Here is a 57,671-nt window from a genome sequence, read left to right as displayed (position 1 = left end):
CTCTTACTAGACATATTAGTTACTAGATACCATGTATCCTCTGCTTCTTCAGCCTTACATACTGCTAAATTACATACATATTCCTCTGCACTCAGTAAGATTTTATTGAACTTTTTAACACTTTTCTTTAGAGGTTTTATATCTCTAAGGTATTTTATTTTTTCATTTTTCTCTATTTTTACAAGCATATCATTAGTGCATCTTATACAATATTTCCATCCAAGCTCATCTATAAATCTGAATAAATCTATACTTTTAAAGCCTCTATCTACAAGCAGTATAACTTCATAATTGTATGAAGCAAAAATATCATTGAGTTCTTTTATTCCCTGCTTTATATGTTTAAAACTTTTGCTGCCTTTTTCCTTATACTTGAATATTTTGTACCATAGGGGAACAACCCTTTTACCTACTTTCAATGAAAACTGCAGTATTAAGAATTTATCCTCTATAGTTGTATGGTCAAATATTATGATTAGCTTATTATTGTTACTTCTCTTAATGTATTTTTTCATTACCTCAGCAATAAAGTTATAATATAGGTAATCTGATTTTATTATAGGACTTGTTAAAAATCTAAATATTCTTTTTATCTTGCTGGCTTCACCAGCTTCTGTATAATCATTTTTCAGTTTCTCTGATATTTCTGATAGTACAACTGATTTTGATAGTACTATTCCTACTACAATATATACCAAATTTTTTAGTTTGTTGGATCATATGGGTAAAATGTTATATAGTATTTTTCTTAATTATGTTGTAATATATTCCTTTCTCCAATTTCGATACGCTTTTATTGCTTGCCTCCATCAGCTTGTGACGCTGGCTTTATTTCTGACGTGTTTTTACGCAACGGCAAAAAGAAAGTTGGAATAAAAGCAATCACGGCGAAAGCAATCGACCACCAAAAGGCCATATTGTATGCTCCTGCTTCCGCTTGGGCTACCTTCATTGTTTGATGAACGGTAAGTTGGGATTGAATCACTGTTGCCAGAATCGCCGGTCCGAACGCGCCCCCGATGGTTTGCAGTATTCTTGTCACTGTGCTGGCGTCCGGAACATGCTTCTCCTCAATTCCTATGTATGCAGAAGCCATAATCGGGATATACAATCCACCAAGACCGGCGCCACGGATCAGCAGCGCGATTGCCAGCAACACTTGATTGGTACTTCCATCCGCAAAAGCAAAGGGAATTGTGCCCAGGACGGTTATCATAAGGCTTGTGAGAACAATCCAGCGCGAGCCGATTCGGTCAGTAAGCTTCCCAAACCAGTTCTGTGTCGCTAGCATGCCGATGCTTTGCGGAATCAGTAACAATCCGGCATAAAAAGCGCTTTCACTGCGTACCTGCTGATAGTATAACGGGAAGAGCAGCATCGACCCATTGATGATTAGTCCGGAAAGAAAAAGCAGGATACTGCATACGGAAAAATTTTTCAATCGGAAAAGGCGTAAATCTACCACCGGAGTGCCTTTACTATGCAGAGCATAAACAACGAATGCAGCCATCAGGACAACACCGATCATAAGCGGCACAAATACCGCGCTGTTTATGATTCCTCCATAAGAGCTGATCTGGGAGATTCCGTAAATGAGAATGGCAAACGCGGGAGAAAGCATGGAGATACCGATCCAATCAAGGGTCCCTTTGTGATCGGATATTTTATCTTTCGGCAACCCTTTCACGGCCAAAAGAATTGCAACCAGAATAACGGGAACATTTACGTAAAAAATCCAGCGCCAACCTAGGCCGTTTACAATCACCCCGCCCAACACCGGTCCTAAAATCGGTCCCAACGCAGAAGGAATACTCATATAGGACATTATCTGACCTAATTGTTTCCCTCCTGATATCTGTACGAGCAGGTTTAATGTGATAGGAACCATCAGTCCGGCGCCAAGCCCCTGAATGAGCCGGAATACAATCAGGCTTCCAATATCCCATGACAGGGCTGTCAGCACGGAACCTGCAAAAAATGTGATTAAAGAAAATATATAAACTTGCTTTCCACCAAAGCGTTTGTTGGCCCAACCGGAAATGGGCGTGGCAATTCCCATCGCCAGCATATACCCTGTGATCACCCATTGGATCACTGACATCGTACATTTGAAGTCGAGCGAAATGGACTGGATCGCTACATTGACCATCGTGGAATCAAGCAGCGGCGTAATTGATCCGATTACCAGTATAATAGCTGCTCTGGTAACTAATGGGTCGAGCTTCTCTTTTTTCCCTTTTGACATCCTATCTTTCCCTCCCAAATAGCTTTTGATTTTCAAAACACCTTTACAATCTATAAACGGAATGGCGTTCCGTTTATAGACTATATTATACGGAATCATGATTCCGTTGTCAACATTCATTTTTTCAGGTAAAATAAAGAGGAAAGAGGGGACTTATGATGGCAAAGGGGAAAAAATCTTTGGCTGCCGCAAATACTACTGACGAAATGGTAAATATGCAATCCGATCATTCCTGCTTTTCTAATGATTCCGAAAAGACGCTGCGGGCTGATGCAAAACAGAATAGGGAGCTGATACTGCAAGCGGCCCGTAAAATTTTTTCAGAGAAAGGGCTTTCGGTTCAAATCAGTGAAATCGCCCGCATGGCCGGGATTGGCATCGGTACGATATATCGTCATTTTCCAACCAAAGAAGCATTATTTGACGCAGTCAGTATCAGTTATAAACAAAAGCTTACCGAGGAGGCAAAAGCCCTTATCAGCCATACCGATCCCGGCAAAACGTTTTTTGATTTTCTTTCCGGCATTATGGAAGATGGCTTTACGAATAGGGCAGCGAGGGACGCTTTCAGAATCGGAACTTTTCGCGCACGGACGGAAGTCTCCGGCGCAATGTTGGATCTTCAGTCGGCATGTGATGATCTCCTCACCCGAGCGCAACAGGCAAAGGCGGTACGGGAAGATATTAACATCATGGATTTGTTCGCCCTGATGTCCGGTCTTCTTATGATTGTAGATGAGCTTGAAGATGTCTCTGATACAAGCAGATTCCATCATTTGCTGGCTATCGTTTTCGATGGTCTTCGTTTTAAAACGCATGACTAATTGTATAATCCGTATTTCTGCGTAAAGGTAGCTAGAAAAAACAACGACAAAAAAACAAGGCACTCTACGAAGTTTAGCGTAGGTGCCTTAGCTTAGCTATTTAGTGATAATAGCATTAAAACTTTACGTTTGTCAGCCTTTCAGATTCCTCCCAAAGCTTTGAAGCAACTTCGATATCCTTTGCTTGCGGCGCAATTTGAGCGAGTGCAGGATATCCTCTCATTTCGTTCATTCTGGAAGGTCCGTAATATATGCCTCCCGTGGCTTCTTTCGCTGTCGCGGCATAAAGTGACGGCCATGCCCCATGGGCTGCGGGCTGAAAGAATATCGGCCCAAATAAACGCCGAGCGATACCCGCAGGGCTATTCTTTCCGGCTCCATTCGGGATCAATTCTGTCCTTGAGATTCCTGGATGTGCCGCCATGCTGCTAATCCCCCAGCCAGCCGCATCACTTCGCCGTTGTAGCTCAAGTGCAAACATTAGGCATGCGAGCTTTGATTGAGAATAGGCTACCATGGGCTTGTAGTTCACCTCTGATTGGAGGTCAGCAAAATTTATAATGCCTTGACGATGCGCAATACTGCTCATTGTGACCACCCGGGGCTTGTTACATTTTTGCAGCAGAGGAAACAAGTGCGCCGTTAACGCGAAATGCCCAAGATAGTTTGTGCCTATTTGCAGTTCAAATCCATCTTTGGTAACCTTGCGCTGCGGTGGATTCATTACCGCCGCATTGTTAATTAATATATCCAAGCTTTTGTGCTGTGCCTTTATCCGTTCGCCAAATGCTTTGATGGACGCAAGATCCGCCAAGTCAAGTTTTTCAAACCTAATATTTCCACCAGAAGTCAGTTCCTTAATTTGTCTTATTGCTTCTTCTCCTTTGCCCTTGTTTCGACCCGCTATGATAACTTCGGCCCCTGCGCGAGTCATTTCCAGCGCTGTTTCATAGCCGATTCCACCGGTTCCGGTAATCACTACCGAGCGGCCTTTTTGTGAGGGGATATCCGCTGCTGTCCAGTCACGCTTCATATTTTCTGCCATAATTAAATTCTCCTTGTTTAATAAATTTTCCCTTGCTAAATCCATATATTTCGCTTTGGCATCCCTTGCGATCATTGTGCAATTGAAAGTACATTTATCATCTTCCTTTCCATAAAGACAAAAAGTCTTGAAGTTTTTTGACTTGTGCTTTATACTGATGATATCACTTAGAGTTCTATCTATGTCAAGCGTAATTTTTTAAGGAGATTTTGACTGTGTATACTATCAATGAAGTCGCGCAAATCTGTAACATATCCGTTTATACAATCCGCTTTTATGATAAAGAAGGGCTTCTTCCCTTTGTCACCCGAAACAGCACCGGAAACCGGCAGTTTAGTGAAGCCGACCTTGACGTGATAAAACTAATCTGCTGCCTTAAAAATACCGGGATGCAAGTCAAGGAAATTAGGCAATATATCGATTTGTGTATGCAGGGAGAAGAAACCGCTCCAGCACGGAGACAGTTGATGATTGAGCATCGCAAGGCAATCCTGAGACAGATAGATGATCTTAAAAAGAATTTGAACATTGTTGATTTAAAAATTGCCTTTTATGATTCCTACATCGCTGATCCACAAGCCGGTTATGACCCGATAAAATACATGTCGGAGCATAATCATCTTGACATCAAAAACAGATAAGTAAGCAAACACTTAGAGTCGTATCTAAGTGTTTGCATCGTTATTTGACGTATTCTGAACATTAAGTCCTGCACGAGGAGCACAAAAAGATATAAACATAAAATTGCTTGTTGGGGCCATCCGCCCCAAAGTCGGCGTTCTGCGCCTGTTGTTGCGTCACCGTCGCTACCGCTCCTGTTCCTTATTTTTCTGCGTGTCCGTCAACCCGAACAGGCGGTCGATATTTTCCTTCGCCGTGACAACCTCATGCGTGTCCTTCCGTACCGCGCGATACTCCTTGTATGTGGCCCGTTTTTCCGCCGCCAACTTTTGATATTCAGCTTTGAGAGCATCCATCTTTGGGAGCTTCGCCCCGGACAGGACGCGCCGGAATGTTTCCTGCGCCGCCCGGTAAAGCGCGATCTCGGCCTTATGCTCCACGAGATATTTTTTACTGTATTTCGCAGCCTTGTAACCGCTAAACACGGGCCGGGTTTTGGCGTAATCCACCACCGCGCCCTTTAGCTCCGCATTGGCGCTCATAGCGCCCTCAATGGACTTGATCTGTTCGGAAAGAACGTGAAGACGATCTGCTGCTTCCGCCGCCCGTTTTTCCAACTGCCCGTATGTCCTCCGGGCCATAGCCTTTTCCGAGCGTAGAGGAACGCAGGCGCGTAAACCGTTCCTGCCCTTTGGCCCGGAAGTTGATCGTGCCGCCACACCCACGCTTTACCTCGTAGCCGGCTTTCGCCATAGCCTGCAAAAAGGAGTCCATATCCAGCGGCTTTTCGGCAAGGCAAACATCTATCTGCGCTTTCAGCCGTTCCTGAAAGGTCTATACATTGCACACATTAATGGTAATTAATTGCCATTAATGTTTAAAAAACAAACTCATAGATAAATTGAGCATTTTACATAGCTTAATTGGAACATGCTGGTGTAAATTGATGCTTTAAAGCTCTTTTTACATCTCAAAACTTTATAGTTAATCTGCAACTAATTGGTATTAATTTCTTGCCGAATACTCAAAAACCCATATCCCATAAGGCTTGAACAACTTACCAATTAGTTACCAAAGCTATGTGCAATGTATAGATTACATACGGGCCGACGCACTGGAAGAAGTGGTTCTTTTGGAGCTTCGGCGTATGACGCAATTTTTACAGGACGAAGAAGAAGATTTCGTAAAGCTGCTGATGGACAAATCTTTGCGGGAAGCACAGCAGGAAATCAAGGAACTCACCCCAACCATTGTGAACGAGCTGATTGAAAAGATCGTCGTTTCTCAGGCGCAAGGCACCGGCAGGGTGTGGCGGTGGAGTATATCACACGGAAAGCCGGGTAACGAAAATAGGAGCAACCTTTCGGTTACTCCTATTCACGGAATGTTCAGTATCGTTATGAACACTCGACATGGTGCGGATAACAGGACTTGAACCTGCATGAAGTTTCCCTCACTAGAACCTGAATCTAGCGCGTCTGCCAGTTCCGCCATATCCGCATAAACTACTTTCCTATTATAGCATACTTTTTTAATTAAGTTAATATGTAATTTTTATTTTGATACTGAAGAATTGGAATATAAATTAAATACTATGTTACCACCTGAAGTATAACCTTGTATGTATATAGGATATTTAAAATCATTTCTAAATTTATAATCTATATTTCCATAATCTACTGTAGCATCCATTCCTTGAGGAACATAATGAACAGGCATAGTATGGTGAGTCCTTTCCGTAGTTGTAAGCCCTGCTTTAGCAACTGCATTGTAAAGCGTCGTAGATACCTGACATATTCCCCCACCAAGCCCTGACTCCACTTTATCTCCAATAATAACAGGAGCTGCCTCATATCCTTTTGCTGCAGTTCTCTGCCCTACAACATCATTGAAGCTAAAAGTATCTCCTGGCATTACTACATGTCCATTTATGCTGTTAGTAGCAAGTGATATGTTATTTGCCCTTTCACCAGAAGATATGCCACCATAGGCTGTACTAAAACTAGATATTAATGTGTCCACAGGTTTAAGATCATCTTCCTTTATTTTAGCTTTGGTAGTTTTGAGCACTGCTTTTACAGTTAAATCCTGATCTGAATTTTTATCTATTTTAGATTCAATATCTTTTTTCAAAGCTTCTTTATCTACCTTAAGCCCATCTTTCTGTGGTATTACTGAAAACTTCACTCCTCCCATTTCAAGAGATGCATTCACAGGTTCCTTATCAGCTTCACTTGCAATTTTATCTACCATATTATATATAGCTTTAGTGTCATAAGAAAATTTCAAATTATAGTTTACATTTTTAGGATTCTTTAATAATTCATATTTTTTAAATATATTGCTGCTTTTTCCATAAGAATAGGCCAACTTTAGAGTTTCATCCAAATTGTACGTAAAACTTAAACTCGAATAAGGTAATTCATAACTTTTATTTCCTGCAATTATAGTAATCTGTCTCTGTTGAAATTTATTTAAATATCCGCTGCTCATTATACTCTTAGCCTGATCTTTAGTTTTTGCAGAAAGATCCGTATTATTTATAGAAACCCTAGGATAAATTAAGTTATCCCAGTATTTTATATCATTATAATGATATACTATAAATCCACAGCTTATACTCAAAAAAATAGTTAAGGCAGCTAAACCCACTATTTTTAATCTTATGCCTAACATCCTCTTTGATTTTCTAGTCTTTCTTTTTCTAGTCTTTCTTTTTCCACTCATCATTATCACCTCTTTACTTTCACATAGTTATTATACTATAGAGTAATAGCTTTTATATATAAAAATTATTAATTTAATTATTATTAATTTGTAACAAATAAGCATAATTTTTATGCTATCATAGAAATATGTTTATTCTACAAATATAATTAAATATGGAGGTAATACATAAATGAAAGCTGAGATATTATGCGTTGGTACAGAGATTTTACTTGGAGATATAGTAAATACAAATGCACAATTTATTTCCAAAGGATTAGCTGATCTTGGTATAGAAGTGTATCACCAATCTGTTGTGGGAGATAATCCTCAAAGACTTTTAGATGAGTTTAGAAAATCTTTTGAAAGAACTGACATCATAATTACAACTGGAGGGCTTGGACCTACACAAGATGATCTAACTAAAGAAACTGGTGCTGAATACTTTAACAAGAAGATGATTTTAGATAAAAATTCACTTAGCCATTTAGAAGCTTATTTTAAGAAAATGGGAAAATCAAATTTAGAAGGCAATAATATAAAGCAAGCTTACTTTCCTGAAGGTGCTTCTATATTTCCTAATCCACATGGTACGGCTCCTGGATGTTGTATGGAGCAAAGCGGAAAAATTTTAATAATACTTCCTGGTCCTCCAAAAGAGGCAAAGCCTATGTTTCAAAATTATGTAGTACCATTTTTAAAAAAATATAGTACTGGAGTAATAAAATCTAAAACACTTAGAGTTTGCGGTATGGGAGAAAGTTCTATGGCTGAGAGTGTCTCAGATCTTATAAATAATAGTGTAAATCCCACTGTAGCTCCTTATGCAAAGGAAAATGATACAATACTTAGAATTACTGCACGGACAAATACAGAAGAAGAAGCTGTAGAGCTTATAAAACCTGTAGAATCTAAAATTAGAGAAAAACTAGGGATAAATATATATGGTGAAGATGATGACACTATGGAAGAGGTTATAGGAAAATTATTGATAAATAAAGGTTTAACTATATCCTCTGCAGAATCATGTACTGGTGGACTAATAGCCGCAAGACTTGTAAATTATCCTGGCATATCTGCTGTATTTAAAGAAGGTGCTGTGACTTATAGCAACGAGGCCAAAATGAAAAGACTAGGAGTAAAAAAGGATACCCTAGACAAATTTACTGCTGTTAGTTCTGAGACTGCAAAAGAAATGGCAGAAGGTATAGCTAAAACAGCAAATACTGATATAGGCATAGCTACTACAGGAGTTGCAGGTCCTGGCGGCGGTACTTACGAAAAACCTGTAGGCCTAGTATATATAGGACTTTATATAAACGGAGAAACTTATGTTAAGAAGTGCCAATTCTTTGGCAGCAGAGATGTTGTAAGACAAAGAGCTACTATGACTGCCCTCGATTTGATAAGAAGGCACCTTATAAACTCATAGAGTTTATAATAAAAGTTGAATACTCAAATTTCACAGTTTAAAAATTATACAAATTATTTAAAAATTGAATAATACAGCATAAATGTCACTAAAGTTTAGGACAATTTTAAAAATGGAGGTGGTATATTTATGAAAATTAAAACTTGGTTAAAATATTTTGTATATGCATTTATTATCATTGCATTTATGTATTTAGCAGGATATGCTTCAATTTACCTAAAAAAATTGCAGGAAGCATTTAGAACAAATATTTATCAATATGGATTAATAACATTTATTCTTTATGCAGTAATTGGCTTTCTCATTGGCTTAGAATACTTTCTAAATGAAAAGGATAAAAATGGAACATGGAAAGTAAATCTTCCCAAATTGATACTAATAGGCTTACCAAGTTTATATTTTTCATCTTATGTTTTTATATTTTATTGTCCTGTTTCATTTATAAGAAATGTATTAATACAACCAATTGAATTCTTTTTAAGAGTCAATACAAATTTGATATCTATATTTCAGCTACTATTTGGATATGTAGTTATTACAAGTTTATATAAAGTATCTGAAAAATAAAAATTTTTATTTAGAAACTGTACATAAGTTTTCTAACTTAAAAATCACTTTATGTGCAGAAATATTTTTACAATAATGAAACACTTTTAAATATTTTGTATATAAGTCTTAGTAAAAAAAATTTTAAAAAATCTAGAACTTTTGAATTGTTTGAGGTACAAGTTTTCAAAAGTTCTCAGTATTTTTTTAATTTTTTTGCTTAGTCTTATCAAAATATTTAACGTGCTGAATGTTGTAAAAATATTCAGAGCATAGAGTAACTTTTACTTATAAACTCTACATAAGTTCTAAACTTCAAGACTTAATTTCCTCTGGATGATTGAAGTATTCACAGTAAGGTGCTAAAGGGCAGTGTTCACAATCAGGTTTTCTTGACTTACATATACGTCTGCCGTGCCATATTAAATAATGATGTGAATCACTCCACATACTTTTGGGTATATTTTTCATAAGTTCCATTTCTACTTTGTGAGGAGTAGTTCCTTTTGCAATTCCAAGTCTATTTGATACCCTAAATACATGAGTATCCACTGCAATTGCTGGAACTCCAAAGGCGTTTGACAAAACAACATCCGCAGTTTTTCTACCCACTCCTGGAAGTTCTATCAATTGTTCCATAGTATGTGGTACCTCTCCACCGTACTTTTCAACAAGTTCTCTGCTAGTTGAAAGTATATTCTTGCTTTTATTTCTAAAAAAGCCACAGCTTTTTATCTTTCCTCCTAATTCTTCCTCTGTTAAAGATATCATTTTTTCAGGAGTATTATATTGCTTATACAATTCTGATGTAACTTTATTTACTCTTACATCAGTGCATTGAGCTGAAAGCATAGTGGACACTAGCAATTCATAAGGAGATCCAAAATTCAATGCACATGTGGCTTCTGGATAGGTTTTTTTCAATACTTTCAATATATTATCTATATTTTGTTTATTCAACTTTTATCACCTTCATTAAGATTTGTATACTCCTCTATATTGTTCAGGCAAAAGTTCTGCTATTTTTTTCATAAATAAATCAGATATTCTGTCTTCATATACATGTTTGTTTTCGCCTTTATTTTGGGGCGGTATATCTATCTGCTTTCCTATGTTTACATTTACCTCTGCATTATGAAAACTTTCTAGAGCCATATCCTTGTCACTTATAGGTAAAAGCTTTTCAGTACCAGAGATACCGATAGGAAGAATTGCAGCCTTAGTTAGCTTCTGTATTAAAACTACCCCTCTTTTTCCTTTTGCTAAGCTTGCTGTTCTACTTCTCGTTCCCTCAGGAAACATGAGTATATTATTACCGTTTTTCACGGTATTTATAACTTTAGATATAGCATCCTTGTCCGCACTATTTGGTTTTATATTGATGGTCTTTGTAATGCACATACCAAGCTGAGTTAAAGAATTTTGATTCAGTTTTTTACCTGCTACAAAAGTCAGGTTTTCTGATTTAAGTACTCTACTCAATACGAGAGCATCAGAATTACTTAAATGATTGCAGATAAATATTACAGGTCTTTCCACTTCATTTAGATTTTCAATGCCTTTTACTTTTATATCTGCACATCTATTTAAGTAACCACTTAATACCTTTTTTGAAATATAAGTTAAAAGTCCTTTAGGGAGATGTCCCATTAGCTTGACCATCCATGGAGAAATCATAAATAAATCCACCCTTTCTTTTATATATGGTATACTTTTTTAAATGTACCTCTCTCATATAAATTATAATTTTAAAACCTGTAAAAGTCTATCATAATAATCTTTTACATAGGTAGACCTTATGCTTTTATCTTCCAAATTAATACTTTTATTTAATGTAAGCATATTTATAATTGCATTTCTCTGAATAATATTTTTACCTCTCCATCCACAGGATGTGTTTTTGTATTTCTCTGTAAATATTTTTTTATCCATATCTACAATTTCATTTAAATCAACTCTACTCATAAAATCAAAAGGCTTAAAATCCTGTATATTAGAGAAAGCAACCTTACTATTATATGGACATACTTTTTGGCAAGTGTCGCATCCAAATAATCTTCCTTGAAATTGCGAAAACCATTTATTATCTATATGTTTTTTTTGAGTTATATATGACATACATATATTAGAATTTTTATCTCCAAGCAAAGCACCTGTAGGGCATGATGTTTGGCATAGATTACAGTGGCCGCACTTACTTTCTAGTGGGATATCAGTTTCTACTTTTATATCAGTTATTATTTCTCCTAAAAAAACATAAGATCCATATTTATCTGTAATAATCATATTATTTTTTCCTATAAATCCTATTCCACACTGAAAAGCTATATATCTCTCAGGAAGAGAATTGCTATCTACAAAGTATACAGCTTTTCCCCCTAAACCTTTTATAAAATTACACACTTTTTGTAAATAATAACGTGCTACTACATGGTAATCTTTTCCTCTAGTATATAGAGAAAAGCTTATATTTCCCTCATCTTGTTTTTCAAATAAATAGGGAAAGGCAATTGATATTATTGTCTTTCCCCCATCCATATATACATATGGATTAACTCTATTTTCAATATTCTTTTCTTCGAATTCATTTTCAAGCAAATTTTCTTTTCTATATTTAAAATAATCTTTTAATTCGGTGAATATTCTGCATTTTGTAAATCCTACAGTATCCAATCCAATTTTATTACAGTAACTCAGTATATCTTCTTTATAGTTCAAACCTTCCACCTGCTTATATAGAAATTATATTATCATTTCATTATATATCTTTTTTCTTCTTCCTGCATAGTCTTTTATTTCTATAACAGTATTACTTTCAGCCTTAACTACTTTAGCTGGTATACCTACTACAGTACAATTTGCTGGTATATCTTTCAAAACTACTGAATTTGCACCCACTTTTACATTATCGCCTACAACTATTGGGCCTAAAAGCTTTGCTCCACTTCCTATAAATACGTTATTTCCTACTGTAGGATGCCTTTTTCCTGTATCCTTTCCTGTTCCTCCCAAAGTCACTCCATGATAAAGCGTTACATTATCTCCAACCTCTGCAGTTTCACCTATAACAACACCCATGCCATGATCTATAAATAATCCCTTTCCTATTTTAGCCCCTGGGTGTATTTCTATTCCAGTTAAACCCCTAGCAATTTGTGATATTAACCTAGCAATAAAGAAACATTTCTTCTTATAGAAAAAATGTGATATCCTATACTGTATCAAGGCATGAATAAAAGGATATAATATAAAAACCTCTAACGGATTTCTAGCCGCTGGATCATTTTTCATAGCATTTTTAATATCATAAGCTAATAGCCTAAATGGGTTTCTCATTGTTTTCTCCCTTCAAATTTATTGCTCAAATTTTGACTTAATATAGAAATAATACTAAGTAATCAATTCATAATGCACAATCCACAATTAAGGATGATTTTTATGTTATCATAGAAATTCTAAAAATTTAACGCACATTTTACTTAGCTTTTAAGTTCTTCCTAACATTATCATAGAAAAATCCACCAAAATTGTGAACTGTGAATTTATTGAATTACATACTAACTAATCATATAATCCCATGGATAGATACTTTTCTCCTCCATCTGGTGCTACAGTTACTACTTTTTTACCTTTTCCAAGTTTTTTTGCCACTTGAATTGCTGCAGCTATATTAGCTCCTGAAGATATACCAACTAGTATTCCCTCTTCTTTTCCCATAAGTCTAGCATATTTAAAAGCTTCTTCATCTGTTATAGTTATAATCTCATCTACAATTTCTGATTTGTAAATATCAGGTACAAACCCTGCTCCTATGCCTTGTATTTTATGAGCTCCAGTTTTACCTCCTGATAAAACTGGCGAACCTGCTGGCTCTACTGCAACTACCTTTACATCTTTATTGTGCTTTTTCAAGTTTTCCCCTACTCCTATTGCTGTTCCTCCTGTACCAACACCAGCTACAAAAGCATCTACATCCTTTAAATCCTTTAAAATTTCCTCTGCTGTAGTTTCATAATGCTTTTTAGGATTAGCAGTATTTATAAACTGTTGTGGTATATAGTAACCCTCTTTATCTTTACCAATTTCATAGGATTTCTCTATAGCTCCTTTCATGCCTTTAGCTCCATCTGTCAAAACTAATTCTGCCCCATAAGCCTTTATCATATTTCTTCTCTCTACACTCATAGTTTCTGGCATTACAATTGTAACTTTATATCCTTTTAATTTTCCTATCATTGCAAGAGCTATTCCCATATTACCACTAGTTGGCTCCACTATTGTGTCACCTTTTTTTAAAAGTCCTTCTCTTTCAGCTCTTTCAACCATACCAAGGGCAGCTCTGTCTTTAATACTTCCACCAGGATTGAATTTTTCAAGTTTAACATATATATCAGCTGCATCCTCATTTTTAAAATTATCAAGTTTAAACAAAGGTGTATTACCTATCATGTCTATAGCATTAGTAAATATCATTTTAATACCTCCCAAAATTTTATATAAAAATTAATATTTTAAGAATGAAATTTACTTTGAAATCAAAAAAACTCCATCTCTATATGTTATATAGAGACGAAGTTTATACTCCGTGGTTCCACTCTAATTAGATTTTTAAAAAATCCAGCTCTTGATCGAACACAGCGCTATGTTCTACCACTATAACGGGTGAACCCGATGTAATCTACTATTAATTCGACCACATAACTCCAAAGGGCACTTCACTTAAACTTAATTTGGAAACTTTCACCAACCGTTTCTTCTCTGCAAAATTTAATTTAAGTTACTTTTCTTTTTCAAAGTATTCTTGAGTGTTTTACTATGATTTATATTTATATTATACAACTACTTAAAGTTTTGTCAATATATTTTTAATTTTATATAAAAACCTTTTTATCCCACCGCTACAATTATTAACACCCCTATCTTCTATAAGGTTCAACTGGAGAAAGCCATAATTATAAGCAAACTCCATATGAACCTAAGAATCACTTGATATAACTTTGAGAAACTTATACAAGTAGATGTGCTGATACACGGAAAACACAGCTAAAATCTATTTTTTTCTTTTTTAAATAATACTGAATTAAACTCTCCTCCTAAAATAGTTATTGTAGACAAAATAAAAAGCCAAGTTAAAAGCACTATTACGGCTCCTATACTTCCATAAATTTTAGAATAATTCCCAAAATTATTTACATAAAAAGCAAAACCCATAGAAGCTATTACGATGCCTATAGTGGAAAATACTGCACCTGGTAGTACCTTTCTCCACGTAAGCCTTACATTTGGGGTAGAAATATAGACTGCTGCAAATATAAATATGGTTCCAAAAAATATAATAACATATCGTAATATATTCCATAAAAATCCAAATCCCTCGGAAAGTCCTAACTTAAGAGCTAAAAAACTTCCAAGCATTTGCCCAAATACTAAAAACAATAAAGTACATAATATTATTAACGTTACTCCTAGGGTACATAGTATAGATATAGTATATGTCTTAAATATAGATCTAGTTTCTCTTTGATCATACGCTTTATTCAATCCTTTTATAACGGCATGAAATCCACCTGATAGCGCCCATAGTGTAAGAATTAAGCTTAAACATAAAAGTTCAATATTTTTGCTATTAGCAGTTTTAATTACTGTATTTTCCATTAATTCCAGTGCATTTTTAGGTAATACATTACTTAAAACTAGGAGTATATCATTACTACTTATATCACTATACCCTATAAGGCTTATAAAAAATACTAAAAAAGGAAAAACAGAAAATAATAAGCTATATGCAAGTTGTGAAGCCAATGCTAATACATCGTCTTGTATAAATCTAAAAATAAATTCCTTTAATTTACTAAATGCTCTTTCCTTCAAAGAAAATTCTCCTCTTTTAGGCATTTGAAAGAAAAAAGACTATCATACTCGCTGGATGGCTATTTCTTTGAAAATGCCTTAATTTAATCGTCTATACGCCTTCAGAATATTGTATATTATCAGCTATATAGACTATATATTAATATTATGCTATACTCTTATTTGTTATTATAATTTTGCCCTTTTACATGAAAAATTATAAGCAAATATGCCTAAGTCTATTGAACTTATCTAGAGATACCTCTATTCTTTACCCCGCCTTGAAAAAAAGCAGAGAACTAAAGTCTATGATTTTGTGCAAATTACTTTTACAAAGTTCGGTGGAGTAATGAGATAAAATTTAACTTAATAGATATGGCATATTTTTTACATAAATTAAAATCAAAATAGAAAGAAGCGATTAAAAAGTGAAGAAACTTATTAAAAACTTCGTATTATTTTGCGGAATTTATGCAATTGCTCAAGGCTCTCACTGCACAATTGCATTAGCTGCAAATAATATGGACAAGTCTTCTGAAGTATCAACTGTTACCGCTTCAACTAGTTTAGATACTAATAAAGATATTTCTAATTCAAAAACTATTGATGGTAACACTAATAGCAGCTATGATAAAAGCACTAGCGAGAACAATACTCCAGAAAAAGCTAATTCAAACGTCAACCAAAGCACGAATTATGATACTATTGTAAAAGTCAGCATTCCTGTAAGTAAAAAATGGAAAATAAGCTTTAATCAGCCGGTAGATATAAATTCCCTAAGCGGTAAGATAAGACTAGTTGATAACAATAATACTGATGTTCCACTAACTTTTTCTTCAACAGATTACGGAATGTCGGTTATTGTATCACCTACGAATGTTTGTAATCCAGACACAGACTATACCTTAACTATAAGTGGAAATATAGTATCTAGATACAACAGAACACTTAGAAATCCTACTATAGTAGAATTTAAAACAGCACCAGTTATATCTTCCATAGATGACATAAGTGTAACTATAAATCAGGAAGATGAATACACTTTACCTACACAGGTAACTGCTAAAATGTCAAATAATACTACTACTTCTGTAAATGTATCTTGGGACAAGTCCGTAGACATGACAAGCATACCAGGTGTATATGCTTATACAGGTACTGTTGATGGATATAGTAAACCAGTAACATTAAATTTAACTATAAAAGCATTTGAACCTGTACCATCTATTATGAATGACTATAGAGTTCAATCTCAAATTGGGACAAACCTTTATAATTATCTTATGAATTATGATAATAGACAATCTGTACTAGACAGAGCTATCGAACTTCACGGTGGAGACACAAGCAATAACTGTGTGTTTTATGCAAGTGAAGCTCTTAGAAGAGCTGGAATGACTGATCTTCCAGAATCTGTAGCAAATACTAATCAACTTACATCTCAACTTCAAAGCAGAGGATGGCAGATTTGTACAGATTTATCTAAACTTTTGCCAGGAGACATATGTTTTACTACTTCTTATGGAAATGGCCCTACTCATACATATACATTCATGAAGTGGGCAGATCCAAAAAGTTTTGATTATGCTTATATTTGCGATAATCAAGGTTATGACTACACCGGTGATGCATACCATAAGAGAAACATAGATTTTGCAACTGAAACAAAAGATGCTATGTCTTATTTTATGTATTTAGCATAAAATATAAAAAATGACTGGCACACTAATTAATTAGTATGCCAGTCATTTTCATTTATCCGATGACTACTGTTTATTTAAAGTATCTATTCAACAATCCCTGGAAAGCAGCTCCATGTCTTGCTTCATCTTTACACATTTCATGTACTGTATCATGAATTGCATCATAGTTTAATTTTTTAGCTAAAGTAGCTAAATCCTTTTTACCTTTACAAGCACCTGTCTCTGCATCTACTCTCATCTGTAGATTTTTCTTTGTATCAGGTAATACTACTTCTCCCAATAATTCTGCGAATTTAGATGCATGCTCTGCTTCTTCAAATGCTATTCTCTTATATGCTTCTGCAACTTCAGGATAACCTTCTCTATCAGCTTGACGACTCATAGCAAGGTACATCCCTACTTCAGAACATTCTCCAGTAAAGTTTGCTCTTAATTCTTCTAATACTTTTTCATCTACACCTTTAGCAACGCCCACTTTATGTTCATCTGCCCAACTAATTTCGCCTTCTGCCTTTTCAACAAATTTATCTGATGGTGCACCACATACAGGACATTTTTCTGGTGGATTTTCACCTTCATAAACATATCCACAAACAGCACAAACAAATTTTTTCATTTAAAATTCCTCCTTAGGTTATTTCATATAATTTTCATTTCCCTTGACATAAGTTATTATATAATATTAATTATTGTTTTGCAATAGTTTTTATAAAATAATTTTATTTTATATGAAATAAATACATCATAGGTACACTATAATCTATTTATTCTTACTTGATTGGAAGGTTCAATTTTAAAACCTTTAGACAAATGCTTCATATATATTTTTATCCTAAATAATTCAAAAAATTTATCTGTTTTATTAATTTTTACTATTTATTTAAGAATTGTTCTAAATTAACTATTTGTTGTTCGTATATTCCAAAACCTACTTTACAATTTTTTTCATTGAAAGCTTCTACATTATAACGCAGTTTTTTACCTTCAATTGATATTAATGTTACTTTTATAATAACTTTCATATTTACAGGTATTGGTTTTATATGTTCAACATCAATTTTAGTTCCAACAGGTCTATAATTTTCAGGTATAACATTGTCCACTATATGTAAAGTTGTATATTCCATATACTTTATCATAGCAGGCGTAGATAACATAACAACACCTTTATTTCCAATAAAATTAGCTGTATCTTCAAGCTTTACTATATACTCACTAACATATGTGCTTCCAATTTTAAATAGCTTGCTAAAATCCATTTGATCAACAACTCCTTATGTAAAAATTTTACCACTTACTGCTATCTTTAGATTGCTACTTATTTTGCTTAAAGTAAATAGCTTTAAGCATCGGACAAAGTCTCAAACTTCATCCGATGCTTATTAACAAATTTCTTAATACTTTTCTATCCCTTAGATAAAATCATTATCAAAATAAATATTTCTAGAATAAACTTACTTTAATTATTTCCTCTTTCAGCTATAGGTACAATAGGACGAACTGTACTTGTAAGTAATATAATAGCACCAAGTATAGATATTCCTGCACCTAAGTAAAGTGCACTTGTATATCCGTGAGCGTCAACCATAATTCCAGTAAGAAGTGGAGCTAATATACCTCCAATTGTTGCAAAAGTTGCATAAAGTCCAGTAATTTTACCTGCATTAGTTGAAGAGAAAATCATTGGCATTGAATAATATCCACCCATAGTAAGACATAATACTCCATTTGATATAGATATCAATGCTACTGCCGAAATAGCGCTAGAAGCCTTAGATCCTAGTATAAGCAGAACACCTGCTCCGACCATACCAAGAAGAGGAAATAATTTTCGTCCCATATTATCTCCAAACTTTTTAGCTGCTTTATCAGCTAACCATCCACCAAACGGATATGTAAAAGTTGCAACAATATAAGGCATCATTGTATAAATAGCACTTGTACCCATTGCAAACCCTCTACCCTTAACAAAATACGTAGGAAGCCATGTCATAAATAAGTAAAATAAATAGTTAGTACAGAAAAATGAAAGTGCACCCGTCCATACAGATGGAGTAGAAAATATATCTTTTGAACTTAAAATAGTTCTTTTACCTGAATTTTCTGATATATTATCATCTACTCTTATATATTGTAATTCCTCTTTACTTACACTAGGGTGATCTTCTGGTTTATCTTTTCCAAACTTCCACCAAATAATTACCCAAATAGGTGCAAGAAAAGCAAAGGAATGAAATACCATCTGCCAACTCCAAGTTTTTATAATCCATGCAGAAATAGGCATAGCAAGAGCAATTCCCATAGAAACACCCATAATACTTATTCCCCATGCTAATCCTGATTCTTTCTTTGGTACCCATTTTGCAATAATTGTAGACATGGCTGGTAAAGAAACTCCTTCTCCCATTCCCATAACAATACGAATTACTATCATAAGACCTAAGGTTGCTCCAAATGGAGTTAGGAAAACAAATACTGACCACCATAGTGCGCCAAACATTACAACCTTGCCTCCACCAAATTTATCAGCTAACCATCCACCTAAAATTTGAGTACAAGCATAACCAATAAAGAAAGCCGTAGAGACCAATCCAAACTGACTTGCATTCCAGTGAAAATAATTCATCATAGAGGGGCCTGCCATTGACATACATGATCTGTCCATATATAAAATCAAGTAGCATAGAGTCAAAAGTAAAACAATTTCCCACCTCTTTTTACCAACGCTTTTACCAACGCTTTTAACCTCTGAAATCATATTTATTTCTCCCTTCCGTTTAATTTATTAACTAATTTTATCTTTTCCTGTTAAACTATACCATAATTGTGGAATATTTTATCGAAATATGCTAAAATATTAACAAATATGAGTATAAATTTGCAGGGAGGTACACTATGAACTTAAACCAATTATATTATTTTAAAAAATTATCTGAGATACAGCATTTTACTCAAGCTGCTAAAGAATTATATATAACACAACCGAGCCTAAGCGAAGCCATTTCATCTTTAGAAGAAGAAATTGGTATAGAATTATTTCATAGACAAGGTCGAAAAATTAAGCTTACGAAATATGGAAAAGTTTTTTACCAATACGTGTGCAATTCCTTAAGTGAATTAGAAAAAGGGATTGAATGTTTAAAAGAATCATCTGGTATTGTTGGAGGAATTATTGATATAGGATGTATTCCTACCTTATGCGGAAATTTTTTGCCAAATGCAATAAATAAATATTTACATACTGTAAATTCAAAAACCAAATTTAATATTTTTACTGGTATGACTTTAGATGTTATAAATGGTATAAAGTCCGAAAAATATGATATCGGCTTCTGCTCTATTTTGAAAAATGAATCTGGCATTGAATTTGTTCCAATTCTTTCTCAAGAACTTGTTCTTGTTGTAAACGATCAACATCCATTGGCAAAAGAAAAAATCATTAATTTGCAAGATATTGGCGACTATCCATTAATCACATATCGACAAAGCTTACCCATTGGTAAAACTATAATGGAACTCTTAAAACCTTATGACCTTCATGTGAGTTATGATTTTGACGATGAAATAACTATTGGTGGAATGGTATGTTCAACAAATGTGGCTGCTATTACTGCACGTACTTCTTTTTTACTTCAATTTCATAAGTTAAAAATTATAAAATTAAATGCACCAAACAATAAACATACGGTATGTATGGCATATAATAAGAATAATTACCATACCATAGCTGTAAAAATGTTTGCAGACTATATGATTAAAAAAAATAAAAGCCATAAAACTAGGACTGCCAATTAGCATGCATTCTATCTAAAGGAATTTTAACAATTACCTTATTTTTTATATATGCATAAATTTCAAATCCCCTTTTACATCTAAAAGTACATTCAAGGCATGGATCTTCGTCGCAGTAAACATAGGCGTCTTCATCCGCCAAAGCAAATACAAAAGATGTCTTTTTAGGATTTGTCACATACTTTAACTGTCCACCTGTAAATGTCCTAAGGTAAATCCATTCAACAGAAATAGCTTCATTCTTTATTTTCCAAAAAACCTCTACCACATTTTCATTGTACCCACCTGTAATTTTGTAATCAATAATTATATCATCTGAAACTTTTGAAGGATCCTCTGTAGAAAGCATCTCCATTTTTTCATGGCAGCACATTGGAGATATTCCCTTTCCCATACTTGTTAACTGAAATACATTTCCACAATGTTTACAATGATAAAATATTAACTCGGGGCACACAACCCTTGGTTTTGTGGTTTCTCTTGATCTTCTTGGACCGAATTCTTGCCCTTCCAACTTGACTCCTCCTGTCTACTCATTCGAACTCTCAAATCCTTTGCCAATAAATTTTTTTTCACCTTTCCACTGTCAGTTCTAGGGATTTTATCTATAATCTCCAGGTGCTCTGGCCAATACCTTTTAGGAATTTTCTCCTTTTCCATATACTCCAAAAGTTCTTCTAATTTCAGAGTATTAATTTCTTTTTTCAATACGACATAAGCACAAATTCGTTCACCAAGACGCTTATCAGGCATTCCAATAACTGCCTCATCTTTAATTAGTGGAAATTTTGAAATATACTGACTTATATGATTCGAGTTGAGATTTTCACCGCCTCTAACAATTATGTCTTTTTTTCTCCCAATAATATTAATATTCCCACTTGTATCACTTACACATAGATCTCCACTATAAAACCATCCTTCATCATCCAATACCTTATTTGTAGCTGATTTATCACCTATATATCCTACAAATACATTTGGACCTCTCGATGCTTCTTCCCCTAGATTTCTAGGTAGTACTTCTTTTCTATTTTCATCTACAATTTTAACTTCTACCCCTTCCATGGGCCTTCCTGCAGTGCCAAATATTAATTCAATATTTTCATCCGGCCTTACAAATACATGGGGAACACTTTCCGTAGATCCATAAACTTCACATAATTTTATTCCATATTCATAGGCTTGCCTTACCATTTCTTCCGGCACCACAGCTCCACCACAAAGATAAAATTTTAACGAACTAAGGTAAAGTTCATCCTCTCTAATGTTTTTCAAAATATCATATATAAATGGTGTAGCTCCCATTGACCAGGTGCATTTTTCTTTATTCATAAGTTCTATTGCCTTTTTACTTTTAAACTTTTGCTGTAAAACCACTTTTGATCCAATGAGCATAGGTGCAATAATTCCATGGTGAAAGCCAGTTGCATGATTTAAAGGTGCCGGCATAAACATGATATCATCTTTTGTAATACCAAGCTCCTTATTAAAGTATTTCTCACTAAATATTATGTTGTTATGAGTCAGCATAGCTCCCTTTGCACATCCAGTAGTACCAGATGTGCAAAGAACAGCTGCTACATCATTACTGTCAACCACTACCTCATCTTTTATGTTCAAGGAAAAGTATGATGATAATATATGTTTTAAAGTAATAATGTTACTTTCTTTTTCTTTAAGATTGTCAAGTAATACAATGTGTTTTAAACTTTTTACATCCTTTGTGACTGATAGAATCAATTTTTCATAATTTGTCTTATTGTACCATGTAGGGCAGAGAAAAACTTTACTTTTACATAAATTTAAAAGATATGAAACTTCCCGACCACTATAGCACATGCCAATTGGGTTAACAACAGCTCCCACTTTCATGCATGCAATACTAACAATTACAAATTCACTCCATATTGGTATTTGAAAAGAAATAACATCTAGAGGCTTTACTCCAATACTGAGAAAATAGGAAGCAACAATACCTGCTTTTTCATCCAATTGTCCATAGGTGTAACGGTATCCTCTATCATCTACTACAAATTCCTTATCTCTATACTTTTTTACCGACGTATGCCAGTAATCTAAGAGTGTTTTTTTACCCCAATAGCCCATTTTTTCATACAATTTTTTTTGGCTATCATTTATTTTAACTTCATCCATCACGTCATATCTCCTTATAAAAAGAACACAATTAAAGATTTTTTACTGAACTAATTTCCTTTATAAGTGCTGGAACGACTTCAAATAGGTCCCCTACTATACAATAATCTGCTACTTCAAATATTGGTGCAGTTTCATCTTTATTGATTGCAATAATTGTATCTGAAGAACTCATTCCAGCTAAATGCTGTACAGCACCGGAAATTCCACATGCAATATATACTTTTGGAGAAACTGTTTTACCTGTCTGTCCTACCTGCTTTGTTTGTGGAATCCATCCAGAATCTACAGCAGCTCTTGATGCTCCAATTGTTCCACCAAGTAAATCTGCAAGCTCTTGTAACATCTTAAAGTTTTCTCCGTTTTTCATTCCTCTACCGCCGGATACTATATATTCTGCCTCTTCAAGTTTGACACCAGAATCTTCCTTGGATTTAATAAAATCAACTACTTTTGTTAAAATAGAATCTTTGTCTATGCTAATAGTCTCTTTAATAATTTCTGGACGATTATTTTCATTTTCCTGTGGTTTCTTAAATGCACCAGGTCTTACAGTTCCCATTTGTGGTCTGGTCTCGCTGCAAAGTATCTGTGCATAAAGATTTCCTCCAAAAGCAGGTCTTTCCCATACAACATTTCCAGTACCCTCTTCTACACTTAAAGCAGTACAATCTGCAGTAAGACCTGTTCTTAGGCTAACTGCAATTTTAGAACCAAGTTCTCTGCCTCTTATAGTTGCACCTATTAAAATGGTATTTGGATTATACTTGTGACATAGTTTTAAAAATGCATCTCCATATACATCTGAAGAATAATTTTTATATTCTTCTCCCTGCACAACATAAACTTTATCTGCGCCATGACTGCTTGCACCCTTAACCGCATCTTCTACATCACTGCCTATTACTACGGCACATAATTTCTGCTTTAGACCATCTGCTAAAATTCTACCTTGTCCCAGCAGTTCAAAACCAACATTCTTTGGTTGTCCCTGGAAGCATTCTATAAATACCCATACGTCTTTATACTCATCGAAATTCATAACCAAAGCCTCCCCTTAAACTAATTTTGCTTCTAATAACTTGCCAACTAACTCTTTTGCTGTTTTTTCAGGATTTACAACTTTCATTACCTCACCACTTGCCTGACGTTTTGGTGTGAAAGTTGCTTTTACTCTTGTTGGTGAACCTTTAAGACCTATTTTGGTAGTATCTATATCCTTAATATCATCTAAGTGAATTTCTCCTATTTCTGCTTTTAAAGAGTCAATTTTTCCCTTAATAGTTGCATATCTTGGTTTATTACTTTCTTTTGTCAAAGTACATAAAACAGGAAGTTTTGTTTCAACTATTTCGGCCCCTTCTTCTACTTGACGCTTTACTACACACTTTTGGCCTTCCATTTTAATGTCAAGCACATAGCTTAATCTGGAAATTTTCAAATGTTCTGCAATACTTGAACCTGTCTGTCCTGTATCTCCATCAATTGCCTGTTTACCTACAAGTACAAAATCAAATGGCCCTACTTTTTCAATTGCTTTTGATAAAATATAGCTAGTTGCATAGGTATCAGATCCTCCAAAAGCTCTGTCTGTAACTAAGTATGCTTTATCTGCACCCATGGAAAGAGCTTCTCTTAAAACTTCTTTTGCGTTATCGGGTCCCATGGAAATTGCAGTTACAGTACCTCCATATTGATCTTTTAAACGAAGTGCCTGTTCTAGTGCATTTTTATCAAATGGATTTAGAATGCTTGGAACGCCTTTTCGAATTAATGTATTTTTAACTGGATCAATTTTAATTTCTGTTGTATCAGGAACCTGTTTTATACAAACAACGATGTTCATTTCTCTTCCCCCCTACTTATATTCCTTCTCTAATGCACCGGCTATTGTCATTCTTTGAATCTGATTAGCTCCTTCAAAAATCTGGAACACTTTGCAGTCTCTCATAAGCTTCTCAACTGGATATTCCTTGCTATATCCATATCCACCGAAAATTTGAACTGCATTTGACGTAACTTCCTGTGCACAATCAGATACGAATGCTTTAGTAATAGCACCTTCTTTACGAACAAGATTTCCATTATCCATTAACTTCATAGTATTGTTTACAAGTGCTCTGGAAGCTTCTACTTTTATTGCCATATCTGCAAGCATCTGTTGTACCATTTGAAATTTAATTATAGGCTTGCCAAACTGCTTTCTTTCTTTTGCATACTTTACGGATTCATCCAAAGCCCTCTGCATAATACCTACTGCTAATGTAGCAACAAAAGCTCTAGATAAGTTAAGAGAATTTAATGCAAGTTTAAACCCTGATCCTTCTTCTCCAAGCATATTAGAAGCTGGAACTCTTACATTTTCAAAAGTAACATCTGTAGTATTTGATAAACGAAGACCCATTTTGTCTTCATGTTTTCCAATAGTAATTCCTGGTGTATTTGCATCTACTATAAAAGCTGAAATACCTTTATTGCCTGCTTCAGGGTTTGTTTTAAATATTCCTACAAACACAGAAGCCAGTGCACCATTAGTGATAAACGTTTTTGTTGCATTCAATACATATTCATCACCATCTTTTACAGCTGTTCCTCTCATTCCTGCAGGATCAGAACCTGCATTTGGCTCTGTAAGGGCGAAACCCGCAAAATTTCCTTTTCCAATTATATCTGCAAAATATTTACCCTGCTCTTTGGTACCAGAAAGAATTACATTTCTCAAAGCAACAAATGTAGTAACAAGTGTAATTGCATATCCTGCATCTATCTTTGCAAGCTCTTCAAAAATCATAGCTGTAGTTTCATAACTCAGTCCTGTTCCACCATATTCTTCTGGAATCTCAAGCATATGAAGTCCCATATCAAAGGCATACTTAAACAACTCTCTTGGACATTCGCCCTTTTGATCCAGCTCCTGAACATGTGGTTTGATTTCATTTTCTGCCATTTCTTTTACAAGAGCAATTAATTCTTTTTGTTCCTTTGTATATAATAAGCTCATTAATTTTAACCCTCCCCATTATTTTTTAAGCAGTTTCAATCCAGCTACAGCTCCTTCGTTTATGTATTCTTCAACCTCACTACTACTGTAACCCAATTCTTTCATGATCTGCTCTGTATGTGCACCTTGAGGTTTACAAGTTTTTATTATAGGTTCTGACATAGAACCAAATAAAATTGGATTAGTAGGAACCATTCTTTTTCCTGAAGGGTAATCTACCTTAGTTAAGATATTGTTTGCCCAAACCTGCTCATCTTTATAAACATCCAAAGGCTCATTTGCTGCTTCACATGGCAACTCATTGTCTTCAAGTATTTTCAGCAAATCATCCCTATTAATCTTGGAAATAGCCTCATCAAGTATATCTACTACTTCATGATTTAGCTTATCTGAATTTATCCTTGCACAGTTATTGTATTTTTTGTTTCCTACCATATCTTTAACGTCTAATAAATTCATAATTTTATCGTAATCTCTATCATATTCAGGACAGCACATTACAACCCACTTATTATCCTTAGTACGATAACAGTTATTAAATGGATTTGGAACTTCTTTTCGGCTTTTTGGATACTTATTTCCATATTGTGCTGAAATCATAGCAACACTTAACATAAATGATGCAGCATGCTGAAGACTTACAGTTATCTTATCTCCTTTTCCTGTCCTTTCTCTGTTAAACAAAGCTCCGCATATACCAGATAAAAGACATATTGAAACCTGAAAATCTCCATAACCATTAGGTGGATTCATTGGAGAGCCACCTTTATCTACTGTTGTACCTAGGACACCTCCTCTTGCCATATAGCAAGTAGCATCAAAACCCGGCCTATCTTTTGCAGGTCCCTTTTCTCCATATCCTAAAACCTGTGCAAAAATAAGTTTTGGGAATTTTTCTTTCAAGGTATCATAATCCATACCTAGCTTCACAAGTGATTTTGTTCTTGTATTTGTAATAAATACATCTGCCTTTTCTAACAATTTATAAGCAACTTCTCGTCCACGTTCTGTTTTTAAATTTATAGTGATAAATCTCTTATCCATATTTGCCACATCAAATGGCAAATTTTCTTCATCACTAAAAGGCATGTTAAATACTGAACCCTGTCCTCTTGCTGGATCTCCTTTGGGGGCTTCGATTTTAATTAGATCAGCACCCCATTCTCCCATAATCCTAGCAGTAGTAGGAGCTGCTAAATATGTGGTTAAATCTACCACCTTAATCCCTTTTAAAGGTTCCATTTTCATTCCCCTTCCTTATATTTTATTTATAGCCTTTTGAAAACTTCAAAAGGCTATAATATAAAATAATAAATATTTCAAGTAAAAAATTACTCTTCTTCAGTATTGCCTCCATTAGCAATAAGTTTTCTTGAAGCTGTTAATCTTTGAACAGTTCTAGGACCTTCCTCTAACCACATTGCACGACAATCACGATATAATCTTTCAACTGGACCATATTCACATTCTTCAAAGTATCCAATTCCTCCAAATATCTCTAACATATAATCAGATACTAACTTAACAGTATTGATACTGTGAAGTTTACACATAGCTGCTTTCATCTCAATTTCCTTACCAGCTTCATAATCTTTTGCAAAATCGTAAACCATTAATCTAAGTGCATGTATTTCAGTTCCCATATCAGCAATTGTCTGTTGAATTGCTTGTCTCTTAACAAGTGGTTTTCCAAATGTTACTCTGTCTTTTGCTCTCTTAATTGTCATCTCTAACATTCTCTGAGACATACCAAGATTACTTACTGCAATATGAGCTCTAGATACGGATAAGGAATGCATTGCAATCTTAAGGCCCTCACCTTCTTTACCAAGTAAGTATTTCTTGTCAAGTTTCATGTTAGTGAATTTTAATCCTGCATGTCCAGCTCCACGGCATCCCATCATGTGAGGCATTGGAACGATTTCATAACCAGGTGTATTAACTGGTACGAAGAATGCAGATAATCTCTTATCCTTTGGAGCATCTGGGTCAGTTACAGCAATTACATATGCAAACTCACAACAGTCAGTATGTGAAATTAATGTTTTTTCGCCATTCATGATGTAGTAATCTCCATCTTTTACAGCTCTTGTATGCAAATCTGCTCCTGTACCACCTGTTTCTTCAGTTAATGCAAAGCATGTGAAGATTGTTTTATCTTGAAATTTGTCCATATATTCATCTTTTAATTCTTTACTTCCAAAGTCATCAAGAATTCTCCAGTTTAAATCCATTGCATAATGAAGATGCATACGCATTCCACCTGGTCCTCTACTGAACTCTTCTTGTACCTGTAAAATTTGTGTTTCACTTAATCCCCATCCACCATATTGTTCTGGTAATGCGCATCTGTATAAATTGTTTTCAATTGATAGATCAAAAAACTTCTGAGGAAATTTATTAGTAACCTCAACTTCTTTTTGTATTTCTTCGAAAGGTCCTTCAGCTAAAGCTCTAATTTGTTTCAGATAATCCTGAAATTCTTTTTCATTTAATTTTGACATTTTATTTCCCCCTTGTGTATTTTATAACAATCTTTATGCTTTTATTATACTTAAATCTAAAATATATTACCAATAGTTACCACCAATGTTATCGTTATCTTTTATAGTTATTGCCTATATATAATACAGTAATCCCATGGATAAAATTTAAGGGAATTGTCTTACACAAAGGGTTGGGATACAATAATAAGAATTTGAATGAAATGCTTTACTAAAATATTCGGCTAGAAATTTTAAATTTTTTGAAAATAAGATATTTTCAATTTTTATGTATGAAAAAGTATGAAGCTATTGTTAATAAAAAGATTTTTTTAACAATAGCTTCATGAAAATTTTTAAAATTTTCTTATTTCATCTAATATACTATTTTCTACTTTATTACAATCTGGAACATAGCTTTTAAGCAATTTCATGTTACCTTTTAAGCTATATTCTCCAAGAGAAGCTGGAACAAGCACGCTGTCTCCTTTAAATATATCTTCAGACCCTCCGCTGTAAACTATCTTGCCATTACCATCAACGCAGGTAAATATATAAAACCTTTCTCTATCACTTTTTTCTGCTGCTTCAATTTGAATATCATATAACTCCAGAGAAATTTCTCTTGATAAACAAAGATAGGTTTTTTTATAACCATCCTTTTTTACACTAATACCTCTGCTCTTATTTCCCTTTAATTTTAGATTTACTACATCTAAGGCTTTATTAATATGTAACTCCCTTCCCCTTCCATAATCATACACTCTGTAAGTTATATCACTATTTTGTTGGATTTCTGCCAATATAACTCCTTCACATATGGCATGCACAAGACCGCTTTTTATAAAATACACATCACCTTTTTTAACGGGAATTCTGTTCATATACTTTTCCAAACTTCCATTGTTTATAGCCTTTTTAAATTCGTCTATGTTGCATCCATCTTTAGTTCCAACTATCAAACTTGCCCCCTCAAATGCTTCAATAACATACCATACCTCTGTCTTGCCTGAATCATTTTCTACTTTTTCCGCATAGATATCATCTGGATGAACTTGTATTGAAAGTTTCTCCCTGGCGTTTATTAGCTTTACAAGAAGTGGAAATCTATTACCTTTAATTTTTGTTCCCAATAGCTTATTTCCTTGAGTCTTAATAAGATCATCAAATCTAATTCCTTTAAATTTTCCGTTCTTTACTATGCCCATACCATTTTTATGGCAGGCTATATCCCAGCTTTCTCCTATCTTACCTTCTGGAAGGTTACTCCTGAAAAGTTCTAAATCTCTACCTCCCCAAATTTTATCATAGTATAAGTTTTCAAATTTTATTGGATACACGCCAAACATCTCCTTATATTCCAAACTTATACTTATATTATAAATCAACCTTAGACAAATTTTACATAAATACAAAAAGTTTAATTGCAAATTAATAAATTACTTTTTCACAATATGATAGTTTAATATATCAGTATATTGCATTAAAGTAACTTATTTATCCTCCTTCACTTTTTATAGCTTTTATCATAAAATACTACTATAATTTATATTTTGGAGAGTTGAAAATGAAACATTATATATGTCCCTTTACTCGCTGTGGTATGAACTTTTCTAACAATGTTTCTCAGATGAACTTGAATTTAGATGAATACACTTATCCAGACAACTTCAATTCTGCACTAAAGTTAATAGAAGAAGCTATCTCTGGAGAAAGAGAAGATGAACTTTTTTACGACTATTTAATAAAAAATGCTCCTGAAAATGAATCTAAAAAAATTATATCTGGTATCAGAGACAATGAAAAAAAGCATAACAAAATGTTTAGATTTATTTACTATGAATTAGCAGGAAATATGATTCCTTCTCCTGAAAATGTAGAGTTTAATATTCCCAATTCTTTTTGTAACGGCATTAAACGTGCCTTAAATGGAGAACTAAATGCAGTTATAAAATATAGGAAAATATTATTTGCACTTAATAACAGAAAACACATAAACATGCTTATTGAAATAATAACAGATGAATTAAGACATGCTAGTTTATATAACTTTATATATACATCTAACTGCTCTAAGGAACAATTCTAGCTTAACTACTATGTATATGTAAATTTTTTTCATTGATTTGTAACTATATAACTCACTATAACATACTATTTAATTAAGAGTAAAAAATAGGAGTTGTATACATGTACGATTATGATTACTTCAGATTTGATGATGAAGCTAGAGAAGATGATGAACCCGAAGAATTAGATTATCTTGATGATGATTTTGTATGTCCTTACCTACGATTTTCCTCAAACCATACCCCTATGTGTATGAGCAGACAGCGAGATAATTTTCCACCAGGGCCTCCTCCATCCAATATTCCTCAAGCACCTGCAAACTTAGCACCTAGTTCAAGTACACAATTTGTAGATCCAGGCTCTATAAGACGATGCTTATTCAAATTCGTTTATATTTGGCCGAGGAGAGGTAATGGATTCTGGGCATGGTTAACTCATGTAGGAAGAAGATCTATTTCAGGTTATAGATGGCACAGAAATAGATGGGTTTACTTTGGAATGGATTTACGTCAAATAAGAAGTTTTATGTGCCGCTAACATTTATCCTAAAAATATAACTGACATAGTCACCAATTAAAAAATAAACTTATACTCAGGATATTTCTACGTATAAGTTTATTTTTAAGTTTAGAAATCCTATACCATAAGAAATTTTTTAAACATTATGTGAAATAATATTAGGAATATAAGGAAAAACGCTAATAGCCTATGATTCACAAGCCATTTGCCCTTCATATTCCTGCTTTTAAGTCCATATATTCCTAAACATGCTGTTGCAACCATAACTACAGCTGCAGCAAGGCCCGGTATAGAAAGCTCCTTATATTTATACATAAGATAACCATGGCACACTACGGCTATAACTCCTATAATTCCAACCAACTTGTGGTATTTTACAATGTACTTCATAAAAACTTTATATACACGCTCATACTGTTTTTTATCTTTTGGTAACTTTTTTATATACTTCCTATTTATATACTTTATAAAGAAATTAAGGAATAGTATAAAATACGCCCAAAATCCAACCCATCCTAAAAATTTCCCAAGTTCCTTCATAATCTTACCCTCCCAACTATAATGTATTTTCAAAGAAATAACTAGTCAGCATGCTAGCCTATTTTCTTTAAAATGCCTAAATAATTTAGTGTGTCATTTATGTTAATTTCATATAATATATATTAGAGGTGTGAATAAAATGTCTTGTTTAAACACAATATCCCCTACACAGCTTGCAGTACTTAGTACTTCTATAGCCATTGTTATATCTAAGGATAAAAGTCCCGAAGAAATAAATGTTCTTGGAAACTTAATTGCATCAATTGGAGCTACCATGCTTTCTATCGCAGCTCAAAAAGAAGCCCTAAAATCAATTCAAGATAAAAAAGATCAAATTCATGACTTAAAAAAGGAACTTAATGGCCTAAAGTAGATACATCCACTCATAATTTTCTAGGTCAAATTCTCTTAGTTAAACTGCAATTTAGCAATATACAGCTTATACATAAAATATTTATGTATAAGCTGTAATTATTAATTCTAGTATCTGAAATTCAATTCTAACTTGCCTCTAATTACTTACTTAACAATTTAACTATAGCATCTCCCATTTCTCTAGTTCCAACAAGTTTCATTCCATCAGTCATCATATCTCTAGTTCTATAACCATTTTCAAGTGTCTCTGATACAGCTCTCTCAATAGCAGAAGCTTCTTCATTTAGATTAAATGAGTATCTAAGCATCATCGCAGAAGACATTATTACAGCTATAGGATTAGCCGTGTTTTTCCCAGCAATATCCTGCACGGAAGAATGTATTTGATTTGGCTCAAACATTCCCAGACTTTTCTCTCCAAGGCTTGCAGCTGGCAAAGTTCCAATAGATCCAACTATTTGACTGGCTTCATCTGCTATAATATCTCCAAATGCATTTGATGCCAATACTACATCAAATGCACCAGGATTTTTTAAGATTTTCATTGAAGCACTATCTACATATATGTGTTCTAACTCAACTTCAGAGTAATTTTTTGCTACTTCATTTACAGTATTTCTCCAAAGCATGGAGCTTTCTAAAACATTAGCTTTATCAATACTGGTTACCTTTTTTCTTCTTTTAAGTGCAATTTCAAAAGCCTTTGAAGCTATTCTTCTAACTGTATTTTCACTATAGCACTCAACATCATAAGCTTCTTTTCCATCTTTGCCCTGTCTTACTCCTTTTTCACCAGAATACATTCCTCCGGTTAATTCTCTTATTATAATCATATCAATACCATTTTTTACAAGTTCAGACTTTAAAGGGCAATCATTTTTTAATGATCTTTGCAGTACTGCAGGACGCAAGTTTGCATAAAGTCCTAATTCTTTTCTCAAAGTCAAAAGTGCCTTTTCCGGTTTCTTATTTAAAGGGAGATTGCTCCACTTATCTCCTCCTATTGCTCCAAGCAAAACTGCATCACTTTTTTTACAAATATCTAAAGTTTCTTCTGGAAGGGGCTTGTCATATTTATCAACAGCTGCTCCTCCTGCGCAAACTTTTGTGTATTTAAACTCATGTGAAAATATTTCTCCAACTTTATCTAATACTTTAACAGCTTGTTCAATAGCTTCAGGTCCAATTCCGTCTCCTGGTATTAGTGCTACATTGAATTTCATCTCATTTTCCTCCAAATGTTTGTTAAGAATTTATACGTAATTCATTTATACTACTCATCTGCAAGCCTGTAGCCTACTCCAACTTCTGTGTATATATATTCTGGCTGTGCAGGATCTTTTTCTATCTTTCGTCTTAAATTTGCCATGAACACCCTTAATGATTTGGTCTCACTTCCCAAGGATGAACCCCATATTTCACGAATAATAAAATTATGAGTCAGCACTTTTCCTGAATACCTACATAAAAGTGCCATTATTTTATACTCTATAGGAGTTAAATGTATCTCTTTACCTTCTACAGTTACACGTCTTTTATCGAAATCTATAAATAGCTTTTTTACCTTAAAATTATTCAATATCTCATGTTGATCCTTGTTTACAATAAGATGCCTTAAAGACACACGAATTCTAGCAAGCAATTCACTTATACTAAAAGGTTTAGTTAAATAATCATCTGCTCCCTTATCAAGTGCTTCAACTTTCTGTCTTTCATTTCCCCTTGCAGATACAACTATAATCGGAATATTGGACCATCCTCTTACTTTTTCTATAACTTCAATTCCATCAATATCTGGAAGACCCAAATCTAATATTATAAGATCAGGATTGTGTGACATTACAAGAGAAATTCCCTCATTTCCCTTATCTGTTTCAATATATTTATATCCCTGGGAAGATAAAGCTGCTGTAATAAAATTTCTTATTGGTCTATCGTCTTCAATTACAAGAATATAAGGCTTACTATCCATCACTCTTCCTCCTTACATTAACTCATTACCACTTTCCCCTTTAGGAATGTTAAACCTAAAAATAGCCCCTCCTTCTTTTTTGTTTTCAGCTTCAATTGTACCACAATGGGCCTCAACTATGGACTTACAAATGGTAAGTCCAAGTCCCACACCACGTCTTGAATCCGCTATACTGCTGCCATTAGTAAAAAACCTATCAAATATATGGGGCAATATTTTATCTGATATTCCTATTCCATCATCTATGACTTCAAAAAATACATCATCTACACTTTCATAAACTTTTATTTGTATAAACGATTGTTTTTTAGAAAATTTTGCAGCATTCTGAATTAAATTTATAAGTACTTGCTCAATTAAATTTCCATCCATAGGAACCATTATAAGTTTCTTTGGAACATCTACCTTTATTCTATGGTCTTTAAAATATTTAGAACTTCTTTGAACTGCCTCTGATACTACTTCCTCCACCAATTCTAAGTTTTTATTGATTTTCATATTCCCCTCATCAAATTTAGTCATACTAAGGAGATTCTCTACAAGGCTTATAAGCCATTCTGTATCATCGTAAATTCCATTTAGCAAGTCTTCCTTAGTCTTTTCTGGTATAAATTTACCGTTTTCTATAATAGTACTTACTGCTCCCTTAATTCCTGCAAGTGGACTTCTTAAATCATGAGAAATAGATCTTAAAAGATTGCTTCTAAGCCTTTCACGTTCAATTTCCACTTTGGATTCCTCCTGCTGTCCTACAAGTATTTCTCTGTCAAGTGCAATAGCCATTTGACCCGTTACAGTTTCTACAATAAATTTTTGATCATAGCTTAAAAAGTCTTTTTCACAGGAAACTCCGATAACTCCTAGTATCTTATTTTGCACCTTTATTGGAATGTAATATCCCCTTGCCCTATAGAATGTATCTGTACCAGAACCAGCTTCCTTGCCTTTCAAAAAACTCCAGTAAGCTACAGCAGCCTCATCTTTATTCAAAATTAAATCATCTTTTTTTAATTCATCCAAATAATATACAAAAGGAGTTGAAAGCTTGTTATCTATAGATAGGTAACATACCACAGTCCTGTCCACAAGTCTTGATAGATATTTTATAGCTATGGAAATTACATCAGAATTTCCAACTGCACTTAAAAGTTTACTTGTCACCCTATACAATGTCTGTGTTCTTTTTTCCCTAGTATAGGACTCATCCGCATCCCGCTGGATCTTATTTGTCAAATTTCCTATTACAAATGCCTCAATAAGTATCATTATAAATGTAATCAAGTAATTTTTATCATAAAAATGAAAAGACCTCTTGGGCGGAACAAATAAATAATTAAATATAGATACACCCACTAAGGAAGATATTATACCCATTAAATAACCCGTAGTTTGCATATATACAATTATAACACCTAAAATAAAAATCATAATAACATTGGCTTCTGAAAAACCCACATAGTCAAAAATCATAGCAGCACAAGTTACTATCGATAAAATTATGGCAGCTTTAATAGCTTCCTTTAAGGACAAATTAAATTCTTTACTAAATTTCTTAGTAATATTGTCGCTTTTCCTATCGTATAGTGAATTTGGTATTACATAAACATCAATATAAGAATTAGAATCCATAAGTTTATCTACTACATCTTTTGCATAAAAATGAAATACCTTACTTGCTTTTTTGTTGTTCTTGCCTATTATTATCTTAGTTATATTTCTAAATTTTGCATATTGTATAACCTGATCTGCTATGTCATCCCCATATATTGTAACTACTTCTCCACCTAATTGCTCTCCTAAATTAAAATATGAATTAAGTCTTTTTTTATCTTCTTTACTTAATTTCTGAGATTTTGTAGTTTCTACATATACTACTATCCATTTTGAATGATAAACTTCTGCCATTCTTGCAGCTGTTCGTATAACCCGAAGAGATGAAGGTGATGAACTTATACATGCAAGTATTTGATCGGAAGCAGGTATTACAGTAATCTGACCTTTTGAAAGCCTTGCAGTTTCAATTTCATAGTTTACTCTATCAGCTGTTTTTCTAAGGGCAATTTCCCTCAAAGCATATAAATTGCTTTTAGTAAAGAAATTATGAAAGGCACTCTTTACCTGATCTCTTGCATATACTTTACCATCGCTAAAACGCTTTAAAAGTTCATCTGGTTCTATATCTATAATTTCAACTTTATCCGCATTATCAAATACTTTGTCTGGAATAGTTTCTCTTACAGAAATATGCGTTATACTTTCAACTACATCATTTAAACTTTCAATGTGCTGAACATTTAACGTAGTATATACATCAATTCCAGCTTCAAGAAGCTCCTCTATATCCTGCCATCTTTTTCTATGCCTTTTTCCCTTGGCATTGGTGTGAGCAAGTTCATCTACAAGTATTATCTCGGGCTTTCTTGAAAGTGCTGCATCCAGATCAAATTCTTTTAAAATTACCCCCCTGTAGTCGATAATTTTAGTATTTATACTCTCAATCCCTTTAGTCAAATCCATAGTTTCTAATCTTTCATGGGATTCAATATAACCTATCACTATATCTTTTCCCAAATTTTTAATGTCATGGGCTTCTCTAAGCATGGAATAGGTTTTTCCAACTCCCGCAGCATATCCAAAAAATATTTTTAATTTTCCCCTTCCACTCTCTTCTTTTTCCACTTTGTTTAAAATACGATATGGATTAGGCCTTTCATTATAATCTATAATAATCACCTCCATATAGAACTTGTATCACATTTTTATTTTCTCATTTTTCTAGATAAAATGTAACATGTTTTTCATAAAATTTATTGAATTCAATTCTATCCCCCTTAATTTTTCCTTCGATATATTCTTTTGGATAGGAAACTGTCTCGCCTTTCTTTAACATTAATTTCATATTGTTATTTTCTATGCTATACTTGCCTTTAGTGTAAACAGCTTCTCTATATAAATTATTTATTATTGTATAATTATTATTTTTATCAAGTATTAGAATTGTATTATTCTGGGGACATTCATATTTACCTATATAGGGATATTTATTATTATCTTTCTCTACAAGAACTACTATAAATACAACAATAATTATACATAATATTATAACACCCATCCTTTTCATGATACTATCACCTACTTCTCCAATTAAAATAAAATTTATTTATTTAAAATTGAGGCTATTTGAAGATTAACTTTTAGTACATTTACTCTAGGCTCACCTAAAATTCCAAAAGTTTTGCCTTCCGTATATTTACGTACTATCTTACGAATATTTTCTTCACTTATACCTGTTGCTTTCGATACTGCAGGTATCTGTATTTCTGCAGCTTTAGGACTTATATCCGGATCAAGACCGGATCCTGAACTTGTAAGAAGATCTATAGGTATATCCTCTTTCTTTACCCCTGGATGAGTTTTTAAGAAATCATTCATATCCTTTTTAACTCTATCCTGAAGTGCTTTATTTGATGGTGCCAAATTTTGAGATCCAGATGCTACTCCAGAGTAAGCCACTTTTCCACTCTTATCTGGCTTCAAATCTGCCTTTGTATAAGTGTTATAGTTCACAGACGAAACCCTTCCTCTAAAAAACCTTGGATCTGTAAAATTCTGTCCTATTAGTTCAGAACCTACCTCTTTGCCATTTACTGTTATAATACTTCCATTTGCCTGTTTATGAAAAAATACCTGACCTACACCTGTTATAAAAAGCGGATATATAATACCGCAAATTATCATAAAAACAACAGTTAATCGAATAGATTTTTGGAGCATTTTCATATTAAAACCTTCCTTTCTCAAAATATCTAACCTAAATTAAAGATTCTAACTAATGGAGTTATTAGTAAATCTATAATTTTTATTCCTATAAATGGAGCAATAATTCCTCCAAATCCAAAGATAAGCATATTCCTCAAAAGCATTGTCTCTGATTTCATAGGTCTATATTTTACGCCTCTCATAGCAATAGGTATTAAAAGAGGTATTATTATGGCATTAAATATTAACGCAGATAGTATAGCACTATAAGGTGTTGCCAATTTCATAACATTCATTATCTGCATTTGAGGTATAGCTACTGCAAACATAGCAGGTATTACAGCAAAATATTTAGCTACATCATTAGCTATGCTAAAAGTAGTAAGTGCTCCCCTTGTTATTAAAAGCTGCTTTCCTATTTCAACTACTTCTAGTATCTTGGTTGGATCTGAATCTAAGTCCACCATGTTGGCAGCCTCTTTAGCTGCAGTGGTACCACTGTTCATGGCAAGCCCTACATCTGCCTGTGCCAGTGCCGGGGCATCATTCGTACCATCTCCTGTCATTGCTACAATTTTACCTTCTGATTGTTCTTTTTTTATAGCTTCTATTTTATCCTCTGGCTTGCATTCAGCAATAAAACTATCCACTCCTGCCTCTTTAGCAATAGTTGCTGCCGTAAGTGGGTTATCTCCGGTACACATTATAGTTTTGATTCCAATTTCACGAAGCCTTTGAAATCTTTCCACAAGACCTGGCTTTACGGTATCTTTAAGATATATAACTCCATAAATTTTATTATCGACACATACTACAAGTGGTGTTCCTCCCAAGCTTGCTACTTTGTTTACAATATCATCTAGTCCATTCGGAATAGTTCCTTTTAATCTTCCCACTCTATCTTTTATAGCATCATAGGCCCCTTTTCTTATAGAAGTATCATCCTTTAAATTAACCCCACTCATTCTAGTCTGTGCTGTAAATTCTTCAAATTCCATATCCTCATATTTGGATTTTTCCACTTTTGAACCCAATTTATATCCAAGTTCTACTGTAGATTTGCCCTCTGGCGTATCATCCTTTAAAGAACATAAAACAGCACAGTCTATAAGCTCTTCTTTAGATACATCTTCTACAGGAATAAAATCTGCAGCTAGCCTGTTCCCAAAAGTTATGGTACCAGTCTTGTCAAGTATCATAGTATCTACATCACCACAGGATTCTACTGCTTTTCCAGACATAGCTATAACATTAAATCTTGTGACTCTGTCCATTCCAGCTATACCAATCGCAGATAACAGTCCTCCTATTGTAGTTGGTATAAGGCAAACTAAAAGAGCTGTAAGAGTAGATATTGAAAGCTTTACCCCTGTATAAGAAGCCATTGGATAAAGTGCTACAAGTACTATAAGAAAAATAAGTGTTAGACTTACAAGCACAGTATTAAGGGCAATTTCATTAGGCGTTTTCTGTCTTGATGCTCCTTCTACCAAACTTATCATTTTATCTAAAAAAGATTCTCCTGGGGTTGCTGTAATTTTCACTTTTAACCAATCACTTACAACTTTAGTTCCGCCTGTAACTGAAGCAAAATCTCCTCCTGATTCTTTGACAACAGGTGCTGATTCTCCAGTTATTGCAGATTCATCTACAGATGCTATACCAGAAATAACTTCCCCATCATTTGGAATTATATCTCCATTTTCCACTAAAACTATGTCACCTTTTTTTAATTCATTTGCACTTATAACAGTTATATTGCCATCTGATTCAAGTAATCTTGCAGAAGTGTCTTTTCGCGTTTTTTTAAGAGTTTCTGCTTGAGCTTTTCCTCTTCCTTCAGCTATTGCTTCTGCAAAGTTTGCAAACAATATTGTTATAAACAAAATTAAAGCTACTACAAAATCATAAATTCTCAGATTATTCCCTTTATCTCCGAATATACTAGGGAAAATTGTACTTATCAAAGATATTAAAAATCCAATTTCAACTACAAACATAACAGGATTTTTAATCATATATTTAGGATTTAATTTCTTTAAAGCTTCTACAATTGCATCTTTCATTATGCTATTTGTAATAAACTTAGATTTTTTAATTTTATTTTTCATAATCACACCATTCCCTTTTTATATTCATAATGTAAGCTGCTCTGCAATAGGTCCAAGAGACAATGCTGGAAAAAACGTAAGTGCACCAATTATCAAGACAATAAATACTAAAGTTATAGTAAATACCGCATTGTCTGTTTTAAATGTACCTGCAGTTACAGGTATTGCCTTCTTTGAAGCTAAAGATACCGATACTGCAAGCAGTATTACCATAGACAAATATCTTCCGAAAAACATTACTATGCCTGCAGTTGTATTCCAAAACATGGTGTTATCGCCAAGTCCTTCGAAACCAGATCCATTGTTTGCTGCAGAACTAGCAAATTGATATATTATTTGACTAAGTCCATGAAATCCAGGATTTGATATACTAGAAACACCCTGAGGCATAACTAAAGCTAAAGCTGAAAACATGAGTATCAAAAATGGGTGTATAATTATAGCAAGTGCTATTAATTTGATTTCTTTTCCCTCAATTTTTTTTGAAAGAAATTCAGGAGTTCTTCCTACCATAAGTCCACACAGGAAAACAGTAAGTATGGCATACATGATCATATTCATAAACCCTACACCTTTTCCACCAAATATTACATTGAGCATCATATTTACAAGTGCCACAAGTCCACCTATAGGTGTCAGTGAATCATGCATATTATTAACAGCACCACAGGATGTAGCCGTAGTAGCTGTAGTAAAAAGTGCAGACATAGGTATTCCAAATCTAACTTCCTTGCCTTCCATATTACCCATAATTTGATTAAGTCCTAAATGTCCAAGTATAGGATTACCTGCTTTTTCAGCTGCATAACATATTACAATGCCAATTACAAATAACATACTCATAGCTGAAAATATAGATATAGCCTGTTTCTTCTTTTTAATCATATGTCCAAAACATACCACAGTTGCTCCTGCAAAGAGAAGAAATGAAATTATCTCAAAAGCATTTGTAAGTGGTGTTGGATTTTCAAATGGATGAGCTGAATTAGCACCAAAGAATCCTCCTCCATTAGTTCCAAATAGTTTTACTGATTCCAAGCTTGCTACAGGTCCCATTGGAATGTCCTGGAGCTTTCCCTCTATAGTAGTAATTGTTTTATTAGCTGATAATGTCTGTGGGACACCCTGTTGAATATAAAATATAGATATTACAATACACACAGGAAGAAGTATTCTTGTTATAATTCTTACATAATCTACATAAAAATTCCCCAGTGTTTTTTTCTTTCCTGCAAGTCCTCTCATAAATGCCAGTGCTATAGAAAGACCTGTTGATGCTGCAAGAAACATAAAAAATGTAATTACTATCATCTGGCTAAAATAGGAAAGCCCTGATTCCCCACTGTAATCTTGTAAATTCGTATTAGTTAGAAAACTTATTACAGTGTTAAATGTAAGCCCTTGTTCCATACTTCCTATATGGTTTGGATTGAAAACAGGCACAAATTGAATTCTTAAAATTATATAAGTTAAAATAGCTGGAACAAGATTACATAAAAGTAAAGCTCCAATATATTGTTTCCATGTCATTTCTTCTTTTGTTATCCCTGAAACTTTATAAATAAAATTATCTACTTTATCTAGTACAGGATCTAAAAATGTTTTTTCATGTTCTGCAACTTTATAGATGTATTTACCTGTCGGAATACAAAGTAAAACAAAAATAAGAAGCACAATACCTATTTCAATTATCTCCATATCATTAACCTCCACATCCTATAGTTAAAACTTTTCCGGATTAAACAGTGCATAGCACAGATATACAAACAATAATATAATTACAATTCCTAAAAAGATCATAAATATCCCTCCAATTTATTGTTTTTTACTTATTTGGTTTTCACACCAGGATGTAAAATGTTTTAATGACAAAAATCCTATTAAAAGCAAAGCTACAAATATAATATCCAGCATTTCTATCCCTCCCCCATATTTCTTAGCCATAATACTATCACCTAATGTATAAAATTAGAGTTAAGATAAACCTTGCCTATGTAAAAATTGCATAAATGTTTATTTCCCAAAAAAAAGAAACCCACAAAATGTGAATCTCTTTCTTTATTTTCTATTTCTTTTGCTATTATAATTCTCAAAGCTAAAATACTTTTCTCTGAAAAAAAATAATTATAGGTTTTCTAACTAAAAAATAAACTTATGCGTAAAAATATTCGGAGCATAAGTTTATTTTGGGTTTAGAATCTCTATACATATTTAATTTTCATCAATTATATAAGGTACTGTAACTATTGCTATATTTCTTCTTTTAAGAAGAATAGTTTTAATCAATAATGCAGTTTGATTGTGCAAAATATTTCCCCACCATTTAGTGACTACAAATTGTGGAAGTACAACAGTTATTGTATCCTTAGGTCCTGCAGCATACTCTTCAGAATCTATAAACTTTGCAAGAGGCTTTATAATGCTTCTATAAGGAGATTTCTTCACTATTATAGGTATACCTATATTATATTCATTCCATTTCTTTAAAAGTTTATTAGTGACCTCATCATCTACAGAAACATGAAATATTATTATATTCTCGGATATAGTTCTAGCATAATTTAAAGCTTTCAGGAAAGATTTATTTAAGGTATCTATAGGTACTATTACGTATCTCTTTTGACCCTCAAAACTTATCTTCTCATATTTTCTCAGTTCATCCATGGAAAGCCGCAGCTGCTGTGCAACTTTTAAGTAATGTTTTTTTATCTTTTCCATGGTATATACAATTATAGGTATAAGTATGAAAACTACCCACGCACCACGAGTAAACCTAGTAACTCCTATAATAATAGTTGTAACAAAAGTTAATATTCCTCCTAATCCATTTATAAATGCCTTGTGTCTCCATCCTTTTACTTTAATTTTAGTCCATCTTTTGAACATACCACACTGAGATAAAGTAAATGATATAAAGACTCCTACAGCATAAAGCCCTAGCAAATAGTGGGTATCTCCTCTAAATATTATAACTAATATAGCAGCTAGCAAACCAAGCATTATTATACCATTGGAATAATTAAGTCTTTTACCACGTTTTGCAAACTGTCTTGGTGCATATCCATCTTTAGCCATAAGGGCAAGTAACAGCGGCAGTCCTGCAAAAGCAGTATTACATGCCATAACAAGTATGATGGCTGTAGCTGCCTGAATTATATAAAATAAAATTCCTCCATTAAATACCTGCCATGAAATCTGAGCAACTACAGTTACATTAGAATTTGGAACAGCATGATAAAGTGTAGCTAAATAGGAAATTCCACCAAACATTAAAAGTACTATAAAAGCTAGAAGCATTAACACAATCTTAGCATTTTTCTGTGATGGTTCCCTAAAGTTTGGAACTCCATTACTTACAGCTTCCACACCTGTTAAAGCTGTACACCCTGCTGCAAAAGCCTTTAAAAATAGAAATATGGTTATAGTTCCAGAAACATCAGGTATTTTGTAACTGGATTTAGGTATATATCCCATAAAATTTATTTTTATTATTCCCCATATAAGCATAACTAATACTAAAAATATAAATATATAGGTTGGAACTCCAAATACCTTTGAAGATTCTCTTATACCTTTTAAATTTCCAATTACTAAAATTGTTATAAGTGCTAAAGTAATAGTAACTGTGTGTGGAAGCAGGGATGGTATTGCTGAAGTTATAGCGGCAGTTCCTGCTGAAGCACTTACTGCTACTGTCAATATATAATCAATAATTAAAGAAGCACCTGCTACAAGACCAGCGGTTGTCCCCAAATTATCCGTTGCTACAATATAAGAACCTCCACCACCTGGATAAGCATCTATAGTTTGTCTATATGAAAATATAAGCATAAACAGCAAAAATATAATGCATAGTGAAGCATAGAGCATATATCTATAAGACAAAAGGCCCATAACCGGCATAAGTATCAATAATATTTCTTCTCCAGCATAAGCCACAGAGGAGATAGCATCACTTGACATTATTGGCAGTCCCCAAAATACATTGAACTTTTCTCCTTTTAATTCTTCAGTTTTTAAGCTTTTACCTATAAGAGCATTTGAGACATTTCCTAAATTAAGATTCATTTTTAACACCTCTAAAAGTAATTTCATAGTCATTTCCAAAATACGGTATTTCCCTCAGTGTTATTATTGCTATATTAAGCCCCATGCTAAGTTGATTTCCTAATTTTGATTTTACTATATTACCACCTTGAACATAAATTTTGAGTTAAGATTGTACTTGCCTGTATAAAGATTCTATAAAGATTCTATTTAAAAGTGTACCGTTACATTTTGCAAATACTTAATTATGAATATAATATATAAATAATAAAGCTTTATTTCATTCATTTATTATAGACTCCATTAATACTAGTTCATGGAGATTTTATAACTTAATCGATAAATCTTTAGATAATATAGGAGGATAATAATATGGGACAATATGAAATAAATAAAAACTTAGCCCAGATGTTAAAAGGTGGAGTAATAATGGACGTAGTAAATAAAGAACAAGCCATTATTGCTGAAAAAGCTGGAGCCTGTGCGGTTATGGCTTTAGAAAGAGTTCCCTCTGATATAAGAAAAGAGGGAGGGGTAGCTAGAATGTCTGATCCTAAAATGATAAAAGAAATACAGGAATCTGTATCCATACCTGTTATGGCAAAAGTTAGAATAGGTCATTTTGTTGAAGCCCAGGTGCTTCAGCAGTTGAATATAGATTTTATAGATGAAAGTGAAGTTTTAACTCCTGCAGATAACTCTTACCATATAAATAAATGGGACTTCAAAGTACCTTTTGTATGCGGCGCTAGAAATTTAGGTGAAGCCCTGAGAAGAATCGGTGAAGGAGCTGCAATGATAAGAACAAAAGGTGAAGCTGGAACTGGAAATGTTGTTGAAGCTGTAACTCATATGAGAACTATGGTAGATGATATCTCAAAAGTTAAAAGTGCAAAAAAAGAAGAGCTTATGACACTTGCAAAAGAATTTGAAGCACCTTATGATTTAATAAAATATATATGGGAAAAAGGAAAGCTACCAGTAGTAAACTTTGCAGCAGGTGGCATCGCAACTCCAGCAGATGCTGCACTTATGATGCAGCTTGGAGCTGAGGGGGTATTTGTAGGTTCTGGAATATTTAAATCTCAAAATCCACAAAAAAGAGCAAATGCTATAGTACTTGCTACAACTTATTACAATGATCCTAAAAAAATTGAAGAAGTTTCAGAAGACCTTGGAGAAGCAATGCCCGGACTTGAAATTGATAATTTAGATCAAAAATATGCACAGCGAGGATGGTAAATCATGAAAATCGGAGTATTATCATTTCAAGGTGGAGTAGCAGAGCATATTCACCATATTAAAATGCTTAAATCTGATGCTGTAGAAATAAAAAATTCTTATCAGCTGGATGACATCGATGGTATCATACTTCCTGGTGGAGAAAGTACCACAATAGGAAAACTTTTAATAGACACAAATATGATGGAACCCCTGCGAGAAAAAATATTAAATGGATTGCCTACTTGGGGAACCTGTGCAGGGATGATATTGCTTGCAAATTCTATAGAAGATTCAAATGAAGGCTATCTAAAAGTTATGGATATTAAGGTGAAAAGAAATGCCTATGGAAGTCAAATCAATAGTTTTAGTACAGAAGCTTTAATTCCCCAAGTATCTTCTTCTAAAATACCTTTAGTTTTTATAAGAGCTCCTTTTATTACTGCCATAGGAAGTAATGTTAAAAACTTATGTAGTATAGATAAGCATGTAGTGGCAGCAAAATATAAAAACATTTTGACAACCTCATTTCACCCCGAGCTTACAGAAGACTTAAACTTCCACAAATATTTTTTATCCATGTGCAGATAAAATAAAAGCTTAGGATTTCAATTAAAATCCTAAGTTTTTTATTTAGAAAATTATCTTTCTTCCCTTGAATATGAAATACCTAAAGCTTTAGGCATAGCTGAAGGTCTATTTTTAGTTTCTCTAGTTGTAAAAATTAGAACTACAAAAGTAAAAATATAAGGAAGCATTTGTAGTATATATGTAGGAATAACAAAACCAAACGCCTGAAGGTGAAGACCCAGTGAACTTATAATTCCGAAAATATAAGCTCCTACTACAGCACGAATTGGATCCCACAATGCAAATATCACAAGAGCTATAGCAATCCATCCTCGCCCTGCTGTCATATTTTCACTCCATGAAGGAGAATAGGCAAGGGATATATAGGCACCCCCTGCCCCAGACAGCATGCCGCCTAAAATTACACATGCATACCTTACTAAAAAAATATTTATTCCTGCAGCATCTGCAGCAGCAGGATTTTCTCCAACAGCTCTCAGTATAAGTCCAGATTTAGTTTTATAAAGCTCAAACCAGATTACAAAAACCAGTATAAAACTCAAATACACCAAAAGATCATTTTTGAAAAGTATTGTCCCTATCACTGGTATTTTACTTAAAATCGGAATACCTATAGCTTTAAATGAAGCAGCTGGAAGAGCCCCTATGTATGATTTTCCAAGGTAGGCACTAAGTCCCGTTCCAAATATAGTAAGTGCCACACCACTCGCCACCTGATTGGCTTTTAACTTTATAGTGAGGACAGCATGAAAAAATGCTAAAGCCGCACCAGCTGCAATCCCTGCTATAAATCCCAACCATTGATTTTTGGTATGAATACTAACTATAAATCCTGTTACAGCACCTACAAGCATCATGCCTTCTACACCTAAATTCATTACTCCTGCTCTCTCTGTCAAAAGTTCTCCAAGACAAGCATATAATAAAGGCGTTCCTGCAACAACTCCCGCCGCAAACACTGAAATTATAAAAGTACTATTCATATTGTCAAGCTTCCTTTCTCACTAATTTATACTTGAGTAATATTTCGCTCCCCAGTACGAAAAGTAATATGGCACCTTGAAACATTAAAACCATACTTAATGAAAAACCTGATGTTTGCAAATTATATCCGCCTACAAAAAGACCTCCCATAAAGAAAGAAACAATAACTATTCCAAAAGGACTAAGCCTTGCCAGAAGTGCAATTATAACTGCTGTATATCCATATCCAGGTGATATATTCTGTTGAAGTTTATGGATAGCTCCTGATACCTCTACCATTCCTGCAATCCCTGCAATTCCTCCACTTATAAACATAACAATTAAAATATTACATACATAATTCATACCTGCATAGATTGCGGTGCTTTTATTGCCGCCGCTTACCCGTATCTCATATCCCCATCTAGAATATTTCAAGACAATAAACATCAGCACTGCTATTCCTATTCCAATAAATAGACCTATATTTATGTCTGTATTACCAAATGGAGTTAGAGTTGCACTTTTAGAAAATGTAGCACTTACAGGAAAATTCTTTCCATTTGGATCTTTCCATGGTCCAAACACCAGATATTGAACCCATAGAATAGCTATATAATTGAGAAGTAATGTAGTTATAGTTTCATTTATGTTTAAAAATGCCTTTGGAATTGCTGCAACCATTGACCATAGTCCACCTGCTATAAATCCTGCTGCCATCATAAGTGGCAGCAATTCATAGGCGGGCATGTTTGGAAAAGATAGTGCGGCCCAAGAAGCTCCAAAAGCTCCCATGAAAAACTGACCTTCAGCGCCTATATTCCAAAGCTGCATACGAAAAGCCAGTGATACTCCAAGAGAAGTAAGCATAAGTGGTATAGATTTCGCTACAGTTTCTGAAAGTCCATAGGTTGAACCAAAAGCACCAGAAAATATTTGGGAACATACATCTATAGGATCATTTCCAGTAATAGCAATAATAATAGCTGAAAATACAATTCCACCAATTACAGATGCAATAGAAACCATTACTTTTTTCATCATAGAACAGGAGCTCGTCTTTTTTAGTTTCCACCCTTTAAATATGTCAATCACTGTAATTCTCCTTTCTACTTCCAGACATCATTAGTCCAATAGATTCCATAGTAACCTCGGATGAATCTACTATTCCCATAATAGAGCCTTCATGCAAGACACATATTCTATCTGACAGCTGTATTAAATCTTCCAGTTCTTCAGAAATGAGAAGAATTGCTCTACCTTCATTTCTTTCATCTATTAAAAGTTTTTTTATATATTCTGAGGCACCTATATCAAGTCCTCTAAAAGGATATGCCAAAACAATAAGATTTGGATCTGACTGTATTTCTCTGGCTAAAAGAAGCTTTTGCATATTTCCCCCTGACATAGTTTTCACAGGGGTATTCAAAGAGGCTATCTTGATATGAAACTTTTCTATTATATTAACTGTGTTATCATATACTTTTCTCCAATTAATATGATATCCCGGCATCCTTCGATAATTTTCAAGTATCATGTTTTCGCAAGCATTCATGTCAGCTACAAGACCTACAGTCATCCTATCTTCTGGTACGTAACTTATTCCCTTATCTATAAATTTTCTTCTACTTTCATTTATACAATTTGCTTCATTTAAGAATATATTTCCTTTTTTTATTGGTGTCAAACCTGAAATAACTTCTGCCAGTTCCTTCTGACCATTGTCATCAATACCTGCAACTCCAAATATTTCTCCTTCATGTACGCTAAATGATATATTTCTCAGTTTTACACATCCGCTTTTATCCTCTGAACACACATCTTTCAGTTCTAAAATTTTCTTTCCATTTGACACTGCTTTTTTACTGGAAACATGTACTATATTTCCACCCACCATCATTTTCGCAATATCTTTTTCTTTAACATCTTTTGTGTTAAAAGTACCCATGGATTTTCCATCACGCAGCACTGTAATTCTATTGGTATTTTCCATTACTTCTCTCATTTTATGTGATATCACTATAATGGATTTTCCCTTTTTAGCTAAAATACCCAGTGTTTTATAAAGTGCTTCCCCTTCCTTAGGGGTAAGTACTGCTGTAGGTTCATCCATTATAAGTATTTTTGCGCCATACATAAGTACTTTTACAATCTCAACCTTTTGTTGTTCTCCTACTGTAAGCTGCCATATTTTAGCTTTAGGATTTACATAAAGTCCATATTCTTGAGCACTTTTTTCAATTTCATCTTCAATATGTTTTTTGTTGTAAATTTCTTTTAAATTTCTAAGTCCTAGCATTATGTTTTCTGCCACAGTAAAAGCTCTTACTAACTTAAAATGTTGATGTACCATACCTATGCCACAAGTTATGGCATCTTTAGGAGAGTTGAATTCAACATTTTTCCCATTTATCTTTATTTCACCGCTATCTGGTTTATAAAGACCCGTTAATATATTCATAAGTGTACTTTTACCTGCTCCATTCTCACCTAAAAGAGCATGAATTTCTCCAGCGTTTAATGAGAATGAGATTTTATCATTAACTGCTATTCCTGAAAACTCTTTTGAAATACCAGTCATTTCAACTATAGGTTGTTTCTCCATATTATCACTCCCAACCTTTAAAGTTTACATACCGACTCATTTAAAAGCCGGTATGTAAAAATAATCTATTCTATTTAGAAATTGTTCCTTCAATGCCTTTTACAAACCAGTTAATAGAAAGCATTTGTTCATCAGTAAGTTTTTGTCCTTTAGCAATCTTTAAGTTACCAGCTTGATCATATATTGGTCCTTCAAATACATTTAACTTATTATCTATAATGTTCTGCCTCTGTTTTGAAATAAGTGACTTTACGTCATCTTTTACCATTGGACCAAAAGGACCTATATCAACTATTGAATCATCTTTAATTCCACCCCAGTATTGTCCAGATTTCCAGGTACCATTAGCTACAGCTTTAACAGTCTTGACATAATAAGGTCCCCAATTCCATATTGATCCTCCAAGCACTGCCTTTGGAGCTTTTGACCTCATATCAGAACTAAAACCAATTCCATATACCCCTCTTTCCTGGGCAGCCTGCATTACAGTAGTAGAATCAAGATGCATTGCAAGTACATCGGCCCCCGCATCTATCAGACTATTAGTTGCAGTTTTTTCAGTAGCAGGATCACTCCATGAATTAGTATAAACTACTTTAACTTTTACATTTGGATTTACTGATTGTGCTCCCAAAGTAAAGGCATCAATATTTCTTACAATTTCAGGTATTGAAAACGGAGCCACAAATCCAATTACATTACTCTTCGTATTCTTACCTGCCAGAATACCTGAAAGATATCTTCCCTCATAATCACGTCCAGCATATGTTCCTAGATTGTTTGACGTTTTGTATCCAGTACAATGCATGAAAACTACATTTGGAAATTTTTTTGCTACATTAACCATATAATCCATGTATCCATAAGTTGTTCCAAATATAACCTTGTTACCTTTTTGGGCAAGCTGTGTAAATACTTTCTCTGAGTCTGCTGTTTCAGGTACATTGTCCACATATGTTACTTCTGCGTTTGGCATATTAGCAGCTAGATACTTTCTTCCTTGATCCTGAGCATAATTCCATCCTGTATCCCCTATAGGCCCTTCATAAACAAAAGCTACTTTAATCTTTTTGTTGTCAGAAGTTGCTTTTTTGTTACTCTGACATCCTACTATCATGGTAGATAGTACAAAAATAGCACATAATAAAATTAAGCTGACCTTTCTTATTTTCCTCATAATACTTTCCCCCTATTTTAATTGTTAGTGTAAAGTTTTTTACACTATTTATTTAATTTCTATATTTTCCATACCCTTAAAAATATAGATTATAACCTTTATTTAATATGAAAATAAGGCCAAGCTTTATTTAATTTAATAAAGATTGACCTTATTTTCATATACTCAGCCAATTGGTATCCTCCCCCTTTTATAAAGAGTGGATACATTTACATGACTTTATGATATTCTTTTTTAGCTTTTTCGTCAATATATAGAAAAATAATTTTTAAACTATTACTTATTATGCTAGAGCTGAACTGTTCTTACTACAAAATACCATATAGCAGCCATGAATAATCCAGGAATTGCAAACATAGAAGATCAACTCAAAAAGTTGAATTAATCATTAAAATGGATGAGAATTTTAGAAAGAAAATATGATCAATTTGTGGTAGAATAGTTGTGTAAATCATAATTTTATATAAATATAATAGGAGGTAATAATTATGAAATTATTTATAGATACCGCTAATGTAGAAGAAATAAGAAAAGCTAATGAAATGGGAGTAATTTGTGGAGTTACTACTAATCCTTCTTTGATCGCAAAAGAAGGTAGAGACTTTAAGGAAGTAGTAAAAGAAATAACTACTATTGTAGACGGACCAATAAGTGCTGAAGTAATAAGCTTAGAATCCAAAAAAATGGTAGAAGAAGCAAGAGAGCTTGTAAAAATACACAAAAATATAGTAATAAAAATTCCTATGACTGTAGAAGGATTAAAAGCTGTAAAAATTCTTTCAAAAGAAAATATAAAAACTAATGTAACATTGATATTTTCCCCAGGACAAGCACTTTTAGCTGCAAGAGCTGGTGCAACTTATGTAAGTCCTTTTTTAGGAAGACTAGATGATATTGGAATGAACGGAATTGAATTGGTTGAACAAATATCTGCTATTTTTAAAATTCATGATATAAAAACAGAAATTATATCAGCCAGCATTAGAGGTCCTCTTCACGTTATAAATGCTGCAAAAGCAGGATCAGATATCGCTACAGTTCCATATAAAGTATTAGTACAAATGACTAAACACCCACTAACAGATATAGGAATACAAAGATTTCTAGATGACTGGAAAACGGTACCTAATAAGTAGTATATTCTTTATTTTCACTTGTTTCCAACATTTATCATTGATAGTTGAAAAGAATCTTCTTATAATACTGTACTAAGTATATTCTATAAGATAGATTATATCATTTGACATCAACGAAAAATGCGTTATATTATAATTATTAATGTAATTTACGAATATTTAGAATTTATATAAAACAAGGGGTGAAAATTATGAATGATGCGTCACAATTTCATAAAGAGGGATTTAATTGTGCAGAATCTATAATTAAAGCTTTTAACAGAGACAACAATTTAAACATTCCTGTCTCAATTGCAAGTCCATTTGGTCTTGGTATGGCCGTACAAAGTACTTGTGGTGCTGTTACTGGAGCACTTATGGCTATGGGCTCCGTAAAAGGAAGAAACGAGTCTTCTGTACAAAATGAATCTAGAAAAATTGCAAAAGAAATAATGAACAAAGTAACAGAAAAGTATGGAACTTTTGAATGCTCTAAATTAAAACAAAAAGGTGTATCTTGTGATGAGATAATAGATTATACTTATGGAATTCTTAAAGATTATGCAAAATAATAGTAATTAATAACCACTTTAATACATTATAACTTATTAAAGTTTGTACTATTAGTAATACTGCTAGTACAAACTTTTAATTATCTTTAAACACTTCTTGTATATACAGAATTTTCAACAATCTGTTATTTACTCACAATTCTTTACCATATCAGCAATGGAGTAATCTGGTGAGCTTGTGATTGCCTTCACATTTCTTTGAAATCGTTCATACCTAAAACAGCAGTAATCAAGAAAATCATCTCCGCTGTAATGTCTAATCATAGCCCATACCATCCAAAGTAAATCTTGTGCTACCATATAACTTTTTATCTTTACTATTTCTTCAGGTGTCGGAAATTGTCCATAGTAGTCAACAAGAAGATATTGAATTGCTTCTTCGGTTAATCTAGATTCAAGAATATATGAAGCTACATCCCAACTTGGATCATTCATTCCAGAATATTCCCAATCTATAAGGTAGGTCTTTCCATTACTATCAACAATAAAATTTTCAGGGACTGTGTCATTATGACATGGAACAGAAATTGTTTTTTTAATATTCTTTTCCATAAAATCAAGCAATCGTTTTTTTAATGTAGCATAGTCAAAGAAAAAATCACCATTAAGCTTTTGAACTATATGTTCATATTTATTTAACTCCATCTGCCAATTAAATGAATTAGGGAACCACTTTTTGCTAGAGTGAGTTTTTTTCATGAGAGCAGAAACAGATCTCAGAGTTGTAGGAGAACATGGATCAAGTTGAGCAATATTTTTGCTGTTTTGAATATATACACTAATTTTAATTCCACTATCTTGATCAAAATAAATACACTCAGAGTTCAAACCAAGCTCTGCTGCTATTTTATCATTAAAACTTTCAATTTTACGATCAATCATTAGGTTGGTCATGCCACCCGGTTGTCGGACAACATACTGTTTTCCATTGATATTCATAATATAGTTATAATTGGTAAGTCCACCTGCAAAACGAGATTTATCAAATATTATACTGTCATCATTAAAAACAAGACACAGCTTTTTTTGTACTAATTCTTCCATTTTCATAAATAATCCACCACACATATTTCAATCTTTTGTTCTGTCAATAAAAAACACAAGTAACCAACTAACACCAGTTTGTAGCTTTCTAACGATACCCATTCTGAATTTAATTATAACAATAATACTCCCAAAAATCAACATATCGCTTTCTATTAGAACGTTTATTAAATATTTCATACCTTTTTCATAGATTATATATATTCTAATAGTAGTATTAATTGTAACTTTAAAAAAGTGCAATAGCAAATCATGTTTTGAGGTAGATATTGTTCTATAAAAGCAACATTGTACCATATCAATTTCTAACTGGATACAATAGTGCTAAAACTATATATTCTATTTACAATAAACTAGCCGCTTTGTATGCTACCATGTAAAGTGATAATTGCGAAGGCATTTATCAAAAAAATAACAAAGTTTATTAAAAATCTGTAAAAAGTAACTGTAGTAAGAATAGGAGGGAAAAATCATGGAAGACAAGTTTGAAAATTTTAATTTGAAATCCAAGATTTATTTTAATAGGGAATCTATACAACTTTTAGAGCAGGTCACTGGCTCTCGAGCATTTATCGTTGCAGATGCTATTATGGGTAAACTTGGATATCTTCAGAAAGTGATAGATTACCTAAGTAAAGCTGGAATAAGTTCCGTTGTTTTTACGGGAGTACACCCTGATCCAGATGTCAATGTAATTGCAGATGCAATGAAATTGTACAAGAAAAGCGACGCAGATATTCTTGTTGCACTAGGTGGAGGCTCTAGCATTGATACCGCCAAGGGAATAATGTATTTTGCATGTAATTTAGGAAAAGCAATGGGCCAGGAAATTAAAAAGCCCCTGTTTATTGCAATTCCATCAGCAAGTGGAACAGGCTCTGAAGTAACAAACTTTACTGTTATTACTTCTCAGAAAGAAAAGGTATGCATTGTAGATGATTTTATTGCACCAGACGTTGCAATACTTGACTCTAGTTGTATTGATGGTCTGCCTCAACGTATTGTAGCAGATACCGGTATAGATGTTCTAGTTCATTCTATTGAGGCCTATGTTTCAAAAAAGGCAACTGACTTTACAGACGCTCTTGCTGAAAAAGCAGTTAAATTAATTTTTGAGAATCTTCCAAAAATTTATAACGATAGTAAAGATTCTGAAGCTCGAGATCATGTTCAAAACGCTTCCTGCATAGCAGGAATAGCATTTACAAATGCTGGTCTTGGAATTAATCACAGCTTGGCTCATGCTATGGGTGGAGCTTTTCACATTCCTCACGGCCGATCCAATGCGCTTTTACTTAATGCAGTAATGGAATACAACGCTAGCTTAGTGGGAAGTGCAAGCGAGCATGCTATGGAAAAATACGCAAAACTAGCATCAGTTCTACACCTTCCAGCTCGAACAACTCGTGAAGGCGCTGTAAGTTTTATCGAAGCTGTAGATAAATTAATAAAATCTCTAGGTGTTGAAGATAATATTCGAGCTCTTGGAATTAAAGAAGTTGAGTTTCAAAGTGCTTTAAATCATATGGCAGAAACAGCAATGCAAGATAGATGCACTCCAACTAATCCTAGAAAACCTTCTAAAGAAGAACTTATACATATTTATCAAAAATGTTATTAATAAGTACCTCAACTTTTTTAGTTAATAGTTAAGAATGAAGAATTAATAGTTAATGTGGATTTTTTTCCGTTACACTACAAAAAATCTTTAACTAAGCTTTTCATCACTCGTTTCGCTAAAGCGAAACATTGCTGATTTATATAAATTTAAAGATTTTTTGCGACAGCTAAAAATCATCTTTCACTATTAATTCTTCATTATTAATTTTTAACTTGCGAAGCTTTGCTTCGCATTATTTTTAAATTATGTCTTAGTGCTTATAGTATAAATTTAATTTATTACTTAAAATTAGAAAAAATTAGAGTCTAAAGGTTTTATATTTGTTTTGTTTTTTTGACAATATCTGACAAAGAACTGTGGAAAAGTATAAAATATTGTTTACTTTTATATTTTTATATAATATAATATAAAAAAAGAATGTACTAAAATCTAATTAATTTCTTTTTTTGAGTATAAACTATAGGTCAGGAGATGGGTGTTATAAGGATGAATAAAACTGATAATCCACTTAAAAAATTTATAACCTCAAAGTTATATAGCCGCTATAGTGGTATTTTATCCCTATCAGATGTACCTTTGTTTTTGGTAGATACAAATGGGGATATTTTACTTGAATTTATTCCATCCCCAGATTTTTGTACTCATGTATGTCAGGAAAGGGAGTCTCATGTATGTCCTGAATATCAATGTCGATTACAATCTGGCAAGGAAGGTAGATTTGTATGCCGATATGGTCTTGAAAATATGATTTTTCCGATCATAGTAGACAATAAAACTGTAGGTTATATGGCTGGTATACAAGTATATTTGAAGGATAACGAATATAAAAAGTATATGATTAATGTCCAGTCTCCCAAAGAGACTAAGACTGAAGAGCTAGAGTTTATCGCCAAGTCGATTTTCTCACTAAAATCCGTAGAATCAAATAAAATTAAAGTATACGAGCGATTATGTTGCGAAATTGCTAAAAATATTTCTCTTGATTTATCAGAAAGCACTAAGCTATCCCATCAAGATGTGAAAAGGTTGTCAATTGAAAAGGAAATATTAGAGAAAAAGATCATTGATCTAGAATCAAAAAATATGTCTCTAGTTGTTAATCCTCATTTTTTGTTTAACACTTTAAATTGTATTGCCCGTGTGGCTTATTTTGAGCATTCCCACGAAACAGAAGAGCTTATTTATTGTCTTTCTGATTTGCTTAGATATAATTTAAAGCAGGGTAACCAGCTTCACACCATCGGTGCTGAAATTAACAATATTGAAAAGTATTTATATATTCAAAAAGTAAGATTTAAAACTCGTCTGGAATATGATATCAACATTTCAGAAAATCTTAAGTCTTATAGAATTCTCAATATGATCATCCAACCTATTGTTGAAAACTCTGTAATTCATGGAATAACCCCAAGGCGAGATGGAGGCAAAATAAGTATTTATGCAGAAAAATATAAAGAGGAAATTGTTATCTCCATTATGGATAACGGAAATGGTTTCCCAAAGGATGTTTTGCTTAACATACAGCAATGTGAAAATAAATCTGGCCTAGGTTTTCAAAGTACAGACAAACGTTTAAAACAATATTATGGAAAGCAATATGGATTGAAAATTGTAAAATCTGATTACAGTGGAAGTACCGTTACCATCACAATTCCTGCAGAACCTATTGTGAGGTGATAACAATGAGCATAGTATTGATTGTAGAAGATGAAATACTTGAACAAGAATTTCTTAAATCAATTGTACTTGAAGAACTTTTTCCAGAAGATGTATTGCTAACCTGCGAAAGTGGAGTTCAGGCTATTAAACTAGCTAAGCAATACCAGCCGAATATTATCATGATGGATATAATGATTCCTGAATTGGATGGTCTTAATACCATTGAACAGATCAGAAAATTTCTACCCAACGTGCTTATTACAATTTTATCTGCTCACTCGGACTTTTCCTATGCACAGAAAGCAATTAGTCTCCGAGTTTTTGAATACCTATTAAAACCCGTAAAGCCTAACATTATCAAACAAGTTTTTCGGAAAATGTTAGACTCCGCAGCTGATTGTAATATAGTAGTAGATAAAAGTACTGACGAAAAGAACCCCGAATCTAAAGAATCTCAGCAATACTTTATTGAAAAGTCTATAAAATATATTAAAGAACATTTTAGGGAAAAAATAACTTTACAAATAGTTGCCTCTACAGTGTTTCTGAATCCAAAATATTTTAGCCGTGTCTTTAAAAAGGAACTGGGTGTCTCATTTTCAAAGTATGTAATTAATCTGAGAATTCAATATGCCTGTAGATTATTAAAAACAACTAATTATCGTGCTTATCGAATTTCATCAGAATGTGGCTTTTCAGATCCATCTTATTTTAACAGGGTATTTTGTGCGGAGATGGATATGACTCCTCAAGCCTATAGAAAACGTACGCTTATGTCAATGGAAGATGACTAAATTGTGTGTAGTTGATTTCATAGGAAAGATTGATATTTGAACTGTTACCTGCTAAATGGGCAGTTATATATAATTAAAGCGCCAATTGTACAATTGGCGCTTTAATTATATTTTCCGATAACATTTCCTATAAACATAATAATATTACAATTTTCTAAAGAGAAAATAAGGAACGTACCTCGATTTAATTTACACAATCTCGATACGTTCCCTAAACAAACTATTACTTTTAACTATCTACCATATCACATCATATCTGACTTATTTCAAAGTCATCTCTGCATATTCATTTATACCTTACTAAATAAATGGCAAACTGTAATCTACTTTTCATCTTCCTTCAAATTAGTTTTAGGAAGGATAGTTTCGACTTCAACGTGTGGACGAGGAATAACATGAACAGAAACTAATTCTCCAACACGTTGTGCTGCAGCAGCACCAGCATCAGTAGCTGCCTTTACTGCTCCTACATCTCCTCTTACCATTACTGTTACAAGACCGCCGCCAACAT

The 57,671-nt window shown here is 33.4% G+C and carries 56 protein-coding genes, 1 tRNA gene and 1 other annotated feature (1 of these 58 running past the window's edge); of the genes, 17 read left to right on the top strand and 40 right to left on the bottom strand.

The genetic code is table 11. From position 1 onward, the window contains the following. Both WY13_RS07845 and WY13_RS07840 read right to left on the bottom strand, forming a co-directional pair. Positions 1-698: the 5' portion of a transposase gene (locus WY13_RS07845; protein WP_063555141.1), read on the bottom strand. It extends 82 nt beyond the left edge of the window; only the first 698 of its 780 coding nucleotides appear in the window; the start codon lies at positions 696-698; its stop codon lies beyond the left edge, outside the window. 95 nt (positions 699-793) lie between these two features. Then, entirely contained in the window at positions 794-2,245 is a 1,452-nt protein-coding gene (locus WY13_RS07840) for an MDR family MFS transporter (RefSeq protein WP_063555140.1), read from the bottom strand. 155 nt (positions 2,246-2,400) lie between these two features. Between WY13_RS07840 and WY13_RS07835 the strand changes: the two genes are divergently transcribed. Continuing rightward, the gene (locus tag WY13_RS07835; protein ID WP_082848438.1) at positions 2,401-3,069 is read left to right on the top strand and encodes a TetR/AcrR family transcriptional regulator; all 669 of its coding nucleotides are present in this window, start codon (positions 2,401-2,403) and stop codon (positions 3,067-3,069) included. A 115-nt stretch (positions 3,070-3,184) separates the two neighbouring features. On the opposite strand, the gene WY13_RS07830 is transcribed toward WY13_RS07835, so the two are convergent. Continuing rightward, positions 3,185-4,189, bottom strand: coding sequence for an oxidoreductase (locus WY13_RS07830; RefSeq protein WP_242866376.1), 1,005 nt, complete (start codon positions 4,187-4,189; stop codon positions 3,185-3,187). Between the two features lie 140 nt (positions 4,190-4,329). On the opposite strand from WY13_RS07830, the gene WY13_RS07825 reads away from it, so the two are divergent. Beyond that, positions 4,330-4,755: a MerR family transcriptional regulator gene (locus WY13_RS07825; protein ID WP_063555138.1), complete on the top strand. Its 426-nt coding sequence runs from the start codon at positions 4,330-4,332 to the stop codon at positions 4,753-4,755. Between the two features lie 165 nt (positions 4,756-4,920). On the opposite strand, the gene WY13_RS07820 is transcribed toward WY13_RS07825, so the two are convergent. Beyond that, positions 4,921-5,352 carry a hypothetical protein gene (locus WY13_RS07820; RefSeq protein WP_242866375.1) on the bottom strand — a complete coding sequence of 144 codons (432 nt, stop codon included), beginning with the start codon at positions 5,350-5,352 and terminating at the stop codon, positions 4,921-4,923. Between the two features lie 530 nt (positions 5,353-5,882). Here WY13_RS07820 and WY13_RS20475 point away from each other — a divergent pair. Continuing rightward, positions 5,883-6,170 (top strand): DUF4368 domain-containing protein, encoded by a 288-nt coding sequence (locus WY13_RS20475; RefSeq protein WP_082848437.1) that lies wholly within the window; start codon positions 5,883-5,885, stop codon positions 6,168-6,170. On the opposite strand, the gene WY13_RS07815 is transcribed toward WY13_RS20475, so the two are convergent. Further along, positions 6,149-6,235: transfer RNA gene (locus tag WY13_RS07815), tRNA-Leu, on the bottom strand. The two genes, WY13_RS20475 and WY13_RS07815, sit on opposite strands and share 22 nt — an antisense overlap. Positions 6,236-6,289: 54 nt before the next feature. Beyond that, on the bottom strand, positions 6,290-7,462 hold the full coding sequence (locus tag WY13_RS07810) for a VanW family protein (protein WP_063555136.1): 1,173 nt from the start codon (positions 7,460-7,462) through the stop codon (positions 6,290-6,292). A 172-nt stretch (positions 7,463-7,634) separates the two neighbouring features. Here WY13_RS07810 and WY13_RS07805 point away from each other — a divergent pair, with 172 nt between their 5' ends. Further along, on the top strand, positions 7,635-8,873 hold the full coding sequence (locus tag WY13_RS07805) for a competence/damage-inducible protein A (protein WP_063555135.1): 1,239 nt from the start codon (positions 7,635-7,637) through the stop codon (positions 8,871-8,873). A gap of 129 nt (positions 8,874-9,002) precedes the next feature. Beyond that, positions 9,003-9,440: a hypothetical protein gene (locus tag WY13_RS07800; RefSeq protein WP_063555134.1), complete on the top strand. Its 438-nt coding sequence runs from the start codon at positions 9,003-9,005 to the stop codon at positions 9,438-9,440. Positions 9,441-9,734: 294 nt separating this feature from the next. Here WY13_RS07800 and nth read toward each other — a convergent pair whose 3' ends face one another. The 6 genes from nth to WY13_RS07770 form a co-directional block, all read right to left on the bottom strand. Then, positions 9,735-10,379: an endonuclease III gene (nth, locus tag WY13_RS07795; RefSeq protein WP_063555133.1), complete on the bottom strand. Its 645-nt coding sequence runs from the start codon at positions 10,377-10,379 to the stop codon at positions 9,735-9,737. A gap of 15 nt (positions 10,380-10,394) precedes the next feature. After that, the gene (locus WY13_RS07790) at positions 10,395-11,096 is read right to left on the bottom strand and encodes a lysophospholipid acyltransferase family protein (protein WP_063555132.1); all 702 of its coding nucleotides are present in this window, start codon (positions 11,094-11,096) and stop codon (positions 10,395-10,397) included. Positions 11,097-11,159: 63 nt separating this feature from the next. Then, complete coding sequence (queG, locus tag WY13_RS07785; protein WP_063555131.1) at positions 11,160-12,137, bottom strand: tRNA epoxyqueuosine(34) reductase QueG; 978 nt, start codon at positions 12,135-12,137, stop codon at positions 11,160-11,162. 24 nt (positions 12,138-12,161) lie between these two features. Continuing rightward, positions 12,162-12,755 (bottom strand): serine O-acetyltransferase EpsC, encoded by a 594-nt coding sequence (epsC, locus tag WY13_RS07780; RefSeq protein WP_063555130.1) that lies wholly within the window; start codon positions 12,753-12,755, stop codon positions 12,162-12,164. A gap of 225 nt (positions 12,756-12,980) precedes the next feature. After that, positions 12,981-13,892: a cysteine synthase A gene (gene cysK / locus WY13_RS07775; RefSeq protein WP_063555129.1), complete on the bottom strand. Its 912-nt coding sequence runs from the start codon at positions 13,890-13,892 to the stop codon at positions 12,981-12,983. Positions 13,893-13,981: 89 nt separating this feature from the next. Continuing rightward, positions 13,982-14,222, bottom strand: a binding site (T-box leader). Positions 14,223-14,462: 240 nt separating this feature from the next. Beyond that, positions 14,463-15,314, bottom strand: a complete 852-nt coding sequence (locus tag WY13_RS07770; protein ID WP_063555128.1) for a YihY/virulence factor BrkB family protein — start codon at positions 15,312-15,314, stop codon at positions 14,463-14,465. A gap of 383 nt (positions 15,315-15,697) precedes the next feature. Here WY13_RS07770 and WY13_RS07765 point away from each other — a divergent pair, with 383 nt between their 5' ends. Beyond that, positions 15,698-16,972: an Ig-like domain-containing protein gene (locus tag WY13_RS07765; RefSeq protein ID WP_063555127.1), complete on the top strand. Its 1,275-nt coding sequence runs from the start codon at positions 15,698-15,700 to the stop codon at positions 16,970-16,972. A 70-nt stretch (positions 16,973-17,042) separates the two neighbouring features. Here WY13_RS07765 and WY13_RS07760 read toward each other — a convergent pair whose 3' ends face one another. The 3 genes from WY13_RS07760 to WY13_RS07750 form a co-directional block, all read right to left on the bottom strand. Continuing rightward, positions 17,043-17,588, bottom strand: coding sequence for an NADH peroxidase (locus WY13_RS07760; protein ID WP_063555126.1), 546 nt, complete (start codon positions 17,586-17,588; stop codon positions 17,043-17,045). 256 nt (positions 17,589-17,844) lie between these two features. Continuing rightward, a complete protein-coding gene (locus WY13_RS07755; RefSeq protein ID WP_063555125.1) occupies positions 17,845-18,231 on the bottom strand; it encodes a thioesterase family protein in 387 nt (128 codons plus the stop codon). 200 nt (positions 18,232-18,431) lie between these two features. Further along, entirely contained in the window at positions 18,432-19,730 is a 1,299-nt protein-coding gene (locus WY13_RS07750; RefSeq protein WP_063555124.1) for an MFS transporter, read from the bottom strand. Between the two features lie 137 nt (positions 19,731-19,867). On the opposite strand from WY13_RS07750, the gene WY13_RS07745 reads away from it, so the two are divergent. After that, a complete protein-coding gene (locus tag WY13_RS07745; protein WP_063555123.1) occupies positions 19,868-20,767 on the top strand; it encodes a LysR family transcriptional regulator in 900 nt (299 codons plus the stop codon). On the opposite strand, the gene WY13_RS07740 is transcribed toward WY13_RS07745, so the two are convergent. The 8 genes from WY13_RS07740 to WY13_RS07705 all read right to left on the bottom strand — a co-directional run bounded on the left by WY13_RS07740 (position 20,751) and on the right by WY13_RS07705 (position 29,745). Next, complete coding sequence (locus WY13_RS07740) at positions 20,751-21,278, bottom strand: hypothetical protein (RefSeq protein ID WP_063555122.1); 528 nt, start codon at positions 21,276-21,278, stop codon at positions 20,751-20,753. The genes WY13_RS07745 and WY13_RS07740 overlap by 17 nt on opposite strands. After that, entirely contained in the window at positions 21,206-22,921 is a 1,716-nt protein-coding gene (gene fadK, locus WY13_RS07735) for a medium-chain fatty-acid--CoA ligase (RefSeq protein WP_063555121.1), read from the bottom strand. Before fadK ends, WY13_RS07740 begins: the two co-directional genes overlap by 73 nt. A 31-nt stretch (positions 22,922-22,952) precedes the next feature. Further along, entirely contained in the window at positions 22,953-23,963 is a 1,011-nt protein-coding gene (locus tag WY13_RS07730) for an electron transfer flavoprotein subunit alpha/FixB family protein (RefSeq protein ID WP_063555120.1), read from the bottom strand. 15 nt (positions 23,964-23,978) lie between these two features. Next, positions 23,979-24,767, bottom strand: coding sequence for an electron transfer flavoprotein subunit beta/FixA family protein (locus tag WY13_RS07725; protein WP_063555119.1), 789 nt, complete (start codon positions 24,765-24,767; stop codon positions 23,979-23,981). A 12-nt stretch (positions 24,768-24,779) separates the two neighbouring features. Then, positions 24,780-25,922, bottom strand: a complete 1,143-nt coding sequence (locus WY13_RS07720) for an acyl-CoA dehydrogenase family protein (RefSeq protein WP_063555118.1) — start codon at positions 25,920-25,922, stop codon at positions 24,780-24,782. A gap of 18 nt (positions 25,923-25,940) precedes the next feature. Further along, positions 25,941-27,164: a CaiB/BaiF CoA transferase family protein gene (locus tag WY13_RS07715; RefSeq protein WP_063555117.1), complete on the bottom strand. Its 1,224-nt coding sequence runs from the start codon at positions 27,162-27,164 to the stop codon at positions 25,941-25,943. 89 nt (positions 27,165-27,253) lie between these two features. After that, on the bottom strand, positions 27,254-28,426 hold the full coding sequence (locus WY13_RS07710; protein ID WP_013240541.1) for an acyl-CoA dehydrogenase family protein: 1,173 nt from the start codon (positions 28,424-28,426) through the stop codon (positions 27,254-27,256). A gap of 335 nt (positions 28,427-28,761) precedes the next feature. Next, positions 28,762-29,745: a type I phosphomannose isomerase catalytic subunit gene (locus WY13_RS07705; protein WP_063555116.1), complete on the bottom strand. Its 984-nt coding sequence runs from the start codon at positions 29,743-29,745 to the stop codon at positions 28,762-28,764. A 227-nt stretch (positions 29,746-29,972) separates the two neighbouring features. Here WY13_RS07705 and WY13_RS07700 point away from each other — a divergent pair, with 227 nt between their 5' ends. Next, positions 29,973-30,494, top strand: a complete 522-nt coding sequence (locus WY13_RS07700) for a ferritin family protein (protein ID WP_063555115.1) — start codon at positions 29,973-29,975, stop codon at positions 30,492-30,494. A gap of 101 nt (positions 30,495-30,595) precedes the next feature. Further along, a complete protein-coding gene (locus WY13_RS07695; protein ID WP_063555114.1) occupies positions 30,596-31,012 on the top strand; it encodes a hypothetical protein in 417 nt (138 codons plus the stop codon). Between the two features lie 99 nt (positions 31,013-31,111). Here the strand turns inward: WY13_RS07695 and WY13_RS07690 are convergent, their stop codons facing one another. After that, positions 31,112-31,534 (bottom strand): hypothetical protein, encoded by a 423-nt coding sequence (locus WY13_RS07690; RefSeq protein WP_063555113.1) that lies wholly within the window; start codon positions 31,532-31,534, stop codon positions 31,112-31,114. A 139-nt stretch (positions 31,535-31,673) separates the two neighbouring features. Here WY13_RS07690 and WY13_RS07685 point away from each other — a divergent pair, with 139 nt between their 5' ends. Further along, a complete protein-coding gene (locus WY13_RS07685; RefSeq protein ID WP_063555112.1) occupies positions 31,674-31,907 on the top strand; it encodes a hypothetical protein in 234 nt (77 codons plus the stop codon). Positions 31,908-32,049: 142 nt separating this feature from the next. On the opposite strand, the gene leuB is transcribed toward WY13_RS07685, so the two are convergent. The 10 genes from leuB to WY13_RS07645 all read right to left on the bottom strand — a co-directional run bounded on the left by leuB (position 32,050) and on the right by WY13_RS07645 (position 43,819). After that, complete coding sequence (leuB, locus tag WY13_RS07680) at positions 32,050-33,132, bottom strand: 3-isopropylmalate dehydrogenase (protein WP_063555111.1); 1,083 nt, start codon at positions 33,130-33,132, stop codon at positions 32,050-32,052. A 50-nt stretch (positions 33,133-33,182) separates the two neighbouring features. After that, complete coding sequence (locus WY13_RS07675; protein ID WP_063555110.1) at positions 33,183-33,881, bottom strand: response regulator; 699 nt, start codon at positions 33,879-33,881, stop codon at positions 33,183-33,185. 12 nt (positions 33,882-33,893) lie between these two features. After that, a complete protein-coding gene (locus WY13_RS07670) occupies positions 33,894-36,605 on the bottom strand; it encodes a sensor histidine kinase (RefSeq protein ID WP_063555180.1) in 2,712 nt (903 codons plus the stop codon). A 43-nt stretch (positions 36,606-36,648) separates the two neighbouring features. Continuing rightward, the gene (locus tag WY13_RS07665) at positions 36,649-37,002 is read right to left on the bottom strand and encodes a hypothetical protein (protein ID WP_063555109.1); all 354 of its coding nucleotides are present in this window, start codon (positions 37,000-37,002) and stop codon (positions 36,649-36,651) included. A gap of 35 nt (positions 37,003-37,037) precedes the next feature. Then, a complete protein-coding gene (locus WY13_RS07660; protein WP_063555108.1) occupies positions 37,038-37,661 on the bottom strand; it encodes a K(+)-transporting ATPase subunit C in 624 nt (207 codons plus the stop codon). A 26-nt stretch (positions 37,662-37,687) separates the two neighbouring features. After that, the gene (kdpB, locus tag WY13_RS07655) at positions 37,688-39,751 is read right to left on the bottom strand and encodes a potassium-transporting ATPase subunit KdpB (protein WP_063555107.1); all 2,064 of its coding nucleotides are present in this window, start codon (positions 39,749-39,751) and stop codon (positions 37,688-37,690) included. A gap of 24 nt (positions 39,752-39,775) precedes the next feature. Then, entirely contained in the window at positions 39,776-41,449 is a 1,674-nt protein-coding gene (gene kdpA, locus WY13_RS07650; RefSeq protein ID WP_063555106.1) for a potassium-transporting ATPase subunit KdpA, read from the bottom strand. Between the two features lie 24 nt (positions 41,450-41,473). After that, the gene (gene kdpF / locus WY13_RS22285; protein WP_082848440.1) at positions 41,474-41,551 is read right to left on the bottom strand and encodes a K(+)-transporting ATPase subunit F; all 78 of its coding nucleotides are present in this window, start codon (positions 41,549-41,551) and stop codon (positions 41,474-41,476) included. A 15-nt stretch (positions 41,552-41,566) separates the two neighbouring features. Continuing rightward, entirely contained in the window at positions 41,567-41,695 is a 129-nt protein-coding gene (locus WY13_RS22070) for a hypothetical protein (RefSeq protein ID WP_278321777.1), read from the bottom strand. A gap of 267 nt (positions 41,696-41,962) precedes the next feature. Then, on the bottom strand, positions 41,963-43,819 hold the full coding sequence (locus WY13_RS07645; protein ID WP_063555105.1) for an APC family permease: 1,857 nt from the start codon (positions 43,817-43,819) through the stop codon (positions 41,963-41,965). A 351-nt stretch (positions 43,820-44,170) separates the two neighbouring features. Here WY13_RS07645 and pdxS point away from each other — a divergent pair, with 351 nt between their 5' ends. Then, complete coding sequence (gene pdxS / locus WY13_RS07640) at positions 44,171-45,040, top strand: pyridoxal 5'-phosphate synthase lyase subunit PdxS (protein WP_063555104.1); 870 nt, start codon at positions 44,171-44,173, stop codon at positions 45,038-45,040. Between the two features lie 3 nt (positions 45,041-45,043). Then, on the top strand, positions 45,044-45,610 hold the full coding sequence (gene pdxT / locus WY13_RS07635; RefSeq protein WP_063555103.1) for a pyridoxal 5'-phosphate synthase glutaminase subunit PdxT: 567 nt from the start codon (positions 45,044-45,046) through the stop codon (positions 45,608-45,610). Positions 45,611-45,660: 50 nt separating this feature from the next. On the opposite strand, the gene WY13_RS07630 is transcribed toward pdxT, so the two are convergent. The 4 genes from WY13_RS07630 to WY13_RS07615 form a co-directional block, all read right to left on the bottom strand. Next, on the bottom strand, positions 45,661-46,593 hold the full coding sequence (locus WY13_RS07630) for an ABC transporter permease (protein WP_063555102.1): 933 nt from the start codon (positions 46,591-46,593) through the stop codon (positions 45,661-45,663). Positions 46,594-46,597: 4 nt separating this feature from the next. Then, the gene (locus tag WY13_RS07625; RefSeq protein WP_063555179.1) at positions 46,598-47,617 is read right to left on the bottom strand and encodes an ABC transporter permease; all 1,020 of its coding nucleotides are present in this window, start codon (positions 47,615-47,617) and stop codon (positions 46,598-46,600) included. Positions 47,618-47,660: 43 nt separating this feature from the next. Further along, positions 47,661-49,178 (bottom strand): ABC transporter ATP-binding protein, encoded by a 1,518-nt coding sequence (locus WY13_RS07620; protein ID WP_063555101.1) that lies wholly within the window; start codon positions 49,176-49,178, stop codon positions 47,661-47,663. Between the two features lie 70 nt (positions 49,179-49,248). After that, positions 49,249-50,355 carry a BMP family ABC transporter substrate-binding protein gene (locus tag WY13_RS07615; RefSeq protein WP_063555100.1) on the bottom strand — a complete coding sequence of 369 codons (1,107 nt, stop codon included), beginning with the start codon at positions 50,353-50,355 and terminating at the stop codon, positions 49,249-49,251. Positions 50,356-50,843: 488 nt separating this feature from the next. Between WY13_RS07615 and fsa the strand changes: the two genes are divergently transcribed. Then, positions 50,844-51,491: a fructose-6-phosphate aldolase gene (gene fsa / locus WY13_RS07610; RefSeq protein ID WP_063555099.1), complete on the top strand. Its 648-nt coding sequence runs from the start codon at positions 50,844-50,846 to the stop codon at positions 51,489-51,491. A gap of 191 nt (positions 51,492-51,682) precedes the next feature. After that, positions 51,683-52,042, top strand: coding sequence for a C-GCAxxG-C-C family (seleno)protein (locus WY13_RS07605; RefSeq protein WP_063555098.1), 360 nt, complete (start codon positions 51,683-51,685; stop codon positions 52,040-52,042). Between the two features lie 129 nt (positions 52,043-52,171). Here the strand turns inward: WY13_RS07605 and WY13_RS07600 are convergent, their stop codons facing one another. Then, positions 52,172-53,092, bottom strand: a complete 921-nt coding sequence (locus tag WY13_RS07600; protein WP_063555097.1) for a choline kinase family protein — start codon at positions 53,090-53,092, stop codon at positions 52,172-52,174. A 466-nt stretch (positions 53,093-53,558) separates the two neighbouring features. Between WY13_RS07600 and WY13_RS07595 the strand changes: the two genes are divergently transcribed. The 3 genes from WY13_RS07595 to WY13_RS07585 all read left to right on the top strand — a co-directional run bounded on the left by WY13_RS07595 (position 53,559) and on the right by WY13_RS07585 (position 57,160). Beyond that, entirely contained in the window at positions 53,559-54,707 is a 1,149-nt protein-coding gene (locus WY13_RS07595) for a 1-propanol dehydrogenase PduQ (RefSeq protein WP_156498999.1), read from the top strand. Between the two features lie 486 nt (positions 54,708-55,193). Further along, the gene (locus WY13_RS07590; protein ID WP_063555095.1) at positions 55,194-56,384 is read left to right on the top strand and encodes a histidine kinase; all 1,191 of its coding nucleotides are present in this window, start codon (positions 55,194-55,196) and stop codon (positions 56,382-56,384) included. Between the two features lie 5 nt (positions 56,385-56,389). Beyond that, complete coding sequence (locus WY13_RS07585; protein ID WP_063555094.1) at positions 56,390-57,160, top strand: response regulator transcription factor; 771 nt, start codon at positions 56,390-56,392, stop codon at positions 57,158-57,160. A gap of 323 nt (positions 57,161-57,483) precedes the next feature. On the opposite strand, the gene WY13_RS07580 is transcribed toward WY13_RS07585, so the two are convergent. Next, on the bottom strand, positions 57,484-57,671 hold a 188-nt coding region (locus WY13_RS07580), incomplete at its 5' end, for a BMC domain-containing protein (RefSeq protein WP_156498998.1).

Origin of the sequence: Clostridium ljungdahlii (genome assembly GCF_001636845.1) — a bacterium.
Classification (GTDB): domain Bacteria; phylum Bacillota; class Clostridia; order Clostridiales; family Clostridiaceae; genus Clostridium_B; species Clostridium_B ljungdahlii_A.
The sequence above is the reverse complement of the archived record's forward strand: the minus strand, read 5'-3'. Positions and strand labels throughout refer to the sequence as shown.

What these genes read in the sequence shown, in the direction of transcription:
- WY13_RS07770 (WP_063555128.1), bottom strand. Translation starts at nt 15,314, where the DNA reads ATGCCTAAAAGAGGAGAATTTTCTTTGAAGGAAAGAGCATTTAGTAAA.
- pdxS (WP_063555104.1), top strand. Translation starts at nt 44,171, where the DNA reads ATGGGACAATATGAAATAAATAAAAACTTAGCCCAGATGTTAAAAGGT.
- WY13_RS07760 (WP_063555126.1), bottom strand. Translation starts at nt 17,588, where the DNA reads ATGAAAAAATTTGTTTGTGCTGTTTGTGGATATGTTTATGAAGGTGAA.
- WY13_RS07625 (WP_063555179.1), bottom strand. Translation starts at nt 47,617, where the DNA reads ATGATGAAAAAAGTAATGGTTTCTATTGCATCTGTAATTGGTGGAATT.
- kdpF (WP_082848440.1), bottom strand. Translation starts at nt 41,551, where the DNA reads ATGATCTTTTTAGGAATTGTAATTATATTATTGTTTGTATATCTGTGC.
- epsC (WP_063555130.1), bottom strand. Translation starts at nt 12,755, where the DNA reads ATGAGAAACCCATTTAGGCTATTAGCTTATGATATTAAAAATGCTATG.
- WY13_RS07790 (WP_063555132.1), bottom strand. Translation starts at nt 11,096, where the DNA reads ATGATTTCTCCATGGATGGTCAAGCTAATGGGACATCTCCCTAAAGGA.
- WY13_RS22070 (WP_278321777.1), bottom strand. Translation starts at nt 41,695, where the DNA reads ATGGCTAAGAAATATGGGGGAGGGATAGAAATGCTGGATATTATATTT.
- WY13_RS07585 (WP_063555094.1), top strand. Translation starts at nt 56,390, where the DNA reads ATGAGCATAGTATTGATTGTAGAAGATGAAATACTTGAACAAGAATTT.
- WY13_RS07660 (WP_063555108.1), bottom strand. Translation starts at nt 37,661, where the DNA reads ATGAAAATGCTCCAAAAATCTATTCGATTAACTGTTGTTTTTATGATA.
- WY13_RS07720 (WP_063555118.1), bottom strand. Translation starts at nt 25,922, where the DNA reads ATGAGCTTATTATATACAAAGGAACAAAAAGAATTAATTGCTCTTGTA.
- WY13_RS07615 (WP_063555100.1), bottom strand. Translation starts at nt 50,355, where the DNA reads ATGAGGAAAATAAGAAAGGTCAGCTTAATTTTATTATGTGCTATTTTT.
- WY13_RS07665 (WP_063555109.1), bottom strand. Translation starts at nt 37,002, where the DNA reads ATGAAAAGGATGGGTGTTATAATATTATGTATAATTATTGTTGTATTT.
- WY13_RS07730 (WP_063555120.1), bottom strand. Translation starts at nt 23,963, where the DNA reads ATGAATTTCGATGAGTATAAAGACGTATGGGTATTTATAGAATGCTTC.
- WY13_RS07695 (WP_063555114.1), top strand. Translation starts at nt 30,596, where the DNA reads ATGTACGATTATGATTACTTCAGATTTGATGATGAAGCTAGAGAAGAT.
- WY13_RS07830 (WP_242866376.1), bottom strand. Translation starts at nt 4,189, where the DNA reads ATGATCGCAAGGGATGCCAAAGCGAAATATATGGATTTAGCAAGGGAA.
- WY13_RS07590 (WP_063555095.1), top strand. Translation starts at nt 55,194, where the DNA reads ATGAATAAAACTGATAATCCACTTAAAAAATTTATAACCTCAAAGTTA.
- WY13_RS07595 (WP_156498999.1), top strand. Translation starts at nt 53,559, where the DNA reads ATGGAAGACAAGTTTGAAAATTTTAATTTGAAATCCAAGATTTATTTT.
- WY13_RS07755 (WP_063555125.1), bottom strand. Translation starts at nt 18,231, where the DNA reads ATGGATTTTAGCAAGCTATTTAAAATTGGAAGCACATATGTTAGTGAG.
- WY13_RS07715 (WP_063555117.1), bottom strand. Translation starts at nt 27,164, where the DNA reads ATGGAACCTTTAAAAGGGATTAAGGTGGTAGATTTAACCACATATTTA.
- fadK (WP_063555121.1), bottom strand. Translation starts at nt 22,921, where the DNA reads ATGGATGAAGTTAAAATAAATGATAGCCAAAAAAAATTGTATGAAAAA.
- fsa (WP_063555099.1), top strand. Translation starts at nt 50,844, where the DNA reads ATGAAATTATTTATAGATACCGCTAATGTAGAAGAAATAAGAAAAGCT.
- cysK (WP_063555129.1), bottom strand. Translation starts at nt 13,892, where the DNA reads ATGATATTTACTAATGCTATAGACATGATAGGTAATACACCTTTGTTT.
- kdpB (WP_063555107.1), bottom strand. Translation starts at nt 39,751, where the DNA reads ATGAAAAATAAAATTAAAAAATCTAAGTTTATTACAAATAGCATAATG.
- WY13_RS07800 (WP_063555134.1), top strand. Translation starts at nt 9,003, where the DNA reads ATGAAAATTAAAACTTGGTTAAAATATTTTGTATATGCATTTATTATC.
- WY13_RS07685 (WP_063555112.1), top strand. Translation starts at nt 31,674, where the DNA reads ATGTCTTGTTTAAACACAATATCCCCTACACAGCTTGCAGTACTTAGT.
- kdpA (WP_063555106.1), bottom strand. Translation starts at nt 41,449, where the DNA reads ATGGAGATAATTGAAATAGGTATTGTGCTTCTTATTTTTGTTTTACTT.
- WY13_RS20475 (WP_082848437.1), top strand. Translation starts at nt 5,883, where the DNA reads ATGACGCAATTTTTACAGGACGAAGAAGAAGATTTCGTAAAGCTGCTG.
- WY13_RS07630 (WP_063555102.1), bottom strand. Translation starts at nt 46,593, where the DNA reads ATGAATAGTACTTTTATAATTTCAGTGTTTGCGGCGGGAGTTGTTGCA.
- WY13_RS07690 (WP_063555113.1), bottom strand. Translation starts at nt 31,534, where the DNA reads ATGAAGGAACTTGGGAAATTTTTAGGATGGGTTGGATTTTGGGCGTAT.
- WY13_RS07745 (WP_063555123.1), top strand. Translation starts at nt 19,868, where the DNA reads ATGAACTTAAACCAATTATATTATTTTAAAAAATTATCTGAGATACAG.
- WY13_RS07725 (WP_063555119.1), bottom strand. Translation starts at nt 24,767, where the DNA reads ATGAACATCGTTGTTTGTATAAAACAGGTTCCTGATACAACAGAAATT.
- WY13_RS07675 (WP_063555110.1), bottom strand. Translation starts at nt 33,881, where the DNA reads ATGGATAGTAAGCCTTATATTCTTGTAATTGAAGACGATAGACCAATA.
- WY13_RS07810 (WP_063555136.1), bottom strand. Translation starts at nt 7,462, where the DNA reads ATGAGTGGAAAAAGAAAGACTAGAAAAAGAAAGACTAGAAAATCAAAG.
- WY13_RS07700 (WP_063555115.1), top strand. Translation starts at nt 29,973, where the DNA reads ATGAAACATTATATATGTCCCTTTACTCGCTGTGGTATGAACTTTTCT.
- WY13_RS07600 (WP_063555097.1), bottom strand. Translation starts at nt 53,092, where the DNA reads ATGAAAATGGAAGAATTAGTACAAAAAAAGCTGTGTCTTGTTTTTAAT.
- WY13_RS07840 (WP_063555140.1), bottom strand. Translation starts at nt 2,245, where the DNA reads ATGTCAAAAGGGAAAAAAGAGAAGCTCGACCCATTAGTTACCAGAGCA.
- WY13_RS07620 (WP_063555101.1), bottom strand. Translation starts at nt 49,178, where the DNA reads ATGGAGAAACAACCTATAGTTGAAATGACTGGTATTTCAAAAGAGTTT.
- WY13_RS07835 (WP_082848438.1), top strand. Translation starts at nt 2,401, where the DNA reads ATGATGGCAAAGGGGAAAAAATCTTTGGCTGCCGCAAATACTACTGAC.
- pdxT (WP_063555103.1), top strand. Translation starts at nt 45,044, where the DNA reads ATGAAAATCGGAGTATTATCATTTCAAGGTGGAGTAGCAGAGCATATT.
- WY13_RS07645 (WP_063555105.1), bottom strand. Translation starts at nt 43,819, where the DNA reads ATGAATCTTAATTTAGGAAATGTCTCAAATGCTCTTATAGGTAAAAGC.
- WY13_RS07805 (WP_063555135.1), top strand. Translation starts at nt 7,635, where the DNA reads ATGAAAGCTGAGATATTATGCGTTGGTACAGAGATTTTACTTGGAGAT.
- WY13_RS07710 (WP_013240541.1), bottom strand. Translation starts at nt 28,426, where the DNA reads ATGTCAAAATTAAATGAAAAAGAATTTCAGGATTATCTGAAACAAATT.
- WY13_RS07750 (WP_063555124.1), bottom strand. Translation starts at nt 19,730, where the DNA reads ATGATTTCAGAGGTTAAAAGCGTTGGTAAAAGCGTTGGTAAAAAGAGG.
- WY13_RS07605 (WP_063555098.1), top strand. Translation starts at nt 51,683, where the DNA reads ATGAATGATGCGTCACAATTTCATAAAGAGGGATTTAATTGTGCAGAA.
- leuB (WP_063555111.1), bottom strand. Translation starts at nt 33,132, where the DNA reads ATGAAATTCAATGTAGCACTAATACCAGGAGACGGAATTGGACCTGAA.